This window comes from Aeromonas sp. MR16 (assembly GCF_022549315.1).
Lineage (GTDB): Bacteria > Pseudomonadota > Gammaproteobacteria > Enterobacterales > Aeromonadaceae > Aeromonas > Aeromonas aquatica.
In genome coordinates this window covers 57672-114784 of record NZ_JAKZFK010000004.1, presented here as the reverse complement: position 1 = coordinate 114784, position 57113 = coordinate 57672, and the positions used below count along the sequence as shown (strand labels likewise).

The 57113-nt window shown below is 61.7% G+C and carries 53 protein-coding genes, 2 pseudogenes and 1 riboswitch (1 of these 56 only partly in view); of the genes and pseudogenes, 19 read left to right on the top strand and 36 right to left on the bottom strand.

Annotated elements, in window-relative coordinates; all coding sequences use genetic code 11:
- Positions 1 to 113: 113 nt before the first annotated feature.
- Complete coding sequence (locus MM194_RS05440) at positions 114 to 1313, top strand: MFS transporter (protein ID WP_241342961.1); 1200 nt, start codon at positions 114 to 116, stop codon at positions 1311 to 1313.
- Here the strand turns inward: MM194_RS05440 and MM194_RS05435 are convergent.
- On the bottom strand, positions 1310 to 2152 hold the full coding sequence (locus MM194_RS05435; RefSeq protein WP_033131939.1) for a LysR substrate-binding domain-containing protein: 843 nt from the start codon (positions 2150 to 2152) through the stop codon (positions 1310 to 1312). The genes MM194_RS05440 and MM194_RS05435 overlap by 4 nt on opposite strands.
- Positions 2153 to 2276: 124 nt before the next feature.
- Between MM194_RS05435 and MM194_RS05430 the strand changes: the two genes are divergently transcribed.
- On the top strand, positions 2277 to 2786 hold the full coding sequence (locus MM194_RS05430) for a nucleoside deaminase (RefSeq protein WP_241342960.1): 510 nt from the start codon (positions 2277 to 2279) through the stop codon (positions 2784 to 2786).
- Positions 2779 to 4005 (top strand): cyanate transporter, encoded by a 1227-nt coding sequence (locus tag MM194_RS05425; protein WP_241342959.1) that lies wholly within the window; start codon positions 2779 to 2781, stop codon positions 4003 to 4005. The genes MM194_RS05430 and MM194_RS05425 overlap by 8 nt, the downstream gene beginning before the upstream one ends.
- A gap of 43 nt (positions 4006 to 4048) precedes the next feature.
- Here MM194_RS05425 and rluF read toward each other — a convergent pair whose 3' ends face one another.
- On the bottom strand, positions 4049 to 5056 hold the full coding sequence (gene rluF, locus MM194_RS05420) for a 23S rRNA pseudouridine(2604) synthase RluF (protein ID WP_241342958.1): 1008 nt from the start codon (positions 5054 to 5056) through the stop codon (positions 4049 to 4051).
- 632 nt (positions 5057 to 5688) lie between these two features.
- Between rluF and gdhA the strand changes: the two genes are divergently transcribed.
- A complete protein-coding gene (gene gdhA, locus MM194_RS05415; RefSeq protein ID WP_241342957.1) occupies positions 5689 to 7035 on the top strand; it encodes an NADP-specific glutamate dehydrogenase in 1347 nt (448 codons plus the stop codon).
- 121 nt (positions 7036 to 7156) lie between these two features.
- On the opposite strand, the gene MM194_RS05410 is transcribed toward gdhA, so the two are convergent.
- A complete protein-coding gene (locus tag MM194_RS05410) occupies positions 7157 to 7525 on the bottom strand; it encodes a VOC family protein (RefSeq protein WP_042651438.1) in 369 nt (122 codons plus the stop codon).
- Positions 7526 to 7639: 114 nt separating this feature from the next.
- Positions 7640 to 8107, bottom strand: a pseudogene (locus MM194_RS22015) (hypothetical protein).
- Between the two features lie 152 nt (positions 8108 to 8259).
- On the opposite strand from MM194_RS22015, the gene MM194_RS05395 reads away from it, so the two are divergent.
- A complete protein-coding gene (locus tag MM194_RS05395; protein ID WP_277605046.1) occupies positions 8260 to 11403 on the top strand; it encodes a DEAD/DEAH box helicase in 3144 nt (1047 codons plus the stop codon).
- 55 nt (positions 11404 to 11458) lie between these two features.
- On the opposite strand, the gene MM194_RS05390 is transcribed toward MM194_RS05395, so the two are convergent.
- The 4 genes from MM194_RS05390 to speA all read right to left on the bottom strand — a co-directional run bounded on the left by MM194_RS05390 (position 11459) and on the right by speA (position 15839).
- Entirely contained in the window at positions 11459 to 12046 is a 588-nt protein-coding gene (locus MM194_RS05390; protein WP_241342953.1) for a histidine phosphatase family protein, read from the bottom strand.
- Between the two features lie 144 nt (positions 12047 to 12190).
- Positions 12191 to 12844: a PAS domain-containing protein gene (locus MM194_RS05385; RefSeq protein ID WP_033129400.1), complete on the bottom strand. Its 654-nt coding sequence runs from the start codon at positions 12842 to 12844 to the stop codon at positions 12191 to 12193.
- A gap of 195 nt (positions 12845 to 13039) precedes the next feature.
- Complete coding sequence (locus MM194_RS05380) at positions 13040 to 13423, bottom strand: Rid family detoxifying hydrolase (RefSeq protein ID WP_033129388.1); 384 nt, start codon at positions 13421 to 13423, stop codon at positions 13040 to 13042.
- Between the two features lie 514 nt (positions 13424 to 13937).
- Complete coding sequence (speA, locus tag MM194_RS05375) at positions 13938 to 15839, bottom strand: biosynthetic arginine decarboxylase (protein WP_033129387.1); 1902 nt, start codon at positions 15837 to 15839, stop codon at positions 13938 to 13940.
- On the opposite strand from speA, the gene MM194_RS05370 reads away from it, so the two are divergent.
- From MM194_RS05370 to MM194_RS05360, 3 genes and pseudogenes are all read left to right on the top strand, one after another.
- On the top strand, positions 15820 to 16044 hold the full coding sequence (locus MM194_RS05370; protein ID WP_241342952.1) for a hypothetical protein: 225 nt from the start codon (positions 15820 to 15822) through the stop codon (positions 16042 to 16044). The genes speA and MM194_RS05370 overlap by 20 nt on opposite strands.
- A gap of 830 nt (positions 16045 to 16874) precedes the next feature.
- On the top strand, positions 16875 to 18098 hold the full coding sequence (pepT, locus tag MM194_RS05365) for a peptidase T (protein ID WP_241342951.1): 1224 nt from the start codon (positions 16875 to 16877) through the stop codon (positions 18096 to 18098).
- Positions 18099 to 18344 (top strand): annotated as a pseudogene (locus MM194_RS05360) (hypothetical protein); the annotation flags it as partial. It lies immediately after the preceding gene.
- Between the two features lies 1 nt (position 18345).
- Here MM194_RS05360 and MM194_RS05355 read toward each other — a convergent pair.
- The 4 genes from MM194_RS05355 to MM194_RS05340 all read right to left on the bottom strand — a co-directional run bounded on the left by MM194_RS05355 (position 18346) and on the right by MM194_RS05340 (position 21345).
- Entirely contained in the window at positions 18346 to 18657 is a 312-nt protein-coding gene (locus MM194_RS05355) for a SelT/SelW/SelH family protein (protein WP_241342950.1), read from the bottom strand.
- Positions 18658 to 18734: 77 nt separating this feature from the next.
- Positions 18735 to 19856, bottom strand: a complete 1122-nt coding sequence (locus tag MM194_RS05350) for an adenosylhomocysteinase (RefSeq protein WP_033129383.1) — start codon at positions 19854 to 19856, stop codon at positions 18735 to 18737.
- Positions 19857 to 20047: 191 nt separating this feature from the next.
- Positions 20048 to 20785, bottom strand: a complete 738-nt coding sequence (locus tag MM194_RS05345) for a hypothetical protein (RefSeq protein WP_241342949.1) — start codon at positions 20783 to 20785, stop codon at positions 20048 to 20050.
- The gene (locus tag MM194_RS05340; protein WP_033129381.1) at positions 20785 to 21345 is read right to left on the bottom strand and encodes a YceI family protein; all 561 of its coding nucleotides are present in this window, start codon (positions 21343 to 21345) and stop codon (positions 20785 to 20787) included. Before MM194_RS05340 ends, MM194_RS05345 begins: the two co-directional genes overlap by 1 nt.
- Positions 21346 to 21455: 110 nt before the next feature.
- Here MM194_RS05340 and MM194_RS05335 point away from each other — a divergent pair, with 110 nt between their 5' ends.
- Positions 21456 to 22358 carry a LysR family transcriptional regulator gene (locus MM194_RS05335; RefSeq protein WP_033129380.1) on the top strand — a complete coding sequence of 301 codons (903 nt, stop codon included), beginning with the start codon at positions 21456 to 21458 and terminating at the stop codon, positions 22356 to 22358.
- Positions 22359 to 22422: 64 nt separating this feature from the next.
- Here MM194_RS05335 and MM194_RS05330 read toward each other — a convergent pair whose 3' ends face one another.
- On the bottom strand, positions 22423 to 22854 hold the full coding sequence (locus tag MM194_RS05330; protein ID WP_241342948.1) for a hypothetical protein: 432 nt from the start codon (positions 22852 to 22854) through the stop codon (positions 22423 to 22425).
- A gap of 66 nt (positions 22855 to 22920) precedes the next feature.
- Between MM194_RS05330 and MM194_RS05325 the strand changes: the two genes are divergently transcribed.
- Complete coding sequence (locus tag MM194_RS05325; protein WP_241342947.1) at positions 22921 to 24651, top strand: formate--tetrahydrofolate ligase; 1731 nt, start codon at positions 22921 to 22923, stop codon at positions 24649 to 24651.
- Positions 24652 to 24826: 175 nt separating this feature from the next.
- On the opposite strand, the gene MM194_RS05320 is transcribed toward MM194_RS05325, so the two are convergent.
- Together MM194_RS05320 and folE are read right to left on the bottom strand one after the other, a co-directional pair.
- Positions 24827 to 26476, bottom strand: coding sequence for a methyl-accepting chemotaxis protein (locus tag MM194_RS05320; protein ID WP_241342946.1), 1650 nt, complete (start codon positions 26474 to 26476; stop codon positions 24827 to 24829).
- 341 nt (positions 26477 to 26817) lie between these two features.
- Positions 26818 to 27474: a GTP cyclohydrolase I FolE gene (gene folE / locus MM194_RS05315; protein ID WP_033129376.1), complete on the bottom strand. Its 657-nt coding sequence runs from the start codon at positions 27472 to 27474 to the stop codon at positions 26818 to 26820.
- Positions 27475 to 27796: 322 nt separating this feature from the next.
- Between folE and moeA the strand changes: the two genes are divergently transcribed.
- Positions 27797 to 29023, top strand: a complete 1227-nt coding sequence (moeA, locus tag MM194_RS05310) for a molybdopterin molybdotransferase MoeA (RefSeq protein WP_033129399.1) — start codon at positions 27797 to 27799, stop codon at positions 29021 to 29023.
- Complete coding sequence (moeB, locus tag MM194_RS05305) at positions 29020 to 29778, top strand: molybdopterin-synthase adenylyltransferase MoeB (protein WP_241342945.1); 759 nt, start codon at positions 29020 to 29022, stop codon at positions 29776 to 29778. The genes moeA and moeB overlap by 4 nt, the downstream gene beginning before the upstream one ends.
- 118 nt (positions 29779 to 29896) lie before the next feature.
- Here moeB and MM194_RS05300 read toward each other — a convergent pair whose 3' ends face one another.
- The 16 genes from MM194_RS05300 to moaA all read right to left on the bottom strand — a co-directional run bounded on the left by MM194_RS05300 (position 29897) and on the right by moaA (position 43082).
- A complete protein-coding gene (locus tag MM194_RS05300) occupies positions 29897 to 30676 on the bottom strand; it encodes an alpha/beta hydrolase (protein WP_241342944.1) in 780 nt (259 codons plus the stop codon).
- Between the two features lie 129 nt (positions 30677 to 30805).
- Positions 30806 to 31861 carry a molybdenum ABC transporter ATP-binding protein gene (gene modC, locus MM194_RS05295; RefSeq protein ID WP_241342943.1) on the bottom strand — a complete coding sequence of 352 codons (1056 nt, stop codon included), beginning with the start codon at positions 31859 to 31861 and terminating at the stop codon, positions 30806 to 30808.
- Positions 31858 to 32538 (bottom strand): molybdate ABC transporter permease subunit, encoded by a 681-nt coding sequence (modB, locus tag MM194_RS05290; RefSeq protein ID WP_033129372.1) that lies wholly within the window; start codon positions 32536 to 32538, stop codon positions 31858 to 31860. The genes modC and modB overlap by 4 nt, the downstream gene beginning before the upstream one ends.
- A 309-nt stretch (positions 32539 to 32847) precedes the next feature.
- Positions 32848 to 33576 carry a molybdate ABC transporter substrate-binding protein gene (modA, locus tag MM194_RS05285; RefSeq protein ID WP_033129371.1) on the bottom strand — a complete coding sequence of 243 codons (729 nt, stop codon included), beginning with the start codon at positions 33574 to 33576 and terminating at the stop codon, positions 32848 to 32850.
- Positions 33577 to 33626: 50 nt separating this feature from the next.
- Positions 33627 to 34103, bottom strand: coding sequence for a molybdopterin synthase catalytic subunit MoaE (gene moaE, locus MM194_RS05280; RefSeq protein WP_241342999.1), 477 nt, complete (start codon positions 34101 to 34103; stop codon positions 33627 to 33629).
- A gap of 15 nt (positions 34104 to 34118) precedes the next feature.
- Complete coding sequence (gene moaD / locus MM194_RS05275) at positions 34119 to 34364, bottom strand: molybdopterin synthase sulfur carrier subunit (RefSeq protein WP_033129370.1); 246 nt, start codon at positions 34362 to 34364, stop codon at positions 34119 to 34121.
- Entirely contained in the window at positions 34361 to 34864 is a 504-nt protein-coding gene (gene moaC / locus MM194_RS05270; RefSeq protein ID WP_241342942.1) for a cyclic pyranopterin monophosphate synthase MoaC, read from the bottom strand. The genes moaD and moaC overlap by 4 nt, the downstream gene beginning before the upstream one ends.
- 57 nt (positions 34865 to 34921) lie before the next feature.
- On the bottom strand, positions 34922 to 35428 hold the full coding sequence (gene moaB, locus MM194_RS05265; protein WP_033129368.1) for a molybdenum cofactor biosynthesis protein B: 507 nt from the start codon (positions 35426 to 35428) through the stop codon (positions 34922 to 34924).
- Between the two features lie 221 nt (positions 35429 to 35649).
- Entirely contained in the window at positions 35650 to 36240 is a 591-nt protein-coding gene (locus tag MM194_RS05260) for a cytochrome c3 family protein (protein ID WP_033129367.1), read from the bottom strand.
- A 94-nt stretch (positions 36241 to 36334) separates the two neighbouring features.
- A complete protein-coding gene (locus tag MM194_RS05255) occupies positions 36335 to 36790 on the bottom strand; it encodes a nitrate reductase cytochrome c-type subunit (protein ID WP_033129366.1) in 456 nt (151 codons plus the stop codon).
- Complete coding sequence (gene napH / locus MM194_RS05250) at positions 36790 to 37665, bottom strand: quinol dehydrogenase ferredoxin subunit NapH (protein ID WP_033129365.1); 876 nt, start codon at positions 37663 to 37665, stop codon at positions 36790 to 36792. Before napH ends, MM194_RS05255 begins: the two co-directional genes overlap by 1 nt.
- Complete coding sequence (gene napG / locus MM194_RS05245; RefSeq protein ID WP_033129364.1) at positions 37662 to 38396, bottom strand: ferredoxin-type protein NapG; 735 nt, start codon at positions 38394 to 38396, stop codon at positions 37662 to 37664. The genes napH and napG overlap by 4 nt, the downstream gene beginning before the upstream one ends.
- Before the next feature lie 15 nt (positions 38397 to 38411).
- Positions 38412 to 40901 (bottom strand): nitrate reductase catalytic subunit NapA, encoded by a 2490-nt coding sequence (gene napA / locus MM194_RS05240; RefSeq protein WP_241342941.1) that lies wholly within the window; start codon positions 40899 to 40901, stop codon positions 38412 to 38414.
- Positions 40902 to 41027: 126 nt separating this feature from the next.
- The gene (locus tag MM194_RS05235; RefSeq protein WP_241342940.1) at positions 41028 to 41318 is read right to left on the bottom strand and encodes a chaperone NapD; all 291 of its coding nucleotides are present in this window, start codon (positions 41316 to 41318) and stop codon (positions 41028 to 41030) included.
- A complete protein-coding gene (gene napF, locus MM194_RS05230) occupies positions 41315 to 41836 on the bottom strand; it encodes a ferredoxin-type protein NapF (protein ID WP_241342939.1) in 522 nt (173 codons plus the stop codon). The genes MM194_RS05235 and napF overlap by 4 nt, the downstream gene beginning before the upstream one ends.
- 253 nt (positions 41837 to 42089) lie before the next feature.
- On the bottom strand, positions 42090 to 43082 hold the full coding sequence (gene moaA, locus MM194_RS05225; protein WP_241342938.1) for a GTP 3',8-cyclase MoaA: 993 nt from the start codon (positions 43080 to 43082) through the stop codon (positions 42090 to 42092).
- Positions 43070 to 43209: riboswitch (molybdenum cofactor riboswitch) on the bottom strand. It overlaps the preceding gene by 13 nt.
- A gap of 79 nt (positions 43210 to 43288) precedes the next feature.
- Between moaA and narQ the strand changes: the two genes are divergently transcribed.
- From narQ to MM194_RS05205, 4 genes are all read left to right on the top strand, one after another.
- Positions 43289 to 45001 (top strand): nitrate/nitrite two-component system sensor histidine kinase NarQ, encoded by a 1713-nt coding sequence (narQ, locus tag MM194_RS05220; protein WP_241342937.1) that lies wholly within the window; start codon positions 43289 to 43291, stop codon positions 44999 to 45001.
- Positions 45001 to 45639 carry a two-component system response regulator NarL gene (gene narL / locus MM194_RS05215; protein WP_033129359.1) on the top strand — a complete coding sequence of 213 codons (639 nt, stop codon included), beginning with the start codon at positions 45001 to 45003 and terminating at the stop codon, positions 45637 to 45639. Before narQ ends, narL begins: the two co-directional genes overlap by 1 nt.
- A gap of 203 nt (positions 45640 to 45842) precedes the next feature.
- Positions 45843 to 46268 (top strand): globin domain-containing protein, encoded by a 426-nt coding sequence (locus MM194_RS05210; protein ID WP_033129358.1) that lies wholly within the window; start codon positions 45843 to 45845, stop codon positions 46266 to 46268.
- 319 nt (positions 46269 to 46587) lie between these two features.
- The gene (locus MM194_RS05205) at positions 46588 to 47163 is read left to right on the top strand and encodes an LON peptidase substrate-binding domain-containing protein (RefSeq protein ID WP_241342936.1); all 576 of its coding nucleotides are present in this window, start codon (positions 46588 to 46590) and stop codon (positions 47161 to 47163) included.
- A 243-nt stretch (positions 47164 to 47406) separates the two neighbouring features.
- On the opposite strand, the gene MM194_RS05200 is transcribed toward MM194_RS05205, so the two are convergent.
- On the bottom strand, positions 47407 to 49488 hold the full coding sequence (locus MM194_RS05200) for an ATP-binding protein (protein ID WP_241342935.1): 2082 nt from the start codon (positions 49486 to 49488) through the stop codon (positions 47407 to 47409).
- An 18-nt stretch (positions 49489 to 49506) separates the two neighbouring features.
- Positions 49507 to 50691: an FIST N-terminal domain-containing protein gene (locus tag MM194_RS05195; RefSeq protein WP_241342998.1), complete on the bottom strand. Its 1185-nt coding sequence runs from the start codon at positions 50689 to 50691 to the stop codon at positions 49507 to 49509.
- Positions 50692 to 50801: 110 nt separating this feature from the next.
- Here MM194_RS05195 and yvcK point away from each other — a divergent pair, with 110 nt between their 5' ends.
- Positions 50802 to 51725 carry a uridine diphosphate-N-acetylglucosamine-binding protein YvcK gene (yvcK, locus tag MM194_RS05190; protein ID WP_033129354.1) on the top strand — a complete coding sequence of 308 codons (924 nt, stop codon included), beginning with the start codon at positions 50802 to 50804 and terminating at the stop codon, positions 51723 to 51725.
- Between the two features lie 14 nt (positions 51726 to 51739).
- Here the strand turns inward: yvcK and MM194_RS05185 are convergent, their stop codons facing one another.
- From MM194_RS05185 to lpcA, 3 genes are all read right to left on the bottom strand, one after another.
- Positions 51740 to 52075 carry an Hpt domain-containing protein gene (locus tag MM194_RS05185; protein WP_241342932.1) on the bottom strand — a complete coding sequence of 112 codons (336 nt, stop codon included), beginning with the start codon at positions 52073 to 52075 and terminating at the stop codon, positions 51740 to 51742.
- 301 nt (positions 52076 to 52376) lie between these two features.
- On the bottom strand, positions 52377 to 53174 hold the full coding sequence (locus tag MM194_RS05180; RefSeq protein ID WP_042641912.1) for a class II glutamine amidotransferase: 798 nt from the start codon (positions 53172 to 53174) through the stop codon (positions 52377 to 52379).
- A gap of 116 nt (positions 53175 to 53290) precedes the next feature.
- Complete coding sequence (lpcA, locus tag MM194_RS05175; protein WP_241342930.1) at positions 53291 to 53869, bottom strand: D-sedoheptulose 7-phosphate isomerase; 579 nt, start codon at positions 53867 to 53869, stop codon at positions 53291 to 53293.
- Between the two features lie 257 nt (positions 53870 to 54126).
- Here lpcA and fadE point away from each other — a divergent pair, with 257 nt between their 5' ends.
- Positions 54127 to 56583: an acyl-CoA dehydrogenase FadE gene (gene fadE, locus MM194_RS05170; RefSeq protein WP_241342928.1), complete on the top strand. Its 2457-nt coding sequence runs from the start codon at positions 54127 to 54129 to the stop codon at positions 56581 to 56583.
- A 176-nt stretch (positions 56584 to 56759) separates the two neighbouring features.
- Positions 56760 to 57113, top strand: partial view of an HD domain-containing phosphohydrolase gene (locus tag MM194_RS05165; protein ID WP_241342926.1) — the 5' end (the start) only. 1164 nt of this gene lie beyond the right edge of the window; 354 of the gene's 1518 nt are visible here — the first part of the coding sequence; its start codon is at positions 56760 to 56762; its stop codon lies beyond the right edge, outside the window.

The window sequence follows — 57113 nt, the reverse complement described above, 5'->3', positions numbered from 1 at the left end:
TCAGGCACCGACCGCTCAAGCGCGGATAAATATGCATAACAACAGCTTATAAATGGGGTGACGCCGAACGAAGGCCATGCAAGGATGGAGCCCCTCTTTGTGTGAGCCTCGTGATGGATAACCCCAATTGCATCGAACGGCCAGGGCCCTGGAGCCTGTCGGCCCGGCTCATGACGCTGGCCTGCCTCATCGTCTTCATGGCCCAGATGGCCACCACGGTTTACCTCCCCTCCCTGCCAATCGTGATGAGCGATCTCGCCATGACGAGGCAAGATGCGGAGCTCTCCATCTCCCTGTTCGTGATTGGCGCCGCCCTGCCACTGCTGTTTTGGGGCGCCGCCGCCGATCGCTTTGGCCGCCGGCTTCCCCTGGCCCTGTCACTGCTGCTGTTTGTCGGGATCAGCCTGCTGCTCGCCACCACAAGCCAGGGGCCACTGTTGCTGGTCTTGCGTACCCTGCAGGGCATTGCGGCGGGGGGCGCCACCATCATCGCCCGCATCCTGATACGGGATCACTGGCAGGGGGATGAGCTGGCTCGCCGCCTCTCTGTCCTCTCCATCGCCTTCATCACCGCGCTCGGTGGCGGCCAATGGATAGGTGGGCTCATCAGTCGCTATGCCCACTGGCAGTTAGGGTTCGTCCTGGTGGCGGCCGTTGGCATGGTGGCTCTGGCGCTGATGATCCGCCTGCCGCTGCAGGGCCCCAATGCCGCCGCCCCCACTACCGGCATGTGGCGGCGCTACGCCAGCCTGCTGCAACGCCCCGGCTTTCTCTGGCCCGCCTGCGCCGGGGGTCTGGGCTTTGCCATCACGGTCACCCTGCAAGAGATCAGCCCCTTCGTCCTGCAACAAGGATTTGAGCTGGAGGTCACCACCTTCGGGGCGCTGGGGCTGCTGATCGGGGTCGCCTACTTCGCGGGGGCCATGGCGGTCAATCGGCAGGTCGCCAGGGTGGGCGGCAAGCGGCTGATGAGGCAAGGGGCCGGCCTCATCTTGCTGGCCGCTGCCGGCATGGTGGTGCTGTCTATGCTGTCCGACCTACAGGGAGAGGGGGTGCTGGTGATCATGATGGGGCTCTACTGCCTCATCATCTTCGGGCAGGCGGTGCTCTTCCCCAACAGCATGGCGCTGGCGGTCAGCGATGCCAGGGAACATGGCGCCTACGCCATGGCGCTGTGCGGCTTCTTGCAACAGGGGCTGGCGGGTATCGCCGCCGCAGGCGCCACCCTGCTGAGCCATCACGGCACCTGGGCCCCCGTCATCTTCGCCCTGGCCCTGGTGGCCGCACTGATAGTCCGCTTCAAGGTGCGCTAGCGCGGTCCCATCACCTCGTCGCACAGGCGAATGAGCGCCTGGCTGAGGCCTTCGAGCGGTGCCCCCTTGTCCATCCCCAGGTGCAGTGCCAGCTCCACCGAGCGCACCTGGGGCCAGTCTGTCAGCGCCACCTGATCCGGCAGCAGCAACCGCGCCGGCAGCAGGCTGACCCCGATCCCCGCGCTCACCGCCCCCTGCAGGCTGACGAGGCTGGCGCTGACATAGGCGATGTGCCAGCGCAGCCCCTTGGCGTCGAGGGCCTCCGTCAGCTGGCGCCGATAAAGCCCCTCACTCGGGAACACTACCAGGGGCACCGGATCCCGCCCGCAGGCGGGCCAGTCGCGGCTGTCGACCCAGGCGAGCGGCTCGCGCCAACGGGCGACGGGGTCCCCCTGCCCCCGCGCCTGCTTGACCAGGGCCAGATCCAGCCCCCCTTCCTCGAAACTGCGCCACAACTCGTGGCTGAGCCCGCTCTGCACCTCCAGCCGCACCATCGGATACTGGCGGGCGAAGGCGGCGAGCACCGGTGCCATGACGCCGGCGACGAAATCCTCCGGCACCCCGATCCGCAGCGGCAGGCTGGCCTCGCTGACCCGCTCCCCGGCCTGTGCCAGCAGCGCCAGGATGCGGCGCGCCAGCCCCAGCAGTTTCTCCCCGGCCACCGTGGCCACCACGGTGCGGCCGCTTCTGTCCAGCAGCGGGCAGCCGAGCTGCTGCTCGAGGCGGCGCATCTGCTGGCTGATGGTGGACTGGGTCAGGTGCACCCGCTCACCGGCCCGGGTGAAGCTGCCGGTCTCGAGGATGGCGACAAAGCTGCGCAAGAGTTGGGGATCCAGCAGGGGGCTGTCCATCTGAGGGGTTTTCCCATTTATAAAATCACTGATAGTCATTCTATCATTTAATTTCCAAATGACATGGCGGCCCGCTAGGCTGCTCCCATCCCCCTCTTTCGCAGGATCTCCCATGCCACAGGCCCATCTCCCCCAGTCCGGCACCCGTCTCGTCAACTCGCTGACCGCGCTCTGTGCTCCCACTCATCAGGAGTGGCTCGAACAGACGCTGCACCTGGCGCTGACCCACCGCCAACAGGGGGGCCGCCCCTTCGCCGCCCTCCTGGTGAAGGAGGGCAAGCTGCTGGCGAGCGCCGTCAATCGCATGCTGGAGGCGGGGGATCCCACCCGTCACGCCGAGCTGGAGGCGCTGCGCGAAGCCAGCCAGCACGGCTCCCTCAAGGGCGCCGTGGTCTATGCCAGCGGCCACCCCTGCCCCATGTGCCTGTGCGCCCTGGTGATGAACGGCATAAGCGCCGTCTACTACGCCTTCGACAACCAGGATGCGGCCCCCTTCGGCTTCGACAGCACATCGAGCTATGACAAGCTGCGACTGCCGCTCTCCCCGCCGCCGCTGCCCCTCATCAAGCTGCCGAGCCCGCTCCCGGCCGCCGCCCTCTACGGGGCCCTGCCCCATGAGTAAGCAAGGATCCAGCGCCCTGCTGGTGCTGGTCATGCTGATCGGCATCAACCTGCGCCCCTTCCTCACCGCCATCGGCCCCCTGGCGGGGCAGATAGACGCGCGACTGGCGCTCGGCATGGACAACCTGGCCTGGGTGACCCTGCTGCCGCTGCTACTGATCGGGGTGGGGGTGCTGTTCACCCCGACCCTGCGCACCCTGGCCGGCCCGCGCCCGCTGCTGGCCGCGGCCCTGCTGCTGCTGGCCCTCGGCAGCGCCCTGCGGTTCGATCTGACCAGCGGCGCCCTGCTCATCGCCAGCGCCGCCCTCTGCGGTCTGGGCTCGGCCCTGGTCCAGGGGGTGCTGCCCGGCCTCATCAAGCAGGTCTTCGCCAGCCGGGTACCCCTGGTGATGGGGATCTTCTCCGCCTGCATGATGGGCGGCGGGGCCCTTGGCGCCGTGCTCAGCCCCCAGCTCGCGAGCCAGCTGGACTGGTCGAGGGTGCTGGCGCTCTGGAGCCTGCCGGTGCTGCTGGCGCTCGGTTGGCTCGGCTGGCGCGTGCGCCTGCCCGTCACCCCCGCTCCGCCCACGCCCGAGGGGGAGCAGCGCCTGCTCGCCCTGCCCCGCAGCTGGCTGCTGATCCTGTGCTTTGGCATCATCAACAGCGGCTATGGTATCGTCGTGGCCTGGCTGGCGCCGGCCTACATGGCGCTGGGCTGGAGTGCCCAGCAAGGGGGTGAGCTGGTGGCCTGGCTGGCCCTGGCCCAGACCCTGAGCGGTCTCGGCCTGCCGCTGCTGGCGGCGCGCAAGGAGGACAGACGCCCCTGGATGGGGCTCGCCATCCTGTTGCAGGTGCTGGGCTTTGGCGGCCTCTGGCTGGCGCCGACCAGCGCCCCCATCCTCTGGTGCATGCTGTGCGGCGCAGGCCTTGGCGGCAGCTTCTCCCTCATCATGGTGATAGCGCTCGATCATTTGCCGGATCCACGCCGCGCCGGCACCCTCAGCGCCCTGATGCAGGGTTTTGGCTTCATGCTGGCGGCGACCGGCCCCTGGGTGGCGGCGCGCCTGCATCATGTGAGCGGCGACTTTGCCAGCGCCTGGCAATGGCAGCTGGGCGGCCTGGCGCTGATGAGCCTGCTGGTGCTGCGCCTCAACCCCCTGCACTATCCACGTGCGATGCGGCTGCCCGGGGTTGGCAAGACGGGCACTCCGCTGAGCGCCCAAAGCAATACACCGGCCTAGGGCCGGTGTATTGGGAACATGGACAACCGTGTGACAGGGCGCCTTAGCGCCCCTTCTTCTGCCGTCCGCCCTGGTTGGTGCGCGGTTTGCCCGCCGCGGCGGGTTTGCCGCCCTTGGCCGGGGCTCCCTTGCCAGCGGCGCCTTTAGACGCTGTCCCCTTGCCTGCGCCACCCTTGCCCGCCGGACTCTTGTTTTCGAATGCGGCCGGACCCGGTACGTTGGGACGCCCGCCTATCTCGTGATCGTCGTCCCGGCGCGGTTTCTTGCCCTGCGCCGCCTTGGCAACCAGCTTGTTGGCAGGCTGCGCCCCCTTGGCCGGCTTCACCTCGGAGGAGGAATCCTCGATGAGCTTGAACAGCTCGATCAGCTCGTCGTCAGTCAGATCCCGCCACTCCCCCACCGGCAGCCCCTTGAGGCTGACGTTCATGATGCGGATGCGCTCGAGCTTGGTGACCTCGAAACCGAAGTGCTCGCACATGCGGCGGATCTGGCGGTTCAGCCCCTGCACCAGGGTGATGCGGAACACGAAGGGTGCCTCTCGCTTCACCTTGCACTTCTTGGTGACGGCGCCGAGGATGGGCACCCCGGCCCCCATCCCCTTGATGAACTCGTCGGTTACCGGCTTGTCGACGGTCACCAGATACTCTTTCTCGTGATCGTTGCCCGCCCGCAGGATCTTGTTCACCAGATCCCCGTGGTTGGTGAGGAAGATAAGTCCCTGGGAGTCCTTGTCGAGCCGGCCTATGGGGAAGATGCGGGTGCTGTGGTTGACGAAGTCGACGATGTTGTCCTTCTCCCCCGCCTCGGTGGTGGAGACGATGCCCACCGGCTTGTTCAGCACGATGAACACCAGGCTGTCCGCTTCCCGCGCCTCGATCACCTGACCGTTGACCTTGACCAGATCCCCGGCAAACACCTGATCGCCGATGCCGGCGCGCTTGCCGTTGATGAAGACGTGGCCCTGCTCGATGAAGCGGTCGGCCTCACGGCGCGAGCAGATGCCGCTCTCGCTGATGTACTTGTTCAGGCGCATGGATTCATCGGCCAGCATGGGTCACCTGCCAGATCATGGGGTTGAGGGGGGTTGTCGGCTGGGTCAGCCGGATCGTCATCGGGTTAGTCTGCATAGCATTCCATCATTAAAAGGGTCAAAGCCTGCGCATTCTTCAAAAAAACGCCGTTACAGTAGCATATTGCCCCGCTCCGTTCGCCGGATACTTGCAGCCGCCTCGGAATCCCACCCCCTGCCAATGAGGCTCCATCCGGGGTGGCGGGCCACAGGTCGCAACTCTGCCTGCCCCATCGACGGCGCCACTTGCTCAGCGCCATTCTCCCCGGGCCGATCTCCCCGGCTCAGTTACACATATTCATTCGCACCCTTTTATTGCCAAGTATTGCCAAGCCGGACTGGCCACCGCCGATGGCGAGCCCGTCCGACGTGAAAAGGGAGAACTAAGACTTGCTATTTATTGACTGAAAATGCATAAAAAGATTTTCGTCAGCACGAATTATCTTGCCAAGGTTGAACGCCCACGGGCGCCATTGCGCCCTCTGTCGGCAAACATCACAGGAAACCAAATTGTTGTCCGTATTCACCTAAAACACCGAACATAAATTTGGATACGGGGCATGAATCCTTCTCTGGCATGAGGCCATTTTTACCATTCATTACAGGAGTTACAGATGAGTCATTCCCTATCCCAGGCCGATTTTCTGGCCCAGGTCGCCAAGCGCAACGCCCATCAGCCCGAGTTCATCCAGGCGGTGAGCGAAGTGGTCGCCTCCATCTGGCCCTATCTGACCCGCCATCCCCGTTACCTGCAGCACGGCCTGCTGGAGCGACTGGTGGAGCCGGAGCGGCTGGTGCAGTTCAGAGTCAGCTGGGTGGACGACAAGGGTCAGGTGCAGGTGAACCGCGGCTACCGCATCCAGCACAGCTCGGCCATCGGCCCCTTCAAGGGCGGCATGCGCTTCCATCCCTCGGTGGATCTCTCGGTGCTGAAATTCCTCGCCTTCGAGCAGACCTTCAAGAACGCCCTCACCACCCTGCCCATGGGCGGCGGCAAGGGCGGCAGTGACTTCGATCCCAAGGGCAAGAGCGAGGGCGAGGTGATGCGCTTCTGTCAGGCGCTGATGCTGGAGCTCTACCGCCACCTGGGGGCCAACACCGACGTGCCGGCCGGTGACATCGGCGTCGGCGGGCGCGAGGTGAGCTACATGGCGGGGATGATGAAGAAGCTCACCAACAGCGCAGAGTGCGTCTTTACCGGCAAGGGGCTCTCCTTCGGTGGCAGCCTCATTCGCCCGGAAGCCACCGGATATGGCCTGCTCTACTTCGTCGAGGCCATGCTGGCCCACCGCGGCCAGTCCCTGGCAGGCATGACGGTGTCGGTCTCGGGCTCCGGCAACGTGGCGCAATACGCTATCGAGAAGGCGATGGCGCTCGGCGCCAAGGTGATCAGCGCCTCCGACTCCGGCGGCACCGTCCATGATCCGGACGGCTTCACCCCAGAGAAGCTGGCCCGCCTGATGGAGCTCAAGAACGAGCAGCGCAAGCGGGTGGCGGATTACGCCCACGAGTTCGGCCTCGAGTTCTTCACCGGCCGCACCCCCTGGCACCTGCCGGCTCAGGTCGCCCTGCCCTGCGCCACCCAGAACGAGCTGGGGGAAGATGATGCAGCCAACCTCATCGCCAACGGAGTGCAACTGGTGGCCGAGGGGGCCAACATGCCGAGCAGCGCGGCCGCCATCCAGGCCTTCCATGCCGCCCGCGTGCTGTTTGCCCCGGGCAAGGCCGCCAACGCGGGCGGCGTCGCCACCTCCGGCCTCGAGATGAGCCAGAATGCTCAACGCCTCTCCTGGAACCGGGAAGAGGTGGATGCGCGCCTCAAGGGGATCATGAACAGCATCCACGCCACCTGCGTGCGTTACGGTCAGGATGGCGAGTCCCACGTGAACTACGAGTCGGGCGCCAACATCGCCGGCTTCGTCAAGGTAGCCGACGCCATGCTGGCGCAGGGAGTCTGCTAATACTGCGGGGAATGGCTTAGGGCCGATGCCTCAAGCACCCAAACACAACACGGCAGCCCCAGGGCTGCCGTGTTGTTTACGCCTTGGCCGCTCCCTGTCATTCAGGGCGCCGCACCTCGGCTCAGAGGTAGCAACTGATCTCGATGAGGTTCTGGTCCGGATCCAGGCAGTAGACCGACTCTATGGGCCCGCAGGCCCCGGACTTGGTGACGGGCCCCTCCACTATCTCGACCCCGTGACTGGTGAGCTGGGCCATGACCAGATCCAGGGGCCAGCGGGTGATGAGGCAGAGATCCCCAGAGCCGACACAGGCCCGATTACGCGGCTCCTGCCCCAGCAGCTGCAGGTTGATCTTCTGGTTGCCAAAGCGCAGCGCCCGCCGCCCCGCCCCGAAGCTGATGGCCTCCATCTTGAAGGCACCGCTGTAAAACGCGACCGAGCGATCTATGTCGCTCACCGTCAATACCAGATGGTCGATATGGCTGATCATGCTTCCTCCCTGTGGTGGTAATCGCTGCCCCATCATAGCCAGCCCCCTTGGCAGAGACTGTGCCTTGGCGCACATCAAATATTCCTAACCATTTATTTTATCAGGGAAATACGCCTATCGCACGGCGGCACAGGCCTTGTCGCGCTGGGCAAGCAGGGCTTCGTCTTCGCTCTCCATGGCCGCCAGAATGGCCTGATTGCAGGCCCGCTCCGCGAGCTTCGCCGGGCTCTGCTTGGCATCGGCGATCTCCGCAATCATGGGGCGATAGCCGATGGCGGCCGAGCAGTACATGGTGCGGTACTTAGGGAGCTGCCAGCTACTGTCATCCTGACGCGACAATTCGTCGCACAACCTGCCAAACAGGGCGGCAGCCTTGACGGTGCAGCGACTGAATCGCTGTGCGTCCTACTCATGGGGGCGGCAAACGCTTTTTGGCTGGATCTGCCAAAACTGGAAGGCAAAGGGAACCTGCTCCCCCTCATACTCCACCACCAACGCCTTGGGCTCGGTGCCATAGATATCCGACACCTGTTGTTGCACCAGGTTGAGATAGGCCGAAAAAAGCCAAGAAACTGGATCCATCACCACCTCCTGTGGTTGTCACTACCGACCTGCGCAACGGAAATCGGAGCGATTTTCAAACGAGTAACAGACAACAACAGCTGACTGATTTAGTTGAAAAAAATGATATTCTTCTCATTCCCCTTATATACAACGTTCAAGGCCAGTGTGCGATGCAACAATGCGGTATTTATGAACAACTCATCACCCAACTGCTGACATCTAGACTCGACCGGGAGCGCTTTTACGTAGGGGAACGTCAACTTGAACCGGCTGAGGCAGCCGTCTGGTTATCACGGTTTCTTAGCCGTGTCTTGGAATATGCGGTGGGCTCGGTCACTGGAGAGGATCAGCTGCAACGGCAAATTGCACTGGCCAACCAGCTATTGCTTTGGCTGAAAGATCACATTCAAGACCCCGACTTTATCGAAGAAAATCTGATTAGCTGTCAGGGCAACATACTCACCGCCCTCTATGAATTGGATAACCCAATAGCGGCCAATTTGAAGCAATATGCCGAGGATATTTTCCCTCTGACAGGCCTGACTCAGAGTGAGCTGTTTTGCGGCAGCAATGCGGGCTTGTCGATGGAGTCAGAACTTAAGCGTGAAATATTATCGGCAGACAGCATCTGCTGGCTGGTCTCATTTATCAAATGGGCAGGCATTCGTATTTTTCGCCATGAGCTGGAAGAGTTCACTCGCAGCGGCCGCCGATTAAAGGTCATCACCACCTCTTATATGGGGGCAACCGACGCAAAAGCAGTCGAATTTTTAGCCAACCTGCCCAACACCGAAGTCAAACTCAGCTATAACACCCAACGTGAACGCCTGCATGCCAAGAGCTATCTTTTTTGCCGAAATACAGGCTTTCATACCGGCTATATAGGTTCATCCAACTTATCCCATTCGGCCCTCACCAGCGGTTTGGAGTGGAACCTTAAAATTACTTCGCAAGAAATACCTCATATCATCGAGAAATCCCTCAGTACGTTTGAAACCTATTGGGAATCCGATGATTTTGAGCTGTTTGATGGCAAGCTAGAAAGCAGAGCGAAATTACAGCACGCGTTGCAAGAGGCCAGCGGGAATGGTGACAAGAATAACGTTGCCTATTTCTTCGAGGTCACGCCTTTCCCTCACCAGCAGGAGATTCTTGAACAATTATCGATGGAGCGCTCCCAGCATCAGCGCTTTCGCAACCTGGTCGTCGCGGCAACCGGCACGGGCAAGACCCTGATCTCCGCCTTTGATTTTGCTCGGTTCCTGAAAAATAAACCCGATGCCAGATTTCTGTTTGTGGCCCACAAAGAGGAGATCTTGCGCCAAGCACAGGCCGCTTACCGCGGTGTGCTAAAACAGTCTAACTTCGGTGAACTGCTGGTCGGTGGCGCCATCCCCATGCACTACCAGCAGCTGTTTGCCTCTGTGCAATCCTTGAATAACCAGTTAGCTAATTTGCGTCTTAGCTCGGATTATTTCGATTACATCGTCATCGATGAGGTTCACCATATTGCCGCAGCCAGTTACCGTGGTTTGCTCGCAGCCTTTTCCCCAGAAATTCTCTTGGGACTGACAGCGACGCCGGAGCGCCATGATGGCAGTGATATTCTCGCAGACTTTGGTGGAGTGATCGCAGCTGAAATCCGCTTACCAGAAGCCATCAACCGTCGCCATCTCTGTCCGTTCCAATATTTTGGCATCGACGATGATACCGACTTGCGCCAAGTCGCTTGGAAAAATGGCCGTTATGACATTAGTGAGCTCACCAATATCTACACCCACAATCAGCAGCGGGTGCAGAAAATAGTCCAGAGCCTCTATGAGATCGTCACCGATATTACCAAGATCAAGGCGCTGGCATTTTGTGTGAGCCGTGAACATGCCGATTTTATGTGCAAGGAATTTTTATTGAAGGGCATCAAGGCTGACATCCTCACCAGCGATAACCGAGACGAGCGGCATAGCAAACAACAGGATTTGCGCACCGGGGTTACCAACATTCTCTGCGTAGTAGACATCTTCAACGAAGGTGTCGATATCCCGGAAGTCGATACCTTGCTGTTTTTACGACCGACGGAAAGCCTCACCATCTTCTTGCAGCAATTAGGGCGGGGCCTACGGCTGGCGAGTGATAAAGAGTGCTGCACCGTGTTGGATTTTGTTGGCAATGCTCGTGCGGAGTATGACTTTGCCCAGAAATTCCGGGCGCTGGTGGGTAAAACCAATAAAGCGATCAGCCACGAAATCAAACAGGGCTTCCCTCACGCCCCCTTGGGCTGCCGCATCGAGCTCTCAAAACAGACCCAAGAGTTAATTCTGAGCAATATCAAGAAGGCGACCCTCAATACCTCGCGACTCATGGGCCTGATCCGCCGTTTCTCACAGGACTGTGATTTACCGCTGACGCTGGCGAACTTTTTGAAGTTTTACCCTCATATCAGCCTTGAAGAGATCTACAAGCGCGGCAATTGGAGCACCTTGGTCAAACAGGCCCGCAACCATACCGTTTCTGAAATGAGCGATGAGAAGCTATCTACCCTCTACACCCGGGCCATCAAAACCCGGCTATTGGGATGCGATGCGATCCATTACTTGAAATTCTTACAAACCTTGGTGGAAAGCGCCTTTACCTTAACGGCCGAGCACGATGAACGCATGGCCTTGATGTGTCACTACGACTTCTGGCAACAGAGCGGCCCCAACGCAGGCTTTAGCTCCTTGGCGCACAGCCTGAAACAACTCAATCAACCAGAGTTAAGGGCCGAGCTGGCAGACCTGCTGCCCATACTGATCAATCGGGTGCAACACGAACAGCGAGCCATGCCAGACCTTCCCGGTAATCCGCTGCAACTGCATGCCCGATATGCCAGAGAGCAGGTGCTGGTTGGCTTTGGCGCGACCACCTTCGCGCAACAACCGACTGCTCGCGAAGGGGTGTATGTCATTGCAGATCAAAATATCGAGTTGCTCTTCGTAACCTTGAATAAAACGGAGAAACACTTCTCCCCCACCACCCGTTATCACGACTACGCCATTAACGAGTCACTGTTCCATTGGCAGAGCCAAAACAGCGCTTGCCCTGAGCGGGGCAAGGGTCTGAGTTACATCCAGCACAGAGAAAATGGTAAGCGATTGTTTTTGTTTGTCCGTGAACAAAGCAACGATGAGTTTGGTCGAACCCTTGGCTTCGTGAACTTTGGTGAGGTCGAGTATCTATCCCATAGCGGCAGCCAACCGATGAACATTAAATGGCGCCTGATGACCCCTATGCCACCGTTTATGTGGAAAGCGGCAGCAAAGCTGGCAATTGGTTAACTCGCTTTAGATAAAACACCTAGTCCTCTAAAACACCTCACCAAGCGGCGAGGTGTTAACATTCCATTCGCTCGATCCGGCCACCGCTGAGCTTGAAGAAGGCATCCTGTGGCAACTCTTGGCGCCAGGTGGTGACATAGTCGAGATCGGCATAGGCGCCGCGCAGCATGGCGCCAAACAGGCCGTGTGAGATGACGATGGCGTGCTCGGCGACTGTGCTATCCAGCAGCCAGGTCTGCGCCCGGCGCTGGATGCTCAGATAACCTTCGCAGCCGGGCGCCTGCAGATACCAGTCCGGTTGGCTGATATCGAGCTCGGGATGATCTTCCAGCAGATCCGGTACCCGGCAGCCCTCCCACTCCCCCATCCCCAGCTCCACCAGCCGCTCATCCCAGATGATCTGCTTATCCTCTATCCCCAGTTGCTGACACACCAGCAGCGCCGTCTGGCGGGCACGGCCCAGCGGGCTGGCATAGACGCGCCAGCGGGCAGGCTCGGCGATCTGCTCCCGCAGACGGGCCCCCATGGCGATGGCCTGCGCCTCGCCCCTGGCGGTCAGATCCGAGTTGCAGCGCCCCTGCAGCCGCTGTTCGGCGTTGTAGCGCGTCTGGCCGTGGCGCAGCAAATAGAGGACACGAGACATGATTTCTCCTGCGGGTTCAAATAGATAAATGAAAGGGCAAGATGATAGCAGATGCGCGGGGAGGGTGAATGGTAACAAGAGGAAAGGGGGAAAAAGAGGGGCCCACCCAGGCCCCTCTTCCACTGAATCTGTCGCCATAGCCCGCTAGCCTTTTTTTATCTCCCGCAGATAGCGGTAGATGGAGTGCACCGAGATGCCGAGCTGGCGAGCGGCTATCTGGGCGCTGTCTTTGAGCTCGAAGATCCCCAGCTCATGCAGCTGGTTGACCATGACCCTGGTCTTCTGGGACGGCGGCACCGCCTCGTTGCCCCGCACCTCGGCGCTGATGCTGTCGATGGTGCTGCTCAGGGCTTCATCGATGTTGCGGGCGAATACCTCGGGGGTCGCGCTCGGCTCGTGCTGGTGCATACATTCCGGCATCATGGTGCGCAGCACGGATTGCAGCGGGGCATCCATGTCGCTGTTGATGCAGAGCAACCCTATCGCCTGGTGCTCGCCGTTGCGAATGACGGTGGTGAGGGAGCGCAGCGTCTTGCCGGTGGCACACTTGGTCATGTAGGGGCTGGAGACGTCCTGCCCGCTCTTGAGCTTCATCATCGCCAGGTTGGTGATGGGGGCGCCGACGCTGCGGCCGGTGATATGGCCATTGGCAATCTTGATGATCGAGGGGTTGCGCGCATCCAGGCTGTGCAGCAGCACCTCGGTATGCTGGCCATACATGGCGGCGATGCCGTCCACTATGATCTCCATCGCCTTGAGGATCTCGAAATCGGTCGGGGTCAACTCGTGCAGTTTCATGGGGGCCTTAATGGTAACGCCGCGGCCCATGAATGGCTGCGGCTGGGTGCCTGCTCAGGCAGACATGATAGCCTCGGTGACGGCCATGTCCACTGTTGCCATCTAGTTGATCCCTATGACGGTTTTAGCATCTTGCCGAAGAAAACCCGAGCCTTGGGAGGACGTCGTCAAACGGCTCGCAAACAACTTCCCACCTCAGGGCAGCCGATGGGCGATGGCCTCGATCTCGACCCTGACGCCCATCGGCAGATCCTTGACCGCAAAACAGCTGCGCGCCGGACAATCCGCCAGGAAGTACGCCTGATAGACCCCGTTGAAGGCGGCAAAATCGGCGATGTCCGCCAGATAGCAGGTGGTCTTGAGCACGGTGTCCAGACTGCCACCGCCGGCCTCCAGCACGGATTTCAGATTCTCCAGCGATTGACGGGTCTGAGCCTCAACCCCCCCCTCCACGACGCCCCCCAGCCGCTTGCAGACAGGCAGCTGACCCGAGGTGAAGATGAGGTCGCCATAGGCGGTGCCGTGGCTATAAGGACCGATGGCATCGGGCGCGACGGTTGAGACGATAAGGGTTTTCATAGGACCTCCGAAGATCAGGTGCGGCGAGCATCAAGCTCATATTGTTCGTGCAACATTATTTGAGTTTTCGCCTTCTCACGCAACTTAATTTTCATTTAAACATCTTGTAAGCGCAGGGGATGGCAGCAAAAAACCAATGTAAAAAGTTGATTTATATTAAAAATACATTGAAAAGATACGAGGTGAAAGTACTCAAATTTTTTTGCATGCAATTCACCCCGGCGTATCCCTCGAATGTCTCAGTCGCTCCCGGGCTGCCATTGCGGCGACGCCCGGCCCCAGCCGCGGCGCCCGCGACCAAGCGACCAGCCTCTACGCCAAACCGAGCCAACCACGGCTTGATCCCAGGGGGCGCAGGCAGCGGATAGCAGATAGCAGATAGCAGATAGCAGATAGCAGATAGCAGATAGCAGATAGCAGATAGGATGCAGGCAATACTGCGCGAGGCCGCAATAAAAACGGCGCCCGAAGGCGCCGTTTTTTATTCCCGCTGTGCGGGGAACAAGCCAGAGGCTTATTCGTCTTCCAGATAGGCGTAGCCTTGCAGACCCAGCTCCAGCTCGTCGAGCAGAGCCTTGCGGGTCGCGTCGTCCAGCGCCGGGTGAGAGACGATGCGCTGGTAGTTCTCGCGAATGACGGACGGGTCTATGTTGACGTAACGCAGCAGCTGGTCGACGGTGTCGCCGCGCACCACATTGCGAATGTCCATCTTGCCTTCGTCGTCGAGCCACACTTCCGCGCAGTGGGTGTCACCGAACAGGTTGTGCAGATCGCCGAGGATCTCCTGATAGGCACCGACCAGGAAGAAGCCGACGTGGCACACTTCGTTCTCGGCGTACTCCGGCATCGGCAGGGTGCTTTCTACACCCAGGCCGTCGACGTAGTGCTCGACCTGACCATCGGAGTCACAGGTGATGTCCATCAGGATGCCACGGCGGGTGAGCGGACGCTCGAGGCCGGTGAGCGGCATCACGGGGAACACCTGACCTATGCCCCAGGCATCCGGCAGGGACTGGAACAGGGAGAAGTTCGCGAAGCACTTGTCTGCCAGCTTCTCGGAGAGCTCGTCGGCCAGGGCGCGGTGGTTGCGGTTGACCGGGTTGAGCAGCTCTTTGAGCGCCAGACAGGTGTTCTGGTGCAGCATCTCGGCCCAGGCACGTTGCTCCAGATTGAGCAGGCCCATGGTGTACTGGGTGTTCACATCGCCCAGATCAGCCACCGAGTCGTGGAAGATCTCCAGCAGGGAGGGATCTTCGCTGCGCAGGTCCAGCCAGCCCTTCCACATGTTCTGTAGAATGGTCGGTGCGTCTTCATCCGGCGCGCTGATGTCGCTCATCTCCACCCCTTCGGCACCAATCAGATTGGTGACCAGCACGGCGTGGTGAGCGGTCAGGGCACGGCCGGACTCGCTGATGATGGTCGGGTGCGGCAGGTCAAACTCGCGGCACACATCGCCGATGCCCCACACCACGTTGTTGGCGTACTCGGACAGGCTGTAGTTGGCGGAGCAGTGGCTCTGGGAGCGAGTGCCCTCATAGTCCACACCCAAACCACCACCGACGTCGACCACGTCGATGGGCACCCCTAAGCGACGCAACTCGGAATAGAAGCGGCCGCACTCGCGGATGCCACCCTGGATGTCGCGGATGTTGGCGATCTGGGAGCCGAGGTGGAAGTGCAGCAGTTGCAGGCAATCGAGCTTGCCGAGGCTGCGCAGGCGCTCGACCAGCGCCAGGATCTGGGAGGCGGAGAGGCCAAATTTGGACATGGAGCCGCCGCTCGATTCCCACATGCCGGAGCCGGTGGAGGCGAGCTTGGCACGCACCCCGATGTTCGGCTTGATGTTCAGGCGAACTGACTCGTCCAGCACCATTTCCAGCTCGGAAGGCTTCTCCACCACGATGTAGACCTTGTGGCCCATCAGGTTGCCCAAGAGGGCGTGGCGGATGTATTCGCGGTCCTTGTAGCCGTTGCACACGATCACCGAGCCTTGCTCATGGTGATGGGACAACACGGCCAACAGCTCCGGTTTGGAGCCCGCTTCCAGCCCAAGCCTTGGCTTGTCGCTGTAGGACTGGCTGATGGTCTCAATGACGCGGCGCTGCTGGTTTACCTTGATCGGGTAAACGCACAGATAGTCCCCTTCATAGCCTGACTTCTCGATGGCCTGACCGAAGGCGTTGAACAGCGCATCGACCCGGCTCTTGAGGATGTCGGGGAAACGCAGCAACACGGGGGTGGTCAGCCCGGACTGGCGCAACTGTTCGATGGCATCGGAGATGACGATGTGGGCATCGGGGCGCGACTTGTCGGGCGCGACGGTCACATGACCGGCGTCATTGATATTGAAAAAACCCGCACCCCAGTAGGGAACGTTGTAGACCTTCAAGGAGTCCTTGCTGGACCAGTTAGTCATGGGCTATGCCTCGCAAATGAGCGGCCAGAAGGCCGCCTTCGTTACCCTCAATCACATCCAGACCATCGATCACAAAGGGGGGCGAGCCTGGGCTGCCTGCTGGCGTTCGGAAGGGAGTGACGCCACGGTCATGACCTTCCACATCGCCAGACCCTCGATTGCAATCGCGGCAAGCCTGAGCTGCCTGGTGGATCTTGGGAAGTAACGAGTCTTGATGTGGGGCTGGTGGCTTTACATCAAGCTCAACGGTATGCGGTGCCACTCTAATGCGGCGCCGCGGTACTTTGATGACGAGCGGCATCAGCCACGCCGTTCGTTCATCATTCGGCAGCCATCGCGACGACAAGGGAGATTTCAAGGAAGATAAGGGAAGACGTCAGCACGCACGCGTGTTGATAGACGACGACCACCACAGCCAGCTCAACTCCAGTGACCACCCATGACAAGGGAAGATGATGAGCCATTGGCTCAGTCGGTCAGTTGGATGATGAGAGTCCGTTGCTCTCCCTGATACCGGAGCCTAACCGGTATTAAAGAAACCATACCCTAGCAGTGTCTGTCGTTTCTGCGTGCCTCGCCCTATAGGCGTATGATCCTGCCGGTGTCTGGCGGCTCTGCCTGCTCAGGGTTACCATCGGATCGGCGCGGAGTGTACACACTTACCGCCGCTACTGACAATAAAAAATCGTGTTAAAAAATCGGTTTTACCGGGTGGGTCAAATCTTGCTGTCAGCAAGGCTGGCTCTGGGATGGCGCGCACTGGCCCCCCCTCCCGATTAGCCCTGAAAATAACAGGTGAACCGGCCATCTTGCCCCATGCCTTGCCGGCACAGGGCTGAGGTCATATTCGACCAGCGCCAGTGTGATTAACCACGCTTTAATCTGGAGTTTTTATGCACAAATACCCCTTGAGCGGTCGGAACAGGCCCCCCATCCCTCCTCTCACGAATTCATCAAAAACTGCGCTGACGCAATAAGAGGCGCGACAGTATTGTCCACAATGGCCCCTCATCATTTCCGGTTCGAGGCTTGCCCATGGATACCCTGCTTGAGCGTTTTCTGCGTTACCTGACTTTTCATACCCGCTCCGATGCGACCAATCCCGCCTGCCCCAGCAGCGAGGGCCAGCGCGTCTTCGCCCGCGCCCTGCAGGAGGAGCTGACACAGCTGGGCTTGAGTCAGATCACGCTGGATGACAATGGCTACCTCACCGCCTGTCTGCCTGGCAACCAGCCGGATGCGCCTGCCATCGGCTTGATTGCCCATATGGACACCGCCGACTACGAGGCGGAGCAGGTGGTGCCCCAAATCATCGAGCGCTATCAGGGGGGAGACATCTGTCTCGGCAAGGGGGACGAGGTGCTGGCCATCCGCCAGTATCGTTGTCTGAAGAACTATCTCGGCCAGGATCTCATCACCACCGACGGCACCACCTTGCTCGGCGCCGATGACAAGGCAGGCATCGCCGAGATCCTGACCGCCGTCGAGCAGTTGCTGGCCCATCCCGAGATCCCCCGTGGCGACGTCTGGCTCGGCTTCACCCCGGACGAGGAGATTGGCCGCGGCGCCGATCTGTTCCCGCTGGACCGCTTCCCCGCCAAGTGGGCCTATACGGTCGATGGCGGTGAGCTCGGCGAGCTCGAATACGAGAACTTCAACGCCGCCAGCGCCACCGTGCGGTTTGTTGGCAACAACGTGCACCCCGGCACCGCCAAGGGAGGCATGATCAACAGCCAGACCCTGGCCGCCCGCTTCCATGCCGCCATGCCCCCCGAGCAGACCCCGGAGTGCACCGAGGGTTACGAGGGCTTCTTCCACCTGGCCCGGATGGAGGGCACAGTGGAGGAGAGCACACTGCACTACCTCATCCGCGACTTCGATGACGACGCCTTCGCCGCCCGCAAGGCCCAGCTCAAGGAGCGGGTCGCCTCCCTGCAGCTGGACGCCCCCAAGGCGCGCATCGAGCTGGAGATCAGGGATAGCTACCGCAACATGCGCGGCCAGATAGAGCCGCACATGCACATAGTGGCGCTGGCCAAGGCAGCCATGGTCGCGGCAGACGTGGTCCCCAAGATCAAGCCCATTCGCGGCGGCACCGACGGCGCCCGCCTCTCCTTCATGGGGCTGCCCTGTCCAAATATTTTCACCGGTGGCCACAACTTCCACGGTAAACACGAGTTCATCCCGCTGCAATCCATGGAAAAAGCGGTCGCCACCCTGGTGGAGCTGGTGCGGCTGACGGCCGCCTACCGGGCGTAACGGCGCAGCCCTGAGCTGTGCGAGCCGGGGGGCGTGCCGTTCATGGACTTTGGCACCGCCCCCGCGTTCAACCACGGTATCGACGGTCTGGCGTGGGTGGAGGTGGGCCGCATCAGGCCCCACAAGCGGGCGCGCTACCTCAATCAGCAGAGGGTCATGCCATCATCGTCCAGGCTGACAGTCAGACTGACTACCAATAAGCAAAAGGGAGGCATGGCCTCCCTTTTATCCGTTCCACTACCATAGATCACTCTGTGGCAGGCTTGCGATCCGCGTGGCCCAGATCCCGCTCCGGGGCGATGATGTCGCGCACCCGTTGCTTGATCTCTTTCGCCTCGGGGAAGCCCTCGTCGGCCACCCGATCCCACACCTGCACGCCGTTCACCAGGATCTTGAACTCCCCCTTGCTGGCGGGCACCAGCGCCACCTCGCCGAGATCGCTGTCGAAGGTGGAGAGCAGCTCCTGAGCCAGCCAGGCGGCGCGCAGCATCCAGCGGCAGAGGGTGCAGTAGCGGATCTCGATGCGGGGCTTGAGGTTGGGTTGTGCCATTTCTGTCATGGGAGGACTCCGTAAAGAGGGTCAGCGGACGATGGGAGCCCGCGACACCGGATGCAAAGAGGACGGGGCTCGCCCCTTCATTGGATAACCCCGTGAAAGTCGGCGAGCCAATGGCGCGCTATGGTCTGCATGGTGGTCTGGGGCAGCTCGAACAAGCCGGGCGCCGGGGCCTGACGAGACAGCTGATGCACCCCCTCGATGATCTCCGCCAGCACCAGATAGACATATTCGCCGATGACGGCACCGTGAACGAAGTTGACCGCCTCCCCCCGGTTGAGCAGGAAGATGGTGCTGCCATCCGGGCGGGTGAGCGCCAGCACATGGGGGCACACCTCCTCGCTCGGCCAGGAGAGCTGGGAGAGGCAAAACGCGAATTCGTCGTCGGCGGAGGTGACCGAGGCCAGCATGGCGCCGGGACGCAGCGCCTGCAGATCCGCGAGATCCAGCGAGCCGTTGCCGGTGGAGCAGATCACCAGCTCGGCCCGGCCGAGCGCCTCCTCCTTGCCCACCAGCTTGAAGCCATGGGACAGCGCCTCCACCTGGCGCAAGGCATCCGTCTCCACCAGCTCCAGATGCAAGTTGCGGCAACGCAGCTCGCGGGCGATGCTGCGCCCCACCTTGCCATAGCCAAACAGGGCGGCCTGGCAGACGTTGAAGGTGCGATTGAGGGTGCGCGCCAGGGATTCGGCGGAGTAGACCACGCTGAGGCCAATCTGGATATCCTCGGCCTGCTTGAGCGGGCTGCGCGCCACCGAGACGACGGGGGCGGCCAGCACCTCCTGCTCGTAGCGCTGATGGCCGTTTTCGGTCATCTCCACCACCCCGATGAAACGCGCACCGAAGTGCTCGGCGAGGATGGCCTGGGTCCTGGCAAAATAGCCGCCGATGTCCAGGATGATGAGTCGCTCGTGGGTCTCGATCAGGGGTGCTATCTGAGCGATCACCTGCTCAGGATCGTTGCTCCAGTGACGATCGAGGGGCAACACCGGGTAGTGCTGCTGGACCCAGCTCAGGGTGGGTCCGTGCACCGACTTGGGTTTGGGCAAGATGGCGCCCACCCGTCCGACTTGAGCGAGCGCCTGGATAAAATGGGGCCTGTCGGGGAGCAGATGGGTGACCAGCAGGATACAGAGGTCCTCGAGGCGCGCCTGCTCGATAAAATGGCGAAAAAACAGATGCTCAGATCCTTGACTGCGCAACTGTGCGCCTCCTTATTGTGCCGCAAGTATGCAGGCAGACAGAACCCGGCATGGCCGGGTTCTGTCTGCGTCCAGATAAGACGTAATGAAATCATTTTTATCTGAAACCACAATGGCGCTCAATCTTTATCTGCGCAGACTATGACTGAGCATGCAAATATAAACGTAATCGCCTGTTTATCATGCAAAAATCAGTACAGTGAAGCCTCCGGCCAGACCCACCACAGACTCCATCCGGCGCCGATGCCCGCCACCAGGACAAGCAGGGCCCAGCGCTGGATCCAGGGCCTGTTGCGCAAGGCCCATTCCAGCAGCGGCAGCAGCCAGACCGGCAGCAATACCAGCAGCGGCACCTCCACGTATTGCCAGGCCAGCATCTGCACAAAGGCGAGCGCCAACGCCAGCGCTGCCGGCGCCACCTTCACCCGGGCGAAGGCACCGAGCAGGGCACGGAAACCGGCGAAGGCCGCGAGGGCCCCCCCCAGCTGGGCAATGAGCAGGCTGCCGTCGATGCCGATGACCAGCGCCAGCCAGATGAAGCCGAGCGCAAAGCCGAGCCCCTCCTGGCTGTCGGTGCGCAGCTGCGCCCACCCGAACCAGGCGATGGCGGGCAGCAGCGCCAGCCAGATCCGCGGCTCGGTGCCAAGCACCGAGGCCAGCCCCTGCCACCACACCAGGGCGCCAAGCACGGCGAACAGCGCGACGGCGGCCCGCTTGTCTTCTACCTGAGCCGCGATGGCGGGCACCAGCAGGCACAGCGGCAGCCACTGCCAGGCCTTGACCGGCAGGCCATAGGCGCCGCCGAGCAGGCAGCCCACCAGCCAGAGCGCCAGCGCCCCCCACAGATACCCCAGCCTCGGCCAGCGCCATGACAGCAAAGCGGCCCCCAAAGGGGCCGCCAAGGTTTGCAACAGGAGTGCTACGCCCATTACTTGCGCACGCCTTCGACGAACAGGTTGATGCTCATCTCGTCAGGAATGCCCGGCAGCATGTAGTTCACACCGAACTCGCTGCGCTTGATGGTGGTGGTGGCGTTGAAGCCGCTGCGGTAACCGCCCCAGGGATCCTTGCCTTCGCCGATGTGGACCAGCTCGAATGCCACCGGCTTGGTGACGCCGTGCAGGGTCAGGGTGCCCTTGAGCACGCCCTTGTCCTTGGTGCCTTCATAGCCGGTGCTGACGAAGGTCATCTTGGGGTACTGCTTGACGTCCAGGAAGTCCGGGCTGCGCAGGTGCTTGTCGCGGGGCTCGTGGTTGGAGTCCACGCTGGCGGCATCGATCTCGAAGCTCGCCTTGGCCGCGGCCGGGTTGGCCTCGTCCATGCTGAAGGTGCCACTGAAGGTATTGAAACGGCCGACCAGCTCGGAGAAGCCGAGGTGGCCCACCTTGAACTGGACTGTGGTGTGGGCGGTATCCACATCGTAATCGGCCGCCATCAGGGGAGCCGCCATAAACAGGCAGGAAGCCAGCAGGGCCTTGGTCATTTTCATTCCGTTCGTTCCTTCATTGGGGGGTTCATATCGATACCTGACATGCTAACCTCCGAGCAGGAATGGATAATCATCGATTTATTAAAATAATTATCAACCGAGAGTGGAATATGGATCAGATAGCCGCCATGCGCACCTTCATCAAGGTGGTGGAGTGTCAAAGCTTTACCAAGGCCGCCCATCAGCTCGGCATCTCGGTCGCCATGACCTCCAAGCTGATGCAACAGCTCGAGGAGTCCCTGTCGACCCGGCTGCTGTCGCGCACCACCCGCCAGGTCAACCCAACCGAGGCGGGCCAGTTCTACTACCAGCGCTCCCAGGCGCTGCTGGCCGAGCTGGAAGAGACCCACAGCCAGCTCACCCGCAACAACCAGCAGCCCCAGGGCACCCTCAAGCTGTCGGTGCCCATGGACTTTGGCTACCTGCACCTCTCCCCCGCCCTGCCGCTGTTTCGCGAGCGCTTCCCCGAGCTCAAGCTGGAGATCGAGTACAGCGACCGGCGGGTGGCGCTGGTGGAGGAAGGCTTCGATCTGGCGCTGCGGATCGGCAACCTGCCGGACTCCTCCCTGGTGGCCAAGCCGCTGGCCATGATGAAGCTGGTGGTGTGCGCCAGCCCGACCTATCTGGCCCGCCGGGGCAGCCCCAAGACCCCCGAGGATCTCAAGCAGCACGACTGCCTCATCTACACCCTGACCCAGCCGGACTGGGTGTTCAAGCGGGATGGGGAGCAACTGAGCGTGCGCCCGCAGGGGCCGCTTCGCGCCAACAATGGCGTGGCCCTGACCCGGGCAGCCTGCGACCACCAGGGCATCATATTGCAGCCCACCTTCATCGTCGGGGACGCGCTGCGCGCCGGGGCCCTGGTCCCGCTGTTACCGGAATGGGACAAGGGGCAGGTGGGGCTCTATGCGCTCTACCCGCACCGCCGCTTCGTCTCGGCCAAGGTGCGCTGCTTCATCGAGTTCGTGCAAGAGCGCTACCTCGCCCCTCATTACTGGGATCGGGAGGTGTAACCGGTGGTGATAACGCGATGATGTAAGCGGCCTCGCCTCCCATGGCGGGAGGCGAGGCTGATGTTCAGGAGTGGGTCTGGGGGGGCGCTTTATGATCGGCTGGCCGTGGCAGCTCGGCCACCAGCAGCAGTTCGGTCATCGTCAGCTGCCAGCGTGGCAGCCGGCGCCGCAGGGTGGCGAGCTGCTCCTCACTCAGCGCATAGGGCAGCGTGATGTGCAGGCAGTGGCAGTCCAGCATCCCCGCCAGTTGCAACGTCAGGACGAGGTTGGCCTCCTCGGTCTTGTGCTTGTTGATGCGCTTGCCGAGTTCCTGGCGAAAATGGGTCTCGGGATCCTGGGTCATCGCCTGCCAGCCATAGCCAAACAGCGGGATCAGGGTGCTGACGATGCCAAGGGCGGTCAGCGGCCGCTTGGGGGGATGATAGAGGGCGTTGAGATCCAGCAGGACAGGGCGTTGATGGGGCTCACGACTACCGGATAAAATAGCATTACTCATTGGATAACCTTGTTGATTCCTCTAGACTTCGCCGCAGTTTTAACCAGACATGCCAACGAGGTGCTGATGCTAAGCGATATCGAGATCTCCCGCCAGTCCCCCCGCCTGCACATCGACGAACTGGCCCGGCGCCTTCGCATCCCGGCCGCCCTGCTCAGCCCCCGGGGCCATCACAAGGGCAAACTCAGCCTGGCGCTGCTCAAGGAGCCACCGCACAAGAGCGGCAAGCTGGTGCTGGTGAGCGCCATCACCCCCACCCCCCTCGGCGAGGGCAAGACGGTCACCACGCTCGGGCTCTCCATGGGGCTCAACCACATAGGCCAGTCCAGCATCGCCACCATACGCCAGCCGAGCCTGGGGCCCGTGTTCGGGGTCAAGGGGGGCGCCGCCGGGGGCGGCCACGCGCAGGTGGTGCCCATGGAGGAGATGAACCTGCACCTCACCGGGGATTTTCACGCCCTCGCCGCCGCCCACAACCTGGCCGCCGCGGCGCTGGATGCCCGCCTGTTCCACGAGCATAAACTCGGCGATCAGTTCACCACCAAGACCGGCCTGCCGCGCCTCGACATCGATCCCGCCAACATCCTCTGGCCGCGCACCCTGGACATGAACGACCGCGCCCTGCGCCACCTCAGCATCGGCCAGGGCAGCCCGGCCGATGGGGTGGAGCGCCCCGATCGCTTCGTCATCACCGCCGCCTCCGAGCTGATGGCCATACTGGCGCTCGCCAGCGATCTAAGAGATCTGCGCGCCCGCATCGGCCGCATACAGCTCGCCCTCGACAGTCGCGGCCAGCCCATCACCGCCGAACAGCTCGAGGTAGCGGGAGCGATGACGGTGCTGCTGAAAGACGCGCTGCAGCCGACCCTGATGCAGACCACGGAGCAGACCCCGGTGCTGGTGCATGCCGGCCCCTTCGCCAACATCGCCCACGGCAACTCTTCGGTCATCGCCGATCGCATGGCGCTCGGGCTCACCGACTTTGTCGTGACCGAGGCGGGCTTTGGCTCCGACATGGGGCTGGAGAAGTTCTTCAACATCAAGCATCGCCAGTCCGGCATCAACCCGTCCTGCGTGGTGCTGGTGGCCACGGTGCGCAGCCTCAAGGCCAACAGTGGCCTGCTCGACATTCGCCCCGGCCAGCCCTTGCCCGCAAGCCTTGGGGAAGAGGATCTGCCGACCCTGCGCCAGGGCTGCGCCAACCTCGCCTGGCACATCGCCAACGCCCGTCGCTACGGGGTGCCCGTGGTGGTGGCCATCAACCGCTTCCCCAGCGACAGCCAGGCCGAGCTGGCGCTGCTGGCGGACGAGGCGCGCCGCGCCGGTGCCTGCGGCGTCGCCCTCTCGGAAGCCTTCACCCGAGGGGGCGCCGGGGCCAGCGAGCTGGCCCGCGCCGTGGTCGCCGCCTGTGAGCAGCCGAGCGACATCCAGCTGCTCTACCCCGACGAGATGAGCCTCAGCGCCAAGCTCGCCACCCTGGTGGAGTGCGGCTATGGCGGGCGCGGCGTCCTGCTCTCCGACAAGGCCAAGCGCCAGCTCGCGGCGCTCTCGAAGGCGGGTTGGGATCACCTGCCCATCTGCGTGGCCAAGACCCCGCTGTCGCTGAGCCACGATCCCGCCCTCAAGGGTGTGCCCACCGGCTTCGAGGTGCCCATCGAGGAGGTGAGGCTGTGCGCCGGCGCCGGCTTCGTCTACGCCCTGGCGGGCCCCATCATGACCATGCCGGGCCTCGGCAGCCTGCCAGCCTATCGTCATATCGATATCGACGATAACGGTGAGATTGTCGGTTTGAGCTGATGGCAACCCTGGCAGCCTGCCACCGATCATCGCCATATCGGCATCGACGAGCAGGGTGAGATCGTCGGCCCAAGTTGATGACGGCAGCAAAACAGGCCGGGCTTAGGCAGCCTACCACCCAAAAACAAGGCCCCGCCAATTGGCGGGGCCTTGTTTTATCGGCAGCTTATCAGGCTCAGAGCGTGAAGCGCTGGGTCATATGATGCAAGGAGGTGGCCAACTTGCTCAGCTCGACGCAGGCCTGGGCGGTCTGCTGGGCACCCAGCGCATTCTCGTCGGCGGCATTGTGGATGTTGACGATGCTGCGGTTAAGCTCTTCGGTCACCGCGTTCTGCTCCTCGGTCGCGGTGGCGATCAGGGTATTCATGTCCGATATCTGGGTGACGGCACCATTGATGCTGTCGATGCTGTTACCCGCCTCCCGCGCCAGGTCGACGCTGTCTTGCATCTGCTGGCGGCTCAGTTGCATGGCACTGCCCGCCTCGGCGGTGCGCTCCTGCAGCACCTCGATCATCTTGCTGATCTCGGCGGTAGAAGCCTGGGTGCGCTGGGCCAGGGAGCGCACCTCGTCCGCGACAACCGCGAAGCCGCGCCCCTGCTCGCCCGCCCGGGCCGCCTCGATGGCCGCATTGAGCGCCAGCAGGTTGGTCTGCTCGGCGATGCCGCGGATGACGTCAAGCACCATGCTGATGTTGGCGCTGTCGGCTTCCAGCTGCTGCACCACGCCGCCCGCCTGCTCTATCTGCTGCGACACCTGCTCGATGCTGGTGATGGCTCGCCCCACCACCCGATGGCCTTCGCCCGAGGTGTGGGAGGCATCCTTGGCCGCGCTCATGGCATCCGTGGTGTTGCGGGCCACCTCAACGACAGTGGACTGCATCTCGTTCATGGCGGTGGCGACCTGGGACACCTCGCTCTGCTGGTTGGCCATGCCCCTGGCGGACTGCTCGGAAATGGCACTCACCTCCTCCACCGCGCTGCTGAGCTGGCTCACCGAGCCCGCAATCTCGCTCACCAGGCTGGCCAGCGCCCCCTGCATGCGGTCGATGGCTGAGCCGAGCTGACCCAGCTCGTCGCGGTTGAAGCGACTGCCCCGGATCCACTCCTGCAGCTCGCCCCTGCCGAGTTCACCGCTGGCGATGCGCTGGGCATGACGGGCCAGCATGATGAGCGGATCGCGGATCTGTCGGGTCAACACCACAGACAGGCAGACCACCAGCCCCAGCCCCACCAGCAGCGTGATGAAGACGCTCAGCTTGGCATCGTCATAGGCCTCCACCACCTCGGCGCGGGAGTTGACGGAATAGCCATGGTTGATGCGAATGAGGTCCGCCACCGACTTGGCCAGCGTGGTGTAGAGGGTGACCCCCTCGGACATGAAGAGGCGCTGGGCCTCGGCCATCTGACCGCTGTCCTGCATCTGCCGGATACGTTGATGCAGAGCGACGTACTTCTCCCAGTCTACCTTGACGATGTCGAAGGTCCGACGCTCCTCCACGTCTGCCGCCCAGATGGTGGCATCGTGGGCCGCGATCTGCTGCCCGGCCTCCCTCAGGCTCTGCTCGCTGGCATCGCGGTAACGGGCTTTCTGCTGGGGATCGTCCGCCACCAGGAAGACATCCAGTTCGTAGCGACGCAGGGCGTTGATGGTCTCACCCAGTGCACTGGTGCGCACCACGGCGGGCAGTATGCTGTCGGTGAAGCCGATGGCGGCCCGGTTCATCTTGCTGAACTCCAGCAGCGAGAAGCCGCCGATAAAGGCCATCATCAGACCGAGCACGGCGAAGCCGGCGGTGAGTTTCTTACCTATTGTCATGGTGTTCATGGCATGTCCTGCAATGGGTGAACGAGTGGCATTCATCTGCGCGGTGCCCTGTGGCGCACATCACGCTAGCTGCCATCCATAGCAGTACATCCAGCCTTGTCCGTGCTGGCACGGACCAGTTTCCCTGTGGGGGAGTGAGCCTTGGCTCGTCGGCGCTCATCGAACGCCTCGCCGGCCTGACGGGGCTCCGGGTGAAGGGGTCCAACAGGCCGTCAATCGGCATGGTGAGCTGTATCGGCCCGACCGGGCACGGCTTTAGCACTTTTCTGACGAAAGTGTCGGGCAGAGCAAAAGGGGAGAGAAGACGACAGGGGCATGTCGATGCGACATGCCCCTGTCTGCTAGCCTTTCAGGCCGCCGAGGAACTCGGCGCGGGTGTCCGGCTGGGTCTTGAAGACGCCACCGAGGGAGGTGGTGGTGGTATAGGAGGTGGAGTCCATCACGCCGCGGGCCTTCACGCAGAAGTGGGTCGCACGGATGCTGATGGCCACGTCCCTGGTGCCGAGCAGGGTCTGCAGCGCCAGCAGGATCTGCTGGGTGAGCCGCTCCTGCACCTGGGGCCGACGGGCGAAGAACTGCACTATGCGGTTGATTTTCGACAGCCCTATCACCTTGCCGCGGGGGATGTAGGCCACGTGGGCCAGCCCGTCTATGGTGACGAAGTGGTGTTCGCAAGTGCTGGTGAGGCTGATGTCCCGCACCATGATCATCTCGTCCACCTTCATCTTGTTCTCGATCACCGTCACCTTGGGGAAGGTGCTGTAGTCGAGGCCGGAGAAGATCTCGTTCACGTACATCTTGGCGATGCGGTGGGGCGTCTCGGTCAGACTGTCGTCACGCAAGTCCAGCCCCAGCGTTTCCATGATGGCGCGCATGTGGCCTTCGATCTTCTCTCTCTTCTGCTGGCCGTTCAGGTCATTGGCTACCAGCGGAGTCTCCAGGCCCTGGGCCTCGAGGGCGGCCCTGACCAACAGGGCTTCCTGGCTTAAGCTCGTCATCTTGTTTCTCTCCCACGCTCAGGGACTGTGATGGCCACCGTACCGGTGACGGCACTCTGCGGTGCGCACCCGTTCAGGACGGTAATAGTACAGGGCGATTATTGTCATAATTCGGACTAACTCAAGCCCGACACCTGACTTTATGTCAAACCGTCCCGTTTTACCCTCGATCCATCCTGCCCATACGGGGGGAGTTGGGCGAGATAATGTCCCCTTTATTCCCCTCAAGCCCGCTCGCCACGCATTCCTGTGCGGTGAACCTGCCCATGGAGCGGTTTTTTTGGGATAATCCGCCCTCTACCACACCAAAGAGGTCATGATGATGGGATTCGATACGGTTGCACTGCTGCCCCTGGGCGATGCCCTGCAAGGGATGCTGGACCAACTCGCCTGCTGCTGCGATACCGAGCAGTTGCCGCTGCCCCAGGCACTGGATCGGATCCTGGCCCAGGACATCACCTCCCCCCTGTCGGTGCCCCCCTTCGACAATGCCGCCATGGACGGTTACGCCGTGCGCCTGGCCGATCTCGCCGCTGGCGCGCCGCTCAAGGTGGCGGGCAAGGCCTTCGCCGGTCAGCCCTATCAGGGAGAGTGGCCCGCCGGTCATTGCATCCGCATCATGACGGGAGCCCCTGTTCCCACCGGTACCGAGGCGGTCATCATGCAGGAAGAGGCGCAGCTCGAAGGGGAGCTGGTGCGCTTCATCAGCCAGCCGAGACCCGGCCAGAACATCCGCCGTCGTGGCGAAGACATGGCCGAGGGCTCGCAAGTGCTGGCCTCCGGGCTACGCCTCAGCCCCCGCGAGCTGCCACTGCTGGCCTCCTTGGGTATCGCCAGCGTGACGGTGCGCCGCCCGCTCAAGGTAGCCATCTTCAGCACCGGTGATGAACTTAAACCGGTGGGCACCCCGCTTGCCCACGGCGACATCTACGACTCCAATCGCTACGGGGTCAAAGCCATGCTGGCCCGCCTGGGCATAGATTGTCTGGACCTTGGCATCATCCCGGACGATCCCGCGCAGCTTAGGGCCGCCTTCATCAAGGCAGACCATGAGGCCGATGCCCTGATCACCACGGGCGGCGTCTCGGTCGGCGAGGCGGACTTCACCAAGCAGCTGCTCGAAGAGCAGGGCGAAATCGGCTTCTGGAAGCTCGCCATCAAGCCGGGCAAGCCGTTCGCCTTCGGCCGCCTGCCCCATGCCTGGTTCTTCGGCCTGCCGGGCAACCCGGTCTCCGCCATGGTCACCTTCGATCAGCTGGTGCAACCGGCGCTGGCCAAGCTCGCCGGGCAAACCTTCGCCCGCCCGCTGCAGTTGCAGGCCAGGGCCAGCGAACCCCTCAAGAAGGCGCCGGGTCGGCTCGACTTCCAGCGCGGCATCCTGAGCCAGGGACCGAATGGCCTGGAGGTGCGCAGCACAGGATCCCAGGACTCCGGCGTGTTCAGCTCATTGTCGCGGGCAAACTGCTACATAGTGCTGGAACAGGCGCGCGGCAGGGTCTCCGCTGGCGAGACGGTGAACGTCGAGCCCTTCGCGGGACTGCTGTTGTGAGCGAGATCCTCTCGGACGCCGAGCTGCTTCGCTACAACCGCCAGATAGTGCTCAAATCCTTCGACTTCGAGGGGCAGGAGGCGCTCAAGCAGGCCGCCGTGCTGGTGATAGGCGCCGGGGGACTGGGCTGCGCCGCCGCCCAGTATCTCGCGGTGGCCGGGGTCGGTCGGCTGACCCTGGTGGATTTCGACAAGGTGGAGCTCTCCAACCTGCAGCGCCAGGTGCTGCACAACGACGCGCGCATCGGCCAAACCAAGGTGGACTCCGCCGCCGAGTCGCTGCGCGCCCTCAACCCCTGGCTCGAGGTGAAGACCCATGCCGCCGTCGCCGACGAGGCGCTGCTCGATGCCCTGCTGCCCGCTCATCAGCTGGTGCTCGATTGCACCGACAACGTCGCCATCCGCAACCTGCTCAACCAGAAGGCCAGACAACATAAGGTGCCCCTGGTCTCCGGCGCCGCCATCCGGCTGGAGGGGCAGCTGTGCAGCTTCACCTGGCAGGCGGATGAACCCTGCTACGCCTGCCTGAGTTCGCTGTTTGGGGAGCAATCCTTGACCTGCGTCGAGGCCGGGGTGCTGGCCCCCATGGTGGGCCTGGTCGGCAGCCTGCAGGCGCTGGAAGCCATCAAGCTGCTGGCTGGCATGGGCAAGAATTACAGCGGCCGGCTGCTGATGATCGACGGCTTCCAAGGCGGTTTTCGCGAGCTGAAGCTGCCCAAGCGCCCCGACTGCCCGGTCTGCTCGCAACCCGCCTAGCCCTATGATGGCGATGGCCAATCGCCCCAGAGCCTGAATCCCACCAATCAAAAAGCCGAACCCGCGGGTTCGGCTTTTTTATCTGAGCAGCGCAGTGATTCTATACGCAAAAGCTGACTCAGTGGGTGCGCAAGATCCGCTCGAGCAGATGATTGAATCCGGCGGGATCTTCTGCGGGCCAGGCGTGGTGACCTGGCGGGGTATGGATGCTGGCGTTCGGCAGGGCAGCGAATTGTTCCACCCGCTTGGCCAGCGGCAGATAGTCCTGGGTGGTGGAGATGATGGCGACCGGCTGCACTATCTGGCCGAGCCGGGCGCGGGCCGACCAGCCGGGCAAGCCATCGAGCAGGGCCCTGTAGGTCTTCTTCTTGTTGCTGCGCACGAAGCGCTGCCGGAAGGTGCTGCGCACCTGAGCGAGTTCGGGGCCGGGGAAGAGTTCGCGCGCCAGCCACCAGGCGAGCGGACGCATGCCGAACCAGCGCAGCCACTTGAGGCGCATGGCGTGGCGTTCCTGATCCTTGGGGGTCTCCAGCAGACATTCGCTGAAGCCGTTGACCAGCACCAGCCCGCGCACCTTGTGCGGCAGTTGCAGGGCCAGCTCCAGCGCCACCATGGCCCCGAGCGACAGCCCCACCACCCAGGCGGGCTCCGGCTGTTCGTCGAGCCAGCGAGTCACGTCACCGGCCAGGGTGGGCACGTCGAAGGGCCCCTCCTGCATGCTCTGGCCATGGCCGCGCAAGTCCAGCGCCACCACCCGGTAGTGTTCACTGAAGCGTTCTATCTGCGCCTGCCAATCGAGGCTCGAGGAACCGAGCCCGTGCAGCAACAGCAGCAGGGGGCCTTCTCCCGCACTGCGCAGGGCCAGCCCCTGGGATTTCATTACCTGGTTGCGACGCACTCACGCTCTCCCTTTCGGCTCAATGCCTGCCCTGATGATCTGACTGTCGTTGCCTTGATGGGCATGCCCTCTGCGGCCCGACGTCCTTGCAAAACAGGGGCATAACGCCGCCGACCCGGTCCCTAGCGCCTAGCCCTCGCCTACCAGGCTCACCGCCTTGATATAGGCGTAAAGCCGCTGCCCCGGCACGAGCGCGAGCCGCGCGGCGGAGCGGCTGGTGATCCGGGCCAGCAGTATCTGCTGCCCCAGCGCCAACTGCAACAGGGTTTGCCCGGGCCGCAGCTCGCGCACCTCGAGCAAACGGGTCTCGAGGCAGTTGGAGAGGCTGGAGTGCGCTATGGGGGCGGTCGCGATCACCACGTCCCGCCCCGCCACCTTGATCTGCAGGGGGGCGGTCTCATCGGGGGCATGCTCCATGGTGACCATCAGCAGCTGATCCCCGAGCCGCAGGCTCGCCATCTGCTCGGCCGAGTCATAGTGGGCCAGAGTCGCCTCCAGCATGACGCCGGCGTCGTCACGGCTGGCGAGCGACAGATCGGTGCGGGCGAAGATCTCGCTCGGCCGCCCTTGCGCCTCCACCCGGCCTTCCGCCAGCAGCACCAGCTGATCGCACAAGAGGCTCACCTCCTCCATGGCGTGACTGACGAAGATCATCGGCATGCCGCTCTCACGCTGCAGCCCCTTGAGCACATGGGCCTGATGGATGCGGCTGCGCCTGTCCAGCGCCGAGAAGGGCTCATCGAGCAGCAGCAAGTCTGGCTCCGCCAGGAGCGCCCGCCCCAGTGCCACCCGCTGGCGCTGGCCCCCGGAGAGGCCATGGGCAGGCTGACCGAGCAACTCGGCGAACCCGAGCCGCGCGGCCAGTGACTCGGGTTGCCAACGCCCCCTGCCCTTGCGGGCGGCCAGTTGCAGGTTGTCCAGCACCGTCAGATGGGGAAACAACCGTGAGTCCTGAAACACCAGCCCGATGCGACGCTGCTCAGGCAACAGGCCGGCCAGCTCCCGCTCCTGCCAGCGCAGGCCGTCGGTCGGCAAGCGATCGAGCCCCGCCAGGATCCGCAGCAGGGTGCTCTTGCCGCAGCCCGAGGGGCCAAACAGCCCGAGTATGCCGGCAAGGGGCAGCGCCAGATCGCAATCGAGCTCGAATCCACCGAACTGGCGGCGAGCCTTGAGGTGCAGATTCATCCGAACAGCCTCCGTTGCCGACGTTGCAGCACCCCGTAGACCAGCACCAGCATGACGAGGGAGAAGCCCATCAGGCCGCCGGCAAGATAGTGGGCATGTTGATAATCCATGCTCTCAACGTGATCGAACAGGGCGATGGAGAGCACCTGGGTTTCCCCCGGGATGTTGCCCCCTATCATCAACACCACCCCGAATTCCCCCAGGGTGTGAGCGAACCCCAGCGCCGCCGCCATCACGAAGCTCGGCAGCGTCATCGGCAATATGATGTGAAAGAAGCGCTCGAGGGGCCCCAGCCCCAGGGTGGCGGCCGCCTCCAGCTCTTTGTTGCCCATGTTGACGAAGGCGGAGGTGAGCGGCTGTACCACGAAGGGCAGCGAATAGAGGATGGAGGCAAACAGCAGGCCGAGGAAACTGAAGGCAAGGGGGGCGCCGAAGGTCTCTTTCCACCAGGCACCGAAACCGTAGGAGGGGGAGAAGGCGAGCAGCAGATAGAAGCCGAGCACGGTCGGCGGCAGCACCAGCGGCAGCGCCACCAGCGCCTCCACCAGGGGACGAAGGCGATGCTGGCTGCGCGACAGCCACCAGGCGAGCGGCGGTGACAGCAGCAGCAGAATGCCGGTGGTGCTGGCGGCCAGCTTCAGAGTCAGCCAGACCGCCAGCAGATCCCCTTCACTCATAGCGCTTCCTCTCGGGTTGGAATGACAAACGCTGGACCCCGGATGACCAGACGCCGCTTCAGGATCAAGCGACACACCGCGAACAGATCCCCTTCGCTCATAGAGTCTCCTCTCGGATTGGAATGACAAACGCTGGACTCGGGGTGACCAGACGCCGCTTCAGGATCAAACGATACGCCGCGAGCAGATCCGCTTCATTCATCGCCAGCGCCCTCTGCGGGGATGTGCATATCCATGGTTTTCCTCCTTGAGTCAACAAACTGGCCGGCCCAGGGGCCGGCCAGTCATCAGGGGGTCACAGGCTCGCCATCATTGCGGCAGTGCGTAACCCGCGGCCTTGATGGCGCTCTGGCCCGGGCCCTTGAGCCAGGCCACCAGGGCATCCACCGCCTCGCCCTTCTTCAGCACCAGGCCCTGCTGCTCGATGGCGGGATAAAGCGCGTTCGGCACGGCCCAGGCTTCGCCGGTCTTGTCCGCTTCCACCAGGTTGGCCCAGGCGACGAAGCCCATCTCGGCGTTGCCGGTGTCCACGAACTGCCAGGTCTGGCCGATGTTGGTCCCGGTCAACAGGCGATACTGCTTGGGATCGATCTTGAGGTGCGCCAGGGTCGCCATGGCGGCGGCCCCATAGGGAGCAGTTTTCGGGTTGGCGATGGCGAGGTTGCCCTTCCAGTCCCGCAGGGTGGCCTCATCGGGTGCCGGGCCGCCCTTCTTCCACAGGCCCAGCTGGCCGATGGCATAGGTGAAACGCTCGCTGCCCTTGCCCTCTTTCTCCAGCTTCTCGGGTGTGGCCACATCGGCGGAGAGGAAGAGATCGAAGGGGGCGCCGTGGCTTATCTGGGTGTAGAGCACGCCGGTGGCCGCCGAGCTGATAACGACGCTATGGCCGGTCTTGGCGGTGAAGTCCTTGCCGATGCGCTCTATAGTGCCCTTGAAGTTGGCGGCCACGGCGACCTTGACCTCATCGGCCTGTACGGCGGTGGTGTGCAGCGCCGCGGCGCAGATCCCCAGCATGACAACAGATAACAGCGGTTTCATTCCCTTACTCCTGGTTGCGGATCCTTCGTGACCAGATCCTGTTATGGGGTCTATTCCCCTGATTGCCAGCGGGCCGCGGCGGCGTCATCGCTCTCCTTGGCCTCGACCCAGCGCTGAATCCCCTCGGCGGTCAGCTCTTTTTTCCAGAACGGCGCCCGGGTCTTCAAAAAATCCATGATGAAGTGGCAGGCCTCGAAGGCCGCATCGCGATGGGCGCTGCTCACCGCCACCAGCACTATCTGATCGCCGAGCAGCAATTCGCCGATGCGGTGGATCAGGGTGCACTCTTGCAGCGGCCAGCGACGGCGCGCCTCGGCAACAATATCCGCCAGCGCCTTCTCGGTCATGCCGGGGTAGTGCTCGAGGGCCAGCCCCTTGACCTGCTTCCCCTGATTGAAGTCGCGCACCTTGCCGACGAAGGTGACGATGGCCCCTGTGTCGTGACGGGTGGCGAGCCGCTCGTACTCTTCACCGAGGGAGAAGTCGGCCCGCTGCACCAGAATGCGGTCGGCGGCGTCATTGCGCATCTCGTGGGACATGGCTCAGCCTCCGGTCACGGGGGGGAAGAAAGCCACCTCGTCGCCATCGGCCAGCGCCGTATCCAGAGGCACCAGGGTCTGGTTCACCGCCACCAGCAGCTTGCCCGCCTCGAGCGCCAGCGCCCACTTGTCACCGCGCTCACATAAGGCACTGCGCAGCTGCTCGGCGTTCGCATATTCGCAAGGGAGGCTGAGCTCGTCACAATCGACCAGCTCTCTGACCTGGGCAAAGAACAGTACCTTGATCATGCTGGCTCCTCGGGGTTATCCAACGAGCTGGTCAGCTGGAAGTGGCCGGACTTGCCGCCCTTTTTCTCCACCAGTCGCAGCTGCTCGATCACCATGTCTTTTTGCACCGCCTTGCACATGTCGTAGATGGTGAGCGCCGCCACCGAGGCGGCGGTCAGGGCTTCCATCTCCACCCCGGTCTTGCCGGAGAGTTTGCAGAGGGTGCGAATATGGACCCTATTGTCCTCGGGCTGGGGGCTAATCTCTACCTCCACCTTGGTGAGGGCCAGCGGATGGCAGAGCGGAATGAGGTCGGCGGTCTTCTTGGCCGCCATGATGCCGGCGATGCGGGCGGTGGCGAACACGTCCCCCTTGTGGTGTTGACCGCTCAGGATCAGCGCCAGGGTCGCAGGCGCCATGGTCACGAAGGCCTCGGCGCGGGCCTCGCGCGAGGTAGACTGTTTGTCGGTCACATCCACCATATGAGCTTCACCGCTCTGGTTGAGATGGGTCAGGTTCATCACTGTTCCCCTGCTTGAGAGCTGGAATAAATGGCGCATGCTGACACGCGCCGCGATTCAAAGATGGGAGACAAAGTTGCACGGCTTGGTGCGGGCATCGAGCTGCTCCCGGATCAACTGCTCCCAGCCGAGCTGGCAGGCGCCGGTGGAGCCAGGCAGACAGAAGATGAGGGTGCGATTGGCGAGCCCCGCCAGGGCCCGGCTCTGCATCGCAGATCCCTTGATCTCGGCAAAGGAGAGTTGACGGAACATCTCGCCAAAGCCCTGCACGGTACGCTCGAACAACACCCCCACCGCCTCGGGTACCCGGTTCTGCTCGTTGAAGCCGGTGCCGCCGTTGACCAGCACCACCTGCACCGCCTCGTCGGCGATCCAGTCGCTGACCTGGGCCCGCACCCGGAACAGGTTGTCGGCGCACAGCGCCCGATCGGCGAGGTGATGCCCGGCCTCGGTCAGGGCTGATACCAGATAATCCCCCGAGCTGTCGTCGGCGGCGGTGCGGCTGTCGGAGACCGTCAGTACGGCGATCTTGAGGGGGATGAATTCGCTGTTTTTTGATGCCATCAGGACATTTCCTGTCAATCAATGACCATGAGAGGAGAAGGGATGAACGCTGCTGCCCGGCCAGATATCCGCCGGCCACGCCGGTTGTGAATGCACAGGGGCACGGGCGCCGCATTACCGGGGACGGATTCTATCAAAAGTTGGCGGGAAGAGGGGGTTAATGAGCCCATAAAGATGAAATGCCACCGGGCCGGCAAGGGCCGGCGCGATGGCATTGGTGCTTAGAAGCCTTTCACGCCCGTCATGTCGGGCAATTGGTGCGCTATGCCCTTGTGGCAGTCGATACAGGTACTCTCCCCGCTCGCCAGACTGGTGGAGTGCATCTGGGCACCCCGCTTGCCTTGCAAGGAGAAGTCCATGTATTCGAAGTTGTGACAGTTGCGGCACTCCCTCGAATCCGTGTCCTTCATGCGCTGCCACTCCCGCTCGGCCATCTCGCGGCGATGGGATTCGAACTTCTCGCGGGTATCCACCTTGCCGGTCAGCATGCCCCACAGCTCCTTGGAGGCCTGCACCTTGCGAATGATCTTGTAGGTCCACTCGTGCGGTACGTGGCAATCCGGGCAACTGGCACGCACGCCGGAGCGGTTGGCATAGTGAATGGTGTCGCGGTACTCCACGAACACGTTGTCCTTCATCTCATGACAACCGGTACAGAACTTCTCGGTGTTTGAGGCTTCCATGGCGGTGTTGAAACCGCCCCAGAAGATGACCCCGCCAAAGAAGCCCATCATCAGCAGCACCCAGAGGGCCGCCTTGGAGGGAGACTTGAAGGTGGTCCAGAGTCGCTGCACAAAACCAGGTAATTTCATCTGTGGATTCCTCAGTTCGGTGCTTCGTTCAAGGGAAACTTGAAAGTGTTCCAGAGATGTTGCGCAAAGCCGGGTAATTTCATCTATGGACTCCTTAGTTCAGTGCTTCGACGGGCTTGAAAGTATTCCCGACCAGCGGCTTGGCATCCGCTTGCGGCACGTGGCACTGCAGGCAGAAGTAGCGACGGGGCGAGACCTCGCCCAGCGTCATGCCGTCACGGGTCTCGAAGTGAGTCGGGCTGATCTTGGGGGCTTTCATGGCACTGGCGTTCTTGAAGCTGTGACAGGCCAGACATTTGTTGACCTTGTTATCCACCTCGTAGTTGCGGATATCGTGGGGGATCAGCGGAGGCTGATGCATGTACTGGCGATCATAGATGTCACCGTCCTTGCGAAAGTTCTTCAGCGGCGCGGGATCGGCCTCGGTCGCGAGATCCGTGCTTCCTCGCTCCGACTTGATGCCCCCCGTGCTGTTGGTGACCTCGGGGACTGCCGCCATCAAGGAACCCGCCATCAGGCAAGCCAGCATTGCTCCAATCAGCTTTTTCATTATGTGTTCTCCGACATTGTCTCTGCCTTGACGGCAAAACCTACAGTGATTTCAAAAACTTGCTCCGCGCAGACATCGATGCAACGGCCGCAATTTGTGCACTCCTGAGCCGCAATCAAGGGCCCGTGACCGCGCCTGGCACCGTGAACCGGGCCGCGCAGGATGGGACGCTCAGGGCAGACCGCATAACAATCCATGCAGTTGCTGCAACGCTCACGCCCCCTGGCTGATATCTTGATAAATCCAACCCGGTTGACCAGGGCATAGAAGGCCCCCACCGGACAGAGATGGCCACACCAGCCCCGCTCCACCACGAAAAGGTCGAACAGGAACAAGGCCACCAGCAAACCCCAACCCGCCCCCATGCCAAACAGCAGGCCGCGCACGCCGAGGGAAACCGGGTTGACCAGCTCCCACACCAGCACACCGGTGACGGCCGGGGCGATCAGCACCATGGCCAGCAACCAGTAGCGGGTGTTGCGACTGAACTGGCCGTTGCCCTTGAGGCCGAGCCGGGCCCGTAACCAGGCCGCCGCATCGGTGACGAGGTTGACCGGGCAGACCCAGGAGCAGAACACCCGCCCCCCGACCAACCAGTACCCGAGCAGCACTATGGCCGCCCCGAGCCACAGGGTGGCGAGAGGCCAGTGGCCCGCCGCGACCGATTGCAGCAGGGTGAGCGGATCCGCCAGCGGCACCGTCTCCAGCAGCAGGGAACTCGAGAGATTCCCCTTGAGGATCCAGAGATCCGCCAGCGGCCCCAGCAAGAACAGGCCCAGCACGCCGAACTGGCTCAGGCGCCGCAGCAGCAGGAAGCGGTGTGACCGCCACCAGCCGAGCCGAGCCCTCGCCTCCTGTCCCGGGTAGCCGCTCATGATCCCTCCGGGGTACGGGTCGGCAGGCTGAGCCGCTCACCGATGAGGGACTTGCCCGCCTTGCGCTTCTCTTCCCAGCCGAGCCGGTAATGATGACCGAGCTCCCCCTTGGCAAGCCCGCGGGGCACCACCTTGATGGCCGCCGTCTCCAGCACGCAGGCATGCTCGCACTTGCCACAACCGGTGCAGACATCGCTGTGCACCGTGGGCAGAAACATGGCGTGCTTGCCGGTGCGCGGGTTGCGCTGCAGCTCGAGGGTGATCGCCTTGTCGATCAAGGGGCAGACCCGATAACAGACATCGCAGCGCAGGCCCAGATAGTTGAGGCAGGTCTCGTGATCGATGAGCACCGCCACCCCCATCCGCGCCTGATCGATGTCGGTCATGGCCGAGTCCAGCGCCCCGCTCGGGCAAGCCACCACACAGGGGATGTCTTCACACATCTCGCAGGGCACGGCCCGTGCCTCGAAATAGGGGGTGCCCGTGGTCACGGGGTCGAGCAGCCTGGCGAGTTTCAGGGTGTCGTAGGGACAAGCCTCAACGCAGAGCCCGCAGCGTACGCAGGCGCCGAGAAACTCGGCCTCCGTCAGCGCCGCTGGCGGTCGCAGTGCCTGGGCAGGCACGGCTTGCGCCTGCTGCCGGGCCACTGTGCCGAGCCCTGCGCCAAGCAGACCCACTGAGCAGGCCCCCTTGGCGAGATCGGTCAGGAACTGGCGACGGCTGCGACTCATCCCCCGCGCCCCGCCTTAGGCCTTCATGACCTTGACGGCGCACTTCTTGTAATCCGTCTCCTTGGAGAGCGGATCCGTGGCGTCCAGGGTCAGCTTGTTGACCAGCTGGCTCGCATCGAAGAAGGGCATGAATACCAGGCCTTTGGGCGGACGGTTACGACCGCGGGTCTCGACACGGGTCTTCACCTCGCCGCGACGGGAGGCGACGATCACCTCTTCCCCACGACGCACGCCACGGGCCTTGGCATCTTCCGGGTGCATGAACAGCACCGCATCCGGGAAGGCGCGATAGAGCTCGGGCACGCGGCGGGTCATGGAGCCTGTGTGCCAGTGCTCCAGCACCCGGCCGGTGGAGAGCCACATGTCGTATTCCTTGTCCGGCGCTTCGGCGGCCGGCTCATAGGGCAGCGCGAAGATCACCGCCTTGCCATCGGGCTTGCCGTAGAAACGCACGCCCTCGCCCGCCTTCACATAAGGATCGAAACCTTCGCGATAGCGCCACAGGGTCTCCTTGCCGTCCACCACGGGCCAGCGCAGACCGCGCGCCTCGTGATACTGATCGAACGGCGCCAGATCGTGACCGTGACCGCGACCGAAGCTGGCGTATTCCTCGAACAGCCCCTTCTGGACGTAGAAGCCGAAGTGCTCGGCCTCGTCGTTCAGCACGCCCTTGCTCTGCTCTTTCGGGAACTGATCGACCTGACCGTTCTTGTAGAGCACCTCATAGAGGGTCTTGCCCTTGAGCTCCGGTTGCTTGGCGATAAGCTCTGCCGGCCACACCTCGTCCACGGTGAAGCGCTTGGAGAATTCCATCAGCTGCCACAAGTCGGACTTGGCCCCTTCCGGCGCCTTGACCTGCTGGTGCCAGAACTGGGTGCGGCGCTCGGCGTTGCCATAGGCCCCCTCTTTCTCCACCCACATGGCGGTGGGCAGGATGAGATCGGCAGCCTGGGCGGTGACGGTCGGGTACGGATCGGACACCACGATGAAGTTGGCCGGGTTGCGATAACCGGGCAGCCCCTCCTCGTTCATGTTCGGACCGGCCTGCATGTTGTTGTTGCACATCACCCAGTAGGCGTTGAGCTTGCCGTCTTTGAGCATGCGGCTCTGCAGCACGGCGTGATAACCCACCTTGTCCGGGATGGTGCCTTCCGGCAGTTTCCAGATCTTCTCGGCGATGGCGCGGTGCTTGGGCTCGGTCACCACCATGTCGGCGGGCAGACGGTGGGCGAAGGTGCCCACTTCCCGGGCGGTACCACAGGCGGACGGTTGGCCGGTCAGGGAGAAGGGACCGCTGCCCGGGGTGGAGATCTTGCCGGTCAGCAGGTGGATGTTGTAGCAGAGGTTGTTGGCCCAGACGCCACGGGTGTGCTGGTTGAAGCCCATGGTCCAGTAGGAGACCACCTTCTTGCTCGGATCGGCATAAAGTTGCGCCAGTTTTTCCAGCTTGTCCTTGGAGACGCCGGAGAGCTTGGAAACCGACTCAACGTCGTAATCTGCCACGAATTTCGCGAAGTCATCGAAGCTCATGGGGGTGGATTCGCCGCTGTCCGGGTTCTTCGCCTGCTGTTGCAGCGGGTTGGTCGGACGCAGGCCGTAGCCGATGTCGGTGACGCCCTTGCGGAACTGGGTGTGCTTGTTGACGAACTCCCAGTTCACCTTGTCGTTCTGGATGATGTAGTTGGCGACGTAGTTGAGGATCGCGAGATCGGTCTGCGGCGTGAACACCATGCCGTTGTCGGCGAGCTCGAAGCTGCGATGCTCGAAGGTGGAGAGCACATGCACCTGCACGTCCGGATTGGAGAGGCGGCGATCGGACATCCGGGACCAGAGGATGGGGTGCATCTCGGCCATGTTGGAGCCCCACAGCACGAAGGCGTCGGCCTGCTCGATGTCGTCGTAGCAGCCCATGGGCTCATCCATGCCGAAGGTGCGCATGAAGCCGACCACGGCCGAGGCCATGCAGTGACGGGCGTTGGGATCCAGGTTGTTGGAGCGGAAACCGGCCTTCATCAACTTGGAAGCGGCGTAACCTTCCCACACCGTCCACTGGCCGGAGCCGAACATGCCGACGGCGGTCGGGCCTTTCTCTTTGAGGGTGGCCTTGAACTTCTCGGCCATGATGTCGAACGCCTGATCCCAGCTGATGGGGGCGAAGTCACCGTTCTTGTCGAACTTGCCGTTGGTCATGCGCAGCATGGGCTGGGTCAGCCTGTCCTGGCCGTACATGATCTTCGACAGGAAGTAACCCTTGATGCAGTTGAGGCCGCGGTTGACCGGGGCATCGGGATCGCCCTGGGTCGCCACGACACGGCCAGCCTGGGAGCCCACCAGCACTGAGCAGCCGGTGCCGCAGAAGCGGCAGGGCGCCTTGTCCCAGGTGATGGCAGTCTTGTCGGTGCTGGTAATAAGGTTCGCCGCCAGGGTGGGGGCACTGACTCCGGCCACGGCAGCGGCTGCCGCCACCGCATTGGCCTTCATAAAGTCGCGTCGACTCAGCTTCATGACATATCCTCGCATTGCTTAATCACATCAATGACAGCCATTGTCACGAGCCGCGCTGGCTCAGCGTCATGGCGCTTTATTGCTTTCTTCGGGCATCGCGAACCTCGCGGCCCAAGCCTAATGGCGCTATTCCCTGCCCTCGGCTTCGACTTCATCATCAAACTGGTGGTAGATCAGGGCGGCAGAGAGCACGCCCGGCATGGCATTGATCGCATCAATGGCCGCCATGATGGGGCGCTGGCTGGGCCCTTCCAGGGTCACCACCAGCTTGCCTTCGTCGCTGACGGCGTGGATCTCGGCCCCCTCGAGGGCGGCGATCTGCTCGGCGAGCCGGTGACGCAGTGGGGGCTGGGTCAACACCACCAGGCTGGATACGTGGAACTCTGCTCGGTTCATATTATTTTCCAACTTGCTCATCGCTTGCTTCCTGTCGGCGTGTCGTCATGGCGAACTCCGATCCTGATGCTGCCTACCGGACAATCCGCAACGCAGGCGCCGCAGCCATTGCACAGCTCGCTATCAACGCTGGGGGTAGGGACTCGTCCCAGCTGGGGGAAAAAACGGATCGCCTGCAGCTCACAACTGTCCTGGCAACGCTGGCAGAAGACCTGGGCACTGGCCAGGCAGCCCGCTTCAATATGGGCCACATAATCCCACGGCGCCTGGGTGGTCGGCCGGAATATCGGCGCCTGGCAGGCGGTCACACAGTCGGTGCAGAAGGTGCACTCGCCGCGCAGAAAATCCACCGTCGGGAAGCCACCGTCCCCCTTGACCAGGATCTGCTCGGGGCAGGCCGCCAGGCAGTCACCACAACGGGTGCAATCGGCCACAAAGCCGGCCCAGGAGACAGACCAGGGCAGCTGTACCTCGGGTCTGGGCGCACTCAGTCGTCCTCGAAACAGACCGCGGCGTGACAGGTTGACCCCATCCGGCATATCGACTCCTTTTTTCAGGGACAGAACACGAGAGCGAATACAGTGATTGGTATTTTTAATACCTATTAGAAGCGTGGGTGTATATTGCGACTCTGACAAGTCCAGTGATATACCACTAGGGAGATAAACAGGGGGGATTCTTGCGCTGGATCAAACCCTTGGCGCAATAAGCAGCAATCGGGGCAAACCAAATTACCCCTATGGGAGGATTGCTTATTAATCGGTGGCTATTTTTGTGCGGGAGATCAACATCTCAGCCACCGATGGAGGCGAGGTGGGGAGTCATGCCGGCATTGCCGTCGTGCAGACGGTGGGTGGCGGCCTTGCCGGTGAGGGCATGGCGGATCCGTTGTTGCAGCTCATCTTGCTGGGCATCCCTGTCCAGCAGATCCCGCAGCTCCACGCCATAGTCGCCAAACAGACACAGATGCAGCTTGCCTACGGAGGAGACCCGCAGCCGGTTACAGCCGGCACAGAAGTCCTTGCTGTAGGGCATGATAAGCCCCACCCCACCCCGCGACTCAGGATGCATAAACACCTGGGCCGGGCCGTCATCCACCCCGCGCAGTTGCTGAACCCAGCCACTGCCGAGCAGCTGCTCCTTGATGAGCTCACCGCTGGTGTGGTGATCACGAAACAGGTTGTCCATCTCCCCGGTCTGCATCAGCTCGATGAAGCGCAATTCGATAGGCTTATCTTTTATCCAGGCCAGAAACACATCCAGCTGATGATCGTTGAGTCCCTTGAGCAACACCGCATTGATCTTCACCGACTTGAAGCCGGCAGCCAGCGCAGCTTCAATGCCTTCCATCACCTCCGCCAGCTTGTTCTCGCCGGTGATCTGGTGAAACTGGCGGGGATCCAGACTGTCGACGCTGACATTGAGGGCGGTGAGGCCGGCATCGAACCACTCCCGTGCCCGCTCCTTGAGGCGATAGCCATTGGTGGTCATGGCCACCTTCTCGATCCCGGGCGTATTGGCCACGGTCTCGATGATGGCGGTGAAATCACGGCGCAGGGACGGCTCGCCGCCGGTCAGGCGCACCTTGCGGGTGCCCATGGCGGCAAAACCTGACACGACACGGCGGATCTCCTCCAGGGAGAGAAACGATTTTCGTCCCTCATTCCCTGCCGGAGGGCGGTAGCCGTCGGGTAAGCAGTAGGTACAACGGAAATTGCACACGTCGGTGACAGACAGGCGCAAATAGTAAAAACGACGGGAAAAACCATCTTCAAGTGGCAACATAAACACCTTTCCAAATACGGGAGGCCAGGGCATTTCTTTCCTGACCCTTACAGCTCGAACATCGGCTGACGGCTGTTTCCCCCTATCTCAAGGACTTAGGCAAAACAGCTCGGAGTTCATCTAGTTTTTCGATGCTAGCACAAGTTGGAGTACACTCCCATGCTACTTTGTGGGGTTATTATCTGATCCGAGGGAATCCAATCGGTATGGGAAAGTGGTTCAAAGTGCACTCGGTCAGCAGCGCCATCGGCCGCTCCATGGTGCTGATCCTGTTCATGGCGAGTCTGATCGCCGTCGTCGCCATGGTCACCCTGTTCTATTCGGTACCCGATGCCAAGGCCATCAACCTGTCCGGCTCCCTGCGGATGCAAGCCTATCGCATGGCCTACGAGATAGAGCAGGGTCAGGTCGTGCTCGGACGGCTCGCACAGTTCGAACAGACCCTGCATGCCCGTGAGCTGCAAGAGACCCAGCGCTGGATCACCCCCGCCTCCCTGCGCCGTACCTATGGCGAGGTCCTGCTGCAATGGCAAGTGATGCGCGAGCACATCGAGAATGCGACGCCCAGGCGTTACACCGACAACACCGAGCAGTTTGTCGCCGCCATCGATGACTTCGTCAACCAGATGCAGTATCACGTCGAATTCAAGGTACGCATGCTGGCCCTGGCAGAAGGGCTGGGCCTGCTCTCCATCATCACCATCGCCTGGTTCACGGTGCGCTTCACCCGCCAGCAGGTGGTCGCCCCGCTCAATCAGCTGGTCTATTGTGCCCGCCAGATCCAGCGTCAGGAGTTCGATCTGACCCTCCCCCCCCACTGTGATAACGAGCTGGGGGAGCTGTCGGGCGCCTTTGCCACCATGGCAGACGAGCTCGGCAAGCTCTACCGGGAGCTCGGCAGCAAGGTCGAGGAGAAGACCGCCAAGCTGCAACAGGCCAACGACACCCTCTCCTTCCTCTATTCAACCGCCCAGAAGTTGCATGCGGCGCCGCTGAGTCGACGCACCCTGCAAAAGCTGCTGGAGCGGGCCGCAGCCCATCAACACATCGATTACATCCGGCTGACCCGCTTCGAGCACAATGCCATGCCGGTCTACATCACGGGGCGACAGGGCTGGCCGGGCGATCTGGAGACTGTGGTGAGTTTCTATCTGCAGATGGACGATCAGGAGTACGGACGGCTCGACATGATAAGCGATCACCCCATCGACGAGCGGCTGATGAAGAACTTCTCCATGCTGCTGGCCCAGGTGCTGCACAAGGATCAGACCCTGCTGCAACACCAGCGCCTGCTGCTGATGGAGGAGCGCGCCGTCATCGCCCGCGAGCTGCACGACTCCCTGGCCCAGGCGCTCTCCTACCTCAAGATCCAGTCCACCCTGCTCAAGCGTTCCGTCGCCAAGGGCGATCATGGCAAGGCCGAGGCTGCCATGCAGCAGATCGACGAGGGGCTCAGCAACGCCTATACCCAACTGCGCGAATTGCTCGGCACCTTCCGCCTCAGCATTGGTGACGCCAATCTGGGGGAGGCCATCTCCGTCATGCTGGATCAGCTCAAACCCCAGACCGGTGCCGAGATAAGGCTCCAATACAGCCTGTCCGATACCGATCTTGAGGCCGGACAGCACATCCATATCCTGCAGCTGATCCGTGAGGCAGTGCTCAATGCCATCAAACATGCGGGCGCACAGCTGATTGAGGTTAGCTGTGAGACCCTCGCTGATGGTAACATTCAGGTTCAGATTTCAGATGATGGTGTCGGAATTGGGAGCGCGAGCTCCGCGGTCAATCACTACGGTCTTAGCATCATGAACGAGCGCTCCAGCAAGTTGCACGGCCAGCTGGCCATCAGTGAGCTGCCGTCCGGAGGCACCCGTGTACACCTGACCTTTCCCACCAGCCTAACAAGAGACGCCTGATGGACGAGATGAAATATAGTGTTCTGGTCGTGGATGACCATCCCCTGATGCGCAAAGGGATTGTGCAACTGTTGGAGTTGGAAGATAACCTCGAGGTGATAGGTGAGGCCTCCAACGGGACTGATGCAGTGGCCATGGCCAAGGAGTCCGAACCGGATCTTATTCTGCTCGATCTCAACATGAAGGGCCTGTCCGGTCTCGATACCCTCAAGGCACTGCGGGCCGAGGAAGTCACCTCCCGGGTGGTGATCCTGACCGTCTCCGATGCCCGACAAGACGTGGTTGCCCTGCTCAAGGCCGGTGCCGATGGCTATCTGCTCAAAGACACCGAGCCCGATATGCTGCTGGGGCAACTGGCCGATGTCATGACCGGCAAGCAGATCCTGAGCGAGCCGCTGCGCCCCTATCTGGAAAACATCTACGAGCTGGATCACCTGCAGCAGAAGCTCGAGAGCCTGACCCGACGCGAGATGCAGATCCTGCGCGAAATTGCCAAGGGACTCTCCAACAAGCAGGTCGCCTCCGTGCTTCACATCTCCGAAGGAACCGTCAAGGTTCACGTCAAGAGCCTGCTCAAGAAGCTCGAAGCCCAGAGTCGGGTAGAAGCCGCCGTCATGTATCTGGAGCAGCGCAACTAAGCGCACACCAGGCAGAGCTCAGCAGGCTGTATCAATGCCCACATCAGGCCCCGTCACCTCGGGGCCTTTTGCTGGATGCGACACCAAAGCCTCGCCTTCAGATAAGCCCGACACCGGGGCGCATGAAATAATCTCATCTCGCCACATCTTATTGAGTTATTGCATTATTATGTTCATGCGACCACAGATGGGGAACGGGTAACATGACTACCGCACAGATCGAACTGGTACAGAAGGCATGGGGCAAGGTCACGGCACTAAATACCAGCTACGTGCTGGAGGTGTATGAGGAGTTGTTCCGACAGTCGCCAGAATTGATCAACCTCTTTCCCGATCCTTCGGGAATGCCGATCGCCAAGGTATCAGAGACCCTGAACACGGTGATCACCAGCCTGGAGCAACTGGATGCCCTGGGTTTCATCATCAGGGATCTCGGTCGCAGGCATCAAAAGTTCAACGTGCAGCCACACCAGTTTGCACTGTTGAAGCAGGCGCTGACGACGGTACTGGCACGGCGCTTGGGGGAGAGCTTCAAACCCGAACTGGCCGAAGCCTGGTCACAAATGTATGACGAGATCTCCACCTTGATGCAGGAAGGGCTCAATCAGCGCACCACATCACTCGCCTGACTCACATTGACCATCACTCCGTATGGTCCTTTCTCCCATCGAACGGATAACGACAGCCAGGCATTTTGCGGTAAGTGCATTTGCAATATGCAAACGATGCCCCATTCTGCAGACGGGGCATGTTCGAGCCCCTTAAAACTCATCTGTATCCCACCACGGATCATCGTGAAACCAAAAAATATTGGCCCAATAACCAATTGATTTTAAATACAAATTAATATCAATTCTCCTTCAATGGCTCCGACGGACCGTTTTCTCCATCCTCTGGCACAGTCACTGCATTGTCATATTCAGATGCGACTTATTCGGAGGATGGAACATGAAACTTCAACCCTTGGCACTGTTCCCCTTGCCCTCACACATACTGCCGGGCGGAAAACTCCCCCTGCGCCTGTTCGAGCCGCGCCACCTGCAGATGCTCAAGGAGTCGTTCATCGACGACCGAGGCTTTGGCATCGTCATGGAAGAGACGACCAGCACGGGTGCGTGCGGACGGATCCTGCCGGTTGGTACCCGGGTCAAGGTGACGGATTTTTATACCCTCAACGATGGCCTGCTCGGGGTCACTGTGCTCGGTCTGGAACGATTTTCCATTCACGAAATGGAGACTGACGAGACAGGTTTGCGCCATGCCCGGGTAGAAACACTGCCCAACTGGCCGAGTGCCCACTCGAATTTCAGCGACAAGCAATTGGTAAGCAGATTGAGGGAGGTATTTGAACAATATCCTGAACTGGATGAGCTCTATCCGGACAAGCAGTTTGACGATGCGGCATGGCTCTGCCAACGCTGGCTCGAGATCCTGCCCATGCCGATTTATGAAAAGCAGATGCTGATTGCCAAACAAAACAGTGAAGCGGCGCGCCAGTTCTTGCGCCGACTGATCGCACAGTGAGTCAATGTGTGTTTTGCAAAATGCGAAAAATCTTATAATGAAAACACCGATTTCGCATTTTGCAACGAGCAGATGACGATAAATAAGTCATCACTCAGCTACACGCCACAAAAACAGGGTATTAAAAGTTGGCACGGATTTTTCATATAGAAGTGTACAACCCGATTTATCCCGTGCTCTCTTCAGTATTTGCTGAAGAATTGGTCAACCACCAGGTTGACCATTTTTTTATCTGAAATCCGCTCAGCTGGCCCCACAATGACGTAACAGACAGTTGCGCAGGCGCATCAGGCTGATGGGTTTGGCCAGAAAATCATTCATCCCCTGCCCCAGGCAACGCGCCCTGTCCTCCGTCATCGCATTGGCCGTCAAGGCCACTATCGGCACCTCACACCCCATTTCACGCAAGCGACGGGTCGCCTCCAACCCATCCATCTGCGGCATTCGCATGTCCATCAGTATAAGGTCGGGTCGTCGCTCGCCGACCTGCGCCAACGCCTCCAGGCCATTGGCCGCCAATCTCACTTGGCACGCCAGTTTCTGCAGCATGAGCGATACCACCAGCTGATTGACCGGGCTGTCCTCCACCACCAGTACATCCAGATCCAGCATGGAGAGTTCATTGTTGGCTGGACTGGCAAGCTCGGCGCCAGGCGCCGCCATGCCGGGCAGCTCGAACCAGAAGCAACTGCCTTGCCCAAGGCGGCTTTGCAGGCAAATCTCGCCCCCCATCAATTGCACCAACCGCCGGCTGATGGCAAGCCCGAGCCCGGATCCCGAGAAGCGGCGGGTGGCCGAGCTGTCGACCTGATAAAACGGTTCGAACAACAACGCCTGATCCTCGGGCGAGATGCCTATCCCCGTGTCGGTCACCGAGACCCTCAGCCGTTCATCCTGCCACCCCAGCGCCAGCTGCACCTGACCGGCGGCGGTAAACTTCACCGCGTTGCCGAGCAGGTTGCCGATCACCTGGGATAAACGGACTGCGTCACCCTGCAACTGACTCGGCAAGCTCTCATCCAGTAGCCAATGCAACCGGATGCCCTTGGCGTGAGCTTGTTCCTGCAAGGGCTCCACCAACGCCTGACACAGCCGGGCGGGTTGAAACGGTTCGCAGTGCAGTGCCAGGGTGTGAGATTCAATCTTCGAGAAGTCGAGCACATCATCGATGATGGTTTGCAGCAGATGTGCCGAGTGGGTGGCATGGCCTAGCAAGGCCTGCTGCGGCGTCTCGAGCCGCCCATATTGCAGCAGATCCAGCATCCCAAGCACCGCATTCATGGGAGAGCGGATCTCGTGGGTCATCATGGCCAGAAACTGTGACTTGGCGCGGTTGGCCGTCTCGGCCTCGTCCCTCGCGCGTGCCAGCTCCTGCTCCCGGCGGATCTGATTGCCTATCTCCCGGGCCGTGCCCCGATAACCGATGAAGGTGCCGCTGGTATCGAAACAAGGTTCGGCGTTGATCTCCATCCAGCAGGGCCCGCTGGCCAGGGTCACCTGGGCGCGTATCGCCCGTACGGGCAGATGGCGAGTGATCAGGTGCCGGTACTTGCACCACTCGGGATCCTGTTTGTCCTGGGCAAAGTCATGGAGGCTGCGACCGGTTTGGCGGATGAGCACCTCCCCCTGGTAGCCCGGGGCTGACACATAGCTGAGTCGATGCTCGGGATCCGTCTCCCAGAACCAGTCGGACGCCATCGCGGCGAAACTGCGAAAGCGCTGCTCGCTCGCCTGCAGCGCCAGGGTCTTGAGGTCGACCTGCTCTTGCAGGCGGGCCCGATAGGCGATGTTGACCAACGCCTGGGAAATAAGGGGGCGACAACGCTGCATCGCCGCCTTGCTCTTGAGATCGAAGGTGCCCGTCGCACCATGGCGGCAGATGAGGACGCCGGAGAAACCGGGAGCCTGCAGACCCGTCATCATGACGCTGGCCCAGCCCGCAGTGCCCGCCAGGGGGGCGAGTTCCGGCAACTGGGTCGGATCATAGATGACCAGGGTTTCTCCTGCGATGGCGCGGGAGAAGAGAGGCGTCAGCGACCAGGGGCGCCCCACCTCGTCGGGCTGAGTGCTCAGATGGGTGGTACCGTTCGCGACGCCCCAGGCCACCACATCCGCCTGTTCGAAGCCGATGAAAGGCTTGAGCGCCAGGATGAGGCTATCCAGCACCTGCTCCAGGCTCTGGGCCTCTGCCAGTGTCGCCACTCCGCACAGCAAGGCTTGCGACTCCTGGCGGTATTTAGCCTCCCGCTCCCGACAACGCACCAGCTCCACCAGGGTGGTCTGCAGCTTGTCACCCAGCGCTTCGAGTTCGCTATTGCCTATCATCTTGTGTTCGGTACCTTATCAACTATCGAGGAAGATGACGCTCGACACCATGAGGTTGCCATGGGCCAGCTCACCATGGGGCAAACGTCCCTGCTCGCCGAAGGTAAAGGCAGTAATGAAGGGGATCTCCCCCAACCTGTCACGAAACTGGTCGACGACATCGTTCAGACTCTCTCCCAATGCCAGCCGACAGCCGGCGCAGAAGACCACCAGCGCCCCGAAAGGCTGCACGTTGCCCACCATGCCATATTCAGGCTCGATCCGCACCGCGTTCAGGCTACGCTGCAACAAGCCTTCCTGGCTGCTGTGCATCAATTGCAAGCGCTCCCCCAGCCGGGTCTCGGTAAAGAGGCGCAACCCTTCCCGCTCGGTCACGGCCTCGGGATGAGAAAGTTTGTAGTAAGGCATGTCATCGAGCATGCCGACCTGACGGGCCAGCGGGGAGAGGGTGGTCTCCCTCAGGATGGGGCCCACCCGCCAGGGTGCCTCGCGCTCGGTCCAGCGGGCATACACCCGGGCCGCCGGCTCGTGATCTATGGTCAGCACCTCGCGCCCATCGAGCGCGGTGATGATGCCATGCCGCTCGGTGGGCACATAACCGGAATGAAACTGGAAGGCCAACTGACAATCCGGATAGAGCACAGCCAGCACGCACCCCTGCTGACCCTCTCCCTCACTCCAGCACAACTGCCAGTCACCGGTCACTCCATCATCTGCCGCCGAGCCGCCGACGACGGGAACCGTCGCGCCGAACTCTGCCTCGATCCCCGCCAACATGGCCTCTTCCAGCCCAGGGCTGGTATGCAGCAGGATGAGTTGCGGTAACTCGCCCGGGCGGCCACCATCGGCGATGGCGCTGCGCAGCAACTGGCGCACATCCGGCGTCGCTCCAATCTGACCCGCCACACCGTAGTCCCCCCTGTCGTCATAGAGTGCGGCAACGGCCAGGCTCCAGCCAAGCCGGGCATGGTAGCCGGCCTGGGTCAGGATCCCGCCGCAGGAGCTGCAGCCCAGCAGGCGGGCATCGGGAAAGTGGGCCTTGAGCGCATGCCGCAGTACCGCAGCATCGTGAGCTTGGGTAAAATAGACCAGCAACAATGAAGGAGAGCGAGGTGATTGAGCGAGCAGCCGTTCAGCTATCTGTTGGGCGGCCAGCAATGTCGTCTCTGCAAGAGAGTGAGCCGTCAGGAAGTTCAACACCATCTCCTCGTGGTATGTGATGCTGCTAGTAAGCAAAAATCATACCCTTATCAAACAATTACCTGGCTGCGTTGACTAGAATGATACTCACTGGCCTCCCACAGGATGACTGCATGTGGCAGAAAAATATCACTCACTTTGACCGGGTCGTCGCCATCGGCGGCGGACACGGCATGGGTCGGGTACTCTCTTCCCTCTCGTTTTTAGGGCCCAGGCTGACCGGCATCGTCACCACGACGGATGACGGCGGTTCGACCGGACGCCTGCGCAAGAGCCAGGAGTGCATTGCCTGGGGAGATCTGCGCAACTGCCTCAATCAGCTGGTGACCGACCCCGGCATCGGCAGCCTGCTGTTCGAATACCGCTTCACGGGCCGTGGCGAGCTGGCGGGCCACAATCTCGGCAACCTGATGCTGCTAGCCCTCGACAATCTCTGTGTCCGTCCCCTCGATGCCATCAGGCTCATCAGCGACATGCTGAAGATAGAGCCTCAGCTACTGCCCATGTCCGAACATCCCACCGATCTGTGCGCCCACACCCTGTGCGGCGACCAGATCCTGGGGGAAGTCTCCATCGATCGGCTCACCACGCCTCCCCGCGCCTTGAGCTTGAACCCGGCAGTGCCGGCCACCAGGGAAGCCGTCGAGGCCCTGGCTCATGCCGACATCATCATTCTGGGGCCAGGTAGCTTCCTCACCTCCGTCATGCCTCCCCTGCTGCTCTGTGACATCGCCGAGGCCATCCGCAACAGCGGGGCCATCGTCGTCTTCATCGGTAATCTGGTAGCAGAAGAGGGACCCGCCGGTCAGCTAACGCTGCTTAACCAGTATCGCTGGCTGGAGGAGAGGATCGGCAGCGGTCGGGTCGATGCCATCCTGGCCCCCGAAGGCCCAGCCATTCCCGAGCTGGCCCATTGTCTTATCCAGGCCAGTCTGGGTGAGGTTGCCCTGCCCCATAGACACGATCGCCTCAAACTCAAGCAGGCGCTGGACGAAGTGATCCAGCGCTGGCACATCGCCCGCGACAAGGCGGGGTAAATCCGCCCACAAGCTCAGTGATAGCGGGCCAGATGGGAAAAAACCTGCGGCAGGGAATGCTCGAGTTGGGCCAGCCGCTGGCCGGCGTCTTCTGCATCTTCCCGCCGGCAAGCGAGCTCCAGCGCTATCACCTGTCGGTAGCTGGGCTCGGCACCATAACTGCCGCATGAAGATTTCATGCTGTGGGCAAGGCGTGCAAGGGCGGTCCAGTCCCGCTGCTCAAACAGCGGCCTGAGCTGGGCAAGTTGCGCCCCCACCTCCTCGACAAAGACCGAGATGACCACTGGCATCATCTCGTGACCTATGTCCTCTGCCAATTGTCGCAGCACCTTCTGATCCAGCCACTCCATCTTTTTTTCCTTTGATGGTATCCAAACAGAACACAATATAGCCGATAAGCCCGGTTGCTGTCATCCGCCCTTGTGGGGAAGACGGGGCCGTTCGGCTGCCTCAACGACACCATAGTGTGAGCCAGTTCAAGTTCTCGAAAAGTCGACATATCGGGATGGGATTTAAATGTTGCAACAAAATTAACATTTAAATAACAATGCAAGTCATGAGAATGATGCGGCTCAGCAACACCTCTCTCATCCCTTTTTGCCTGTATGGCTGCTGCGAAGAACCAGGGTAGGATTCTACCCTGGTATTTTTTTATGCCTGAGCCAGCAACTTGGCCGAGTTGCCATATTCCAGTTCACCCAAGCGGAACAGGCAAAATTCCCCTGGCATCATCTTTACCCAGTTTTCATTGCCGGTGAGCGGCCGGGTCGCGACCAGGGTCACCACGTCATTTGGCGTCGTCTCGCTCTGAAAATCGATGGCCACGTCCTCATCCAGCAGGCTGGCCTCACCAAAGGGAGCCCGGCGGGTCAGCCAGTAGAGGTTGTTGCTGCAATAGGTCATCACGAATTCCCCATCCGACAGCAACATGTTGAACACCCCCAGCGTGCGCAGCTCCTCGCACAGACTCGCCAGATGGCGGAACATGGCGGGGAAATTGGTCGGGCGTTTGGGGTATTTCTGCTCAAGCTGGCCAAGCAGCCAGCAGAAGGCATGCTCGCTGTCGGTGTCCCCCACCGGACGGTGGCGCCCGGTCGGCAACCGCTTGTAGCCGGTCAGCTGGCCGTTATGGGCAAAGGTCCAGTAGCGTCCCCACAGCTCGCGGGTGAACGGATGGGTGTTCTCCAGCGACACGCAGCCACGGTTCGCCTGCCGGATGTGGCTGACCACGGCGCGGCTCTTGATGGGTAACGCCTGCACCAGCTTGGCGATGGGAGACTGGGCGCTGGGCTCGGGATCCTTGAAGGTGCGAAAACCTCGCCCCTCGTAGAAGGTGATCCCCCAGCCATCCTTGTGGGGGCCTGTCTTGCCGCCCCGCAGCATCAGCCCGGTAAAACTAAAGCAGATGTCGGTCGGCACATTGGCACTCATGCCGAGCAGTTCGCACATATCCCCTCCACTGCCTGAATCACTTGGGCATTTTTCAATCGGCGCACTCGACGACTTGGGGAGCATCGACATCGGTCGCCCGACCTGGCAGTCCCCAGCCGACAGAGCGTTCTAAATTACTTGGCCATTTCTTTCTCGACCAGCTGGATCAGGATATGGATCACCTTGATGTGTATTTCCTGAATGCGGTCGGCATAGCCAAAATGCGGCACCCGGATCTCGACGTCCGCCAGACCGGCCATCTTGCCACCGTCCTTGCCGGTCAGCGCGATCACCTTCATGCCTTTGGCATGGGCGGCCTCGATAGCCTTGAGAATGTTGCCGGAGTTGCCGCTGGTGGAGATGCCGAGCAGCACGTCGCCACGACGACCGACCGCTTCCACGTAGCGGGAGAACACATAGTCGTAGCCAAAGTCATTGGAGACACATGAGAGGTGGCTCGGATCCGAGATGGCGATGCCGGCGTAACCGGGACGGTTCTCCCGATAACGGCCGGTCAGCTCCTCGGCAAAATGCATGGCATCGCAGTGAGAGCCACCGTTACCACAGGAGAGCACCTTGCCTTCCTGCTTGAAGGAGTCGGCCAGCAGGCGGGCGGCCGCCTCTATGCTCTTCAGGTTCTGCTCATCGGCCAGGAATGCCTGGAGCACGCTGGCAGCTTCGGTCAATTCATTGCGGATAAGTTCTTGGTACATGGCGTCTGGTGTCTCTTTGTATCGTCCAACATAGGGTTCCGCATTGTCGCACAAGCCAATCCCGCCGTCGCCCCCCGGCCAGCAGGGGGAAAGCCGGTTGCGTTAGCTCGCTCACGGCCGGGAGGTAACCGAGTTGTAAACATCTTGATAATTTTGTGCACATGAATTACAACAGAGGCCACATCCAACAGGTCAGACCTCTGGATCAGTTCATTCACTTAGCACCCAACTTCGGCAACTCATGCAAGGAGCAAAAAATGACGACGACCCTCACTCTGCTCGGAGTGATCCTGGTGATCGGCGCCATGGCTTATCGCCGGGCGTCTCTGCTCACCTCTACGCTTGCCACGGCTGTCGCCCTGGTCATCGGCACCTTCTATGGCCAGGTTCCCCTGCTGGTGTGGGCGCTGTTCGCCCTGGTTGCCATCCCGTTGAATCTGGTGGAGTTTCGCCGTAATCAACTGACCAGACCCCTGTTCAAGATCTACAAGTCCATCATGCCGGAAATGTCTCGTACCGAGAAAGAGGCCATCGAGGCGGGCACCACCTGGTGGGAAGCCGACCTCTTTGCCGGCAACCCGAACTGGAAAAAGCTGCACGCCATTCCGGTCAGCACCCTCAGCGCCGAGGAACAGGCCTTCATGGATGGCCCGGTCGAAGAAGTCTGTCGCATGGTCGACGACTGGGAAGTGACCCACGAGCGCGCCGATCTCTCCCCCGAGGTATGGCAATACCTGAAGGACCACAAGTTCTTCGCCATGATCATCAAGAAGAAGTACGGTGGCCTGGAATTTTCCGCCTATGCCCAGTCCTGCGTGCTGCAAAAGCTGTGCGGCGCCAGCGCCGTGCTCGCCTCCACCGTCGGCGTGCCCAACTCCTTAGGGCCGGGCGAGCTGCTGCAACACTACGGCACCGAGGAGCAAAAGGACCACTACCTGCCGCGTCTGGCGATTGGCAAGGAGATCCCCTGTTTCGCCCTGACCAGCCCGGAAGCGGGTTCGGATGCGGGCTCCATCCCGGACTTCGGCATCGTCTGCAAGGGCGAATGGGAAGGGGAAGAGGTGCTCGGCATGCGCCTGACCTGGAACAAGCGCTACATCACGCTCGCCCCCATTGCCACCGTGCTGGGACTGGCGTTCAAGTTGCGTGACCCGGATCACCTGCTGGGTGAAGAAATCGATCTCGGCATCACCTGCGCCCTGATCCCGACTCACATCAAGGGAGTCGAGATTGGCCGCCGTCACTTCCCGCTCAACGTGCCGTTCCAGAACGGTCCGACCCGCGGTGAAGAGGTGTTCGTGCCGCTCGACTTCATCATCGGCGGCCCGGCCATGGCCGGCCAGGGCTGGCGCATGCTGGTGGAGTGTCTGTCGGTCGGCCGCGGTATCACCCTGCCCTCCAACAGCACAGGCGGCGTCAAGATGCTGGCCCTGGCGAGCGGCGCCTACAGCCGCATTCGCCGCCAGTTCAAGCTGCCCATCGGCAAGATGGAGGGGATCGAAGAGCCGCTCGCTCGCCTGGGTGGCAACGCCTACATCATGGGGGCCGCCGCCAAGCTGACGGTCACCGGCATCGATCTGGGGGAGAAACCCTCGGTCATCTCCGCCATCGTCAAGTACCACCTCACCGACCGTGCCCAGAAGTGCGTCATCGATGCCATGGACATCCACGGTGGCAAGGCGATCTGCATGGGCCCGAACAACTACCTGGCTCGGGGCTATCAGGGCGCCCCCATCGCGGTGACCGTCGAGGGGGCCAACATCCTGACCCGCAGCATGATCATCTACGGTCAGGGCGCCATCCGCTGCCATCCCTATGTGTTGCCGGAGATGCTGGCCGCCAGCCACCCGGACAAGGAAGTGGCGCTCAAGGAGTTCGACAAGGCGATGTTCAGCCACGTCGGCTTCGCCATCAGCAACCTGGTGCGCAGTTTCTGGCTCGGCCTGACCGGCGCCAAGCTGGCGGCGGCGCCGTTCAAGGACGGGACCAAGGGTTACTATCAGCAACTGACCCGCCTCTCCGCCAACCTCGCCTTCCTGTCCGACATGGCGATGGGCACCCTGGGCGGCGAGCTCAAGCGCAAGGAGCGGGTCTCCGCCCGTCTCGGCGACGTGCTGAGCCAGCTCTATCTGGCCTCCAGCGCCCTCAAGCGGTATCAGGACGAGGGGCGCCAGCAGGCGGATCTGCCACTGCTGCACTGGGCGTTGCAAGATGCCATGTTCAAGGCGCAGGAAGCGATCGATGAGTTGCTGCGCAACTTCCCGAACCGCTGGATTGGGCTGGCCCTGCGCGTCATAGTGCTGCCGCTGGGTCGCGATCTGAAGCGTCCGAGCGACAAGCTGGACCAACAGGTCGCCCGCCTGCTGCAAACCCCGAGTGCCACCCGTAGCCGTCTGGCCGAAGGGCAGTACCTCACCCGCGAGGAGGGCAATCCCTTCGGCCTGCTGGAGCAGGCGCTCGAAGACGTGCTGGCCGCCGAGCCACTGTTCGAGAAGATCTGCAAGGCAGACGGTCGCAAGCGCCCCTTCACCCAGTTGGACAAGGTCGCCGACGAGGGGTTGGCGCTGGGGGTCATCAACCCGGCCGAGGCCGAGCTGCTGCGCCGCGCCGAACAGAGCCGCCTGCAGACCATCAACGTCGATGACTTCGACCCCATCGACCTGGTCGCCAACAAGTCGCTGTTCGAGCCATCTGCCTATCACAGAGCAGCCTGAGTCCGACCCTGAGCAGTAAAACGCCCCCCTCGTGGAGGCGTTTTTTATGCCTGAATCACTCGTGCTACCGAGGAGAAAAAAGAGACGCCAGCTGGATCAAATTTTGTAAATCTATCCGTTTCCTATCTTTAATGAAGCAGTTAAGGTATGCACAGGATCACAAACAGGATTGCATAATGGATGATCAAATCCTGATTATTGACGACGACGATCTGCCCCTGCCCGTATCGCGACAAGCCGGCTGGAAGGTGATGATTGTGGATGATGAGCCGGAAGTGCACCGCATCACCAAGATCACCCTGAGCAAATTTGAATTCGACGGCAAGCCCATTGATTTTCTGCACGCCTATTCGGCCGCCGAGGCCAAGGCGCTGCTCGCCACGACCTCGGATCTCGCCTTGCTGCTGCTCGATGTGGTCATGGAGGCTGATGACGCCGGTCTCGAGGTGGTGAAGTTCGTACGCGACGAGCTGCAAAACAAGATGGTGCGCATCGTACTGCGGACCGGCCAGCCCGGTCAGGCACCGGAG

Coding starts and splice junctions, on each gene's coding strand:
- MM194_RS05440 (WP_241342961.1), top strand. CDS start 114: ATGGATAACCCCAATTGCATCGAACGGCCAGGGCCCTGGAGCCTGTCG.
- MM194_RS05430 (WP_241342960.1), top strand. CDS start 2,277: ATGCCACAGGCCCATCTCCCCCAGTCCGGCACCCGTCTCGTCAACTCG.
- MM194_RS05425 (WP_241342959.1), top strand. CDS start 2,779: ATGAGTAAGCAAGGATCCAGCGCCCTGCTGGTGCTGGTCATGCTGATC.
- rluF (WP_241342958.1), bottom strand. CDS start 5,056: ATGCTGGCCGATGAATCCATGCGCCTGAACAAGTACATCAGCGAGAGC.
- gdhA (WP_241342957.1), top strand. CDS start 5,689: ATGAGTCATTCCCTATCCCAGGCCGATTTTCTGGCCCAGGTCGCCAAG.
- MM194_RS05410 (WP_042651438.1), bottom strand. CDS start 7,525: ATGATCAGCCATATCGACCATCTGGTATTGACGGTGAGCGACATAGAT.
- MM194_RS05395 (WP_277605046.1), top strand. CDS start 8,260: ATGCAACAATGCGGTATTTATGAACAACTCATCACCCAACTGCTGACA.
- MM194_RS05390 (WP_241342953.1), bottom strand. CDS start 12,046: ATGTCTCGTGTCCTCTATTTGCTGCGCCACGGCCAGACGCGCTACAAC.
- MM194_RS05385 (WP_033129400.1), bottom strand. CDS start 12,844: ATGAAACTGCACGAGTTGACCCCGACCGATTTCGAGATCCTCAAGGCG.
- MM194_RS05380 (WP_033129388.1), bottom strand. CDS start 13,423: ATGAAAACCCTTATCGTCTCAACCGTCGCGCCCGATGCCATCGGTCCT.
- speA (WP_033129387.1), bottom strand. CDS start 15,839: ATGACTAACTGGTCCAGCAAGGACTCCTTGAAGGTCTACAACGTTCCC.
- pepT (WP_241342951.1), top strand. CDS start 16,875: ATGGATACCCTGCTTGAGCGTTTTCTGCGTTACCTGACTTTTCATACC.
- MM194_RS05355 (WP_241342950.1), bottom strand. CDS start 18,657: ATGACAGAAATGGCACAACCCAACCTCAAGCCCCGCATCGAGATCCGC.
- MM194_RS05345 (WP_241342949.1), bottom strand. CDS start 20,785: ATGGGCGTAGCACTCCTGTTGCAAACCTTGGCGGCCCCTTTGGGGGCC.
- MM194_RS05340 (WP_033129381.1), bottom strand. CDS start 21,345: ATGAAAATGACCAAGGCCCTGCTGGCTTCCTGCCTGTTTATGGCGGCT.
- MM194_RS05335 (WP_033129380.1), top strand. CDS start 21,456: ATGGATCAGATAGCCGCCATGCGCACCTTCATCAAGGTGGTGGAGTGT.
- MM194_RS05330 (WP_241342948.1), bottom strand. CDS start 22,854: ATGAGTAATGCTATTTTATCCGGTAGTCGTGAGCCCCATCAACGCCCT.
- MM194_RS05325 (WP_241342947.1), top strand. CDS start 22,921: ATGCTAAGCGATATCGAGATCTCCCGCCAGTCCCCCCGCCTGCACATC.
- MM194_RS05320 (WP_241342946.1), bottom strand. CDS start 26,476: ATGAACACCATGACAATAGGTAAGAAACTCACCGCCGGCTTCGCCGTG.
- folE (WP_033129376.1), bottom strand. CDS start 27,474: ATGACGAGCTTAAGCCAGGAAGCCCTGTTGGTCAGGGCCGCCCTCGAG.
- moeA (WP_033129399.1), top strand. CDS start 27,797: ATGGGATTCGATACGGTTGCACTGCTGCCCCTGGGCGATGCCCTGCAA.
- modC (WP_241342943.1), bottom strand. CDS start 31,861: ATGAATCTGCACCTCAAGGCTCGCCGCCAGTTCGGTGGATTCGAGCTC.
- modB (WP_033129372.1), bottom strand. CDS start 32,538: ATGAGTGAAGGGGATCTGCTGGCGGTCTGGCTGACTCTGAAGCTGGCC.
- modA (WP_033129371.1), bottom strand. CDS start 33,576: ATGAAACCGCTGTTATCTGTTGTCATGCTGGGGATCTGCGCCGCGGCG.
- moaE (WP_241342999.1), bottom strand. CDS start 34,103: ATGCGCAATGACGCCGCCGACCGCATTCTGGTGCAGCGGGCCGACTTC.
- moaD (WP_033129370.1), bottom strand. CDS start 34,364: ATGATCAAGGTACTGTTCTTTGCCCAGGTCAGAGAGCTGGTCGATTGT.
- moaC (WP_241342942.1), bottom strand. CDS start 34,864: ATGAACCTGACCCATCTCAACCAGAGCGGTGAAGCTCATATGGTGGAT.
- moaB (WP_033129368.1), bottom strand. CDS start 35,428: ATGGCATCAAAAAACAGCGAATTCATCCCCCTCAAGATCGCCGTACTG.
- MM194_RS05260 (WP_033129367.1), bottom strand. CDS start 36,240: ATGAAATTACCTGGTTTTGTGCAGCGACTCTGGACCACCTTCAAGTCT.
- MM194_RS05255 (WP_033129366.1), bottom strand. CDS start 36,790: ATGAAAAAGCTGATTGGAGCAATGCTGGCTTGCCTGATGGCGGGTTCC.
- napH (WP_033129365.1), bottom strand. CDS start 37,665: ATGAGCGGCTACCCGGGACAGGAGGCGAGGGCTCGGCTCGGCTGGTGG.
- napG (WP_033129364.1), bottom strand. CDS start 38,396: ATGAGTCGCAGCCGTCGCCAGTTCCTGACCGATCTCGCCAAGGGGGCC.
- napA (WP_241342941.1), bottom strand. CDS start 40,901: ATGAAGCTGAGTCGACGCGACTTTATGAAGGCCAATGCGGTGGCGGCA.
- MM194_RS05235 (WP_241342940.1), bottom strand. CDS start 41,318: ATGAGCAAGTTGGAAAATAATATGAACCGAGCAGAGTTCCACGTATCC.
- napF (WP_241342939.1), bottom strand. CDS start 41,836: ATGCCGGATGGGGTCAACCTGTCACGCCGCGGTCTGTTTCGAGGACGA.
- moaA (WP_241342938.1), bottom strand. CDS start 43,082: ATGTTGCCACTTGAAGATGGTTTTTCCCGTCGTTTTTACTATTTGCGC.
- narQ (WP_241342937.1), top strand. CDS start 43,289: ATGGGAAAGTGGTTCAAAGTGCACTCGGTCAGCAGCGCCATCGGCCGC.
- narL (WP_033129359.1), top strand. CDS start 45,001: ATGGACGAGATGAAATATAGTGTTCTGGTCGTGGATGACCATCCCCTG.
- MM194_RS05210 (WP_033129358.1), top strand. CDS start 45,843: ATGACTACCGCACAGATCGAACTGGTACAGAAGGCATGGGGCAAGGTC.
- MM194_RS05205 (WP_241342936.1), top strand. CDS start 46,588: ATGAAACTTCAACCCTTGGCACTGTTCCCCTTGCCCTCACACATACTG.
- MM194_RS05200 (WP_241342935.1), bottom strand. CDS start 49,488: ATGATAGGCAATAGCGAACTCGAAGCGCTGGGTGACAAGCTGCAGACC.
- MM194_RS05195 (WP_241342998.1), bottom strand. CDS start 50,691: ATGGTGTTGAACTTCCTGACGGCTCACTCTCTTGCAGAGACGACATTG.
- yvcK (WP_033129354.1), top strand. CDS start 50,802: ATGTGGCAGAAAAATATCACTCACTTTGACCGGGTCGTCGCCATCGGC.
- MM194_RS05185 (WP_241342932.1), bottom strand. CDS start 52,075: ATGGAGTGGCTGGATCAGAAGGTGCTGCGACAATTGGCAGAGGACATA.
- MM194_RS05180 (WP_042641912.1), bottom strand. CDS start 53,174: ATGTGCGAACTGCTCGGCATGAGTGCCAATGTGCCGACCGACATCTGC.
- lpcA (WP_241342930.1), bottom strand. CDS start 53,869: ATGTACCAAGAACTTATCCGCAATGAATTGACCGAAGCTGCCAGCGTG.
- fadE (WP_241342928.1), top strand. CDS start 54,127: ATGACGACGACCCTCACTCTGCTCGGAGTGATCCTGGTGATCGGCGCC.